General features: G+C 67.4%; 56 protein-coding genes and 1 pseudogene. 35 read left to right on the plus strand and 22 right to left on the minus strand.

Annotated elements, in window-relative coordinates; genetic code table 11:
* The coding region (locus tag NV2_RS23615) for an alpha/beta hydrolase (RefSeq protein WP_218019018.1) at positions 1-521 on the minus strand (521 nt) is incomplete at its 3' end.
* 10 nt (positions 522-531) lie between these two features.
* A complete protein-coding gene (locus NV2_RS23620; protein WP_084475342.1) occupies positions 532-1,737 on the minus strand; it encodes a PucR family transcriptional regulator in 1,206 nt (401 codons plus the stop codon).
* Positions 1,738-2,176: 439 nt separating this feature from the next.
* Between NV2_RS23620 and NV2_RS23625 the strand changes: the two genes are divergently transcribed.
* The 4 genes from NV2_RS23625 (at position 2,177) to NV2_RS23640 (ending at position 5,993) form a co-directional block, all read left to right on the plus strand.
* Complete coding sequence (locus tag NV2_RS23625) at positions 2,177-3,064, plus strand: CPBP family intramembrane glutamic endopeptidase (RefSeq protein WP_067878563.1); 888 nt, start codon at positions 2,177-2,179, stop codon at positions 3,062-3,064.
* Positions 3,061-4,257, plus strand: coding sequence for a sensor histidine kinase (locus NV2_RS23630; protein WP_067878565.1), 1,197 nt, complete (start codon positions 3,061-3,063; stop codon positions 4,255-4,257). Before NV2_RS23625 ends, NV2_RS23630 begins: the two co-directional genes overlap by 4 nt.
* Positions 4,258-4,262: 5 nt before the next feature.
* Positions 4,263-4,934, plus strand: coding sequence for a response regulator (locus NV2_RS23635; RefSeq protein WP_067878568.1), 672 nt, complete (start codon positions 4,263-4,265; stop codon positions 4,932-4,934).
* 102 nt (positions 4,935-5,036) lie between these two features.
* Complete coding sequence (locus tag NV2_RS23640) at positions 5,037-5,993, plus strand: esterase/lipase family protein (protein ID WP_084475336.1); 957 nt, start codon at positions 5,037-5,039, stop codon at positions 5,991-5,993.
* Positions 5,994-6,068: 75 nt separating this feature from the next.
* Here NV2_RS23640 and NV2_RS23645 read toward each other — a convergent pair whose 3' ends face one another.
* From NV2_RS23645 to NV2_RS23655, 3 genes are all read right to left on the minus strand, one after another.
* Complete coding sequence (locus NV2_RS23645; protein WP_067878575.1) at positions 6,069-6,860, minus strand: DUF1707 SHOCT-like domain-containing protein; 792 nt, start codon at positions 6,858-6,860, stop codon at positions 6,069-6,071.
* A 10-nt stretch (positions 6,861-6,870) separates the two neighbouring features.
* The gene (locus NV2_RS23650; protein ID WP_157103045.1) at positions 6,871-7,959 is read right to left on the minus strand and encodes a DUF1707 SHOCT-like domain-containing protein; all 1,089 of its coding nucleotides are present in this window, start codon (positions 7,957-7,959) and stop codon (positions 6,871-6,873) included.
* 259 nt (positions 7,960-8,218) lie between these two features.
* On the minus strand, positions 8,219-8,689 hold the full coding sequence (locus tag NV2_RS23655; protein WP_067878580.1) for a MarR family winged helix-turn-helix transcriptional regulator: 471 nt from the start codon (positions 8,687-8,689) through the stop codon (positions 8,219-8,221).
* A gap of 70 nt (positions 8,690-8,759) precedes the next feature.
* Between NV2_RS23655 and NV2_RS23660 the strand changes: the two genes are divergently transcribed.
* The 3 genes from NV2_RS23660 to NV2_RS23670 all read left to right on the plus strand — a co-directional run bounded on the left by NV2_RS23660 (position 8,760) and on the right by NV2_RS23670 (position 11,943).
* A complete protein-coding gene (locus tag NV2_RS23660) occupies positions 8,760-9,224 on the plus strand; it encodes a MarR family winged helix-turn-helix transcriptional regulator (RefSeq protein ID WP_067878583.1) in 465 nt (154 codons plus the stop codon).
* Positions 9,225-9,540: 316 nt separating this feature from the next.
* Positions 9,541-10,773, plus strand: a complete 1,233-nt coding sequence (locus NV2_RS23665; protein ID WP_067878585.1) for a cytochrome P450 family protein — start codon at positions 9,541-9,543, stop codon at positions 10,771-10,773.
* Positions 10,774-10,902: 129 nt separating this feature from the next.
* Entirely contained in the window at positions 10,903-11,943 is a 1,041-nt protein-coding gene (locus NV2_RS23670; RefSeq protein WP_067878588.1) for an NAD(P)H-dependent amine dehydrogenase family protein, read from the plus strand.
* A 63-nt stretch (positions 11,944-12,006) separates the two neighbouring features.
* On the opposite strand, the gene NV2_RS23675 is transcribed toward NV2_RS23670, so the two are convergent.
* Entirely contained in the window at positions 12,007-12,480 is a 474-nt protein-coding gene (locus NV2_RS23675; RefSeq protein ID WP_067878591.1) for a hypothetical protein, read from the minus strand.
* 438 nt (positions 12,481-12,918) lie between these two features.
* Between NV2_RS23675 and NV2_RS23680 the strand changes: the two genes are divergently transcribed.
* The 4 genes from NV2_RS23680 to NV2_RS23695 all read left to right on the plus strand — a co-directional run bounded on the left by NV2_RS23680 (position 12,919) and on the right by NV2_RS23695 (position 16,558).
* Positions 12,919-13,320, plus strand: coding sequence for a flavodoxin family protein (locus tag NV2_RS23680; protein WP_245662754.1), 402 nt, complete (start codon positions 12,919-12,921; stop codon positions 13,318-13,320).
* Positions 13,321-13,449: 129 nt separating this feature from the next.
* A complete protein-coding gene (locus NV2_RS23685; protein ID WP_067878597.1) occupies positions 13,450-14,106 on the plus strand; it encodes a response regulator transcription factor in 657 nt (218 codons plus the stop codon).
* Entirely contained in the window at positions 14,070-15,479 is a 1,410-nt protein-coding gene (locus NV2_RS23690; protein ID WP_067878600.1) for a sensor histidine kinase, read from the plus strand. The genes NV2_RS23685 and NV2_RS23690 overlap by 37 nt, the downstream gene beginning before the upstream one ends.
* Positions 15,476-16,558 (plus strand): DUF8320 family protein, encoded by a 1,083-nt coding sequence (locus tag NV2_RS23695; protein ID WP_245662752.1) that lies wholly within the window; start codon positions 15,476-15,478, stop codon positions 16,556-16,558. Before NV2_RS23690 ends, NV2_RS23695 begins: the two co-directional genes overlap by 4 nt.
* Positions 16,559-16,658: 100 nt before the next feature.
* Here the strand turns inward: NV2_RS23695 and NV2_RS23700 are convergent, their stop codons facing one another.
* The gene (locus NV2_RS23700) at positions 16,659-17,099 is read right to left on the minus strand and encodes a hypothetical protein (RefSeq protein WP_067878602.1); all 441 of its coding nucleotides are present in this window, start codon (positions 17,097-17,099) and stop codon (positions 16,659-16,661) included.
* A 148-nt stretch (positions 17,100-17,247) separates the two neighbouring features.
* Here NV2_RS23700 and dapA point away from each other — a divergent pair, with 148 nt between their 5' ends.
* The 4 genes from dapA (at position 17,248) to NV2_RS23720 (ending at position 23,766) form a co-directional block, all read left to right on the plus strand.
* Positions 17,248-18,156 carry a 4-hydroxy-tetrahydrodipicolinate synthase gene (gene dapA, locus NV2_RS23705; protein ID WP_067878701.1) on the plus strand — a complete coding sequence of 303 codons (909 nt, stop codon included), beginning with the start codon at positions 17,248-17,250 and terminating at the stop codon, positions 18,154-18,156.
* A complete protein-coding gene (locus NV2_RS23710; RefSeq protein ID WP_067878605.1) occupies positions 18,153-20,195 on the plus strand; it encodes a ribonuclease J in 2,043 nt (680 codons plus the stop codon). Before dapA ends, NV2_RS23710 begins: the two co-directional genes overlap by 4 nt.
* 129 nt (positions 20,196-20,324) lie before the next feature.
* Positions 20,325-20,948, plus strand: coding sequence for a TIGR03085 family metal-binding protein (locus NV2_RS23715; RefSeq protein WP_067878607.1), 624 nt, complete (start codon positions 20,325-20,327; stop codon positions 20,946-20,948).
* A 232-nt stretch (positions 20,949-21,180) separates the two neighbouring features.
* Positions 21,181-23,766 carry a DNA translocase FtsK gene (locus NV2_RS23720; protein ID WP_067878610.1) on the plus strand — a complete coding sequence of 862 codons (2,586 nt, stop codon included), beginning with the start codon at positions 21,181-21,183 and terminating at the stop codon, positions 23,764-23,766.
* Between the two features lie 9 nt (positions 23,767-23,775).
* Here NV2_RS23720 and NV2_RS23725 read toward each other — a convergent pair whose 3' ends face one another.
* The 3 genes from NV2_RS23725 to NV2_RS23735 form a co-directional block, all read right to left on the minus strand.
* Positions 23,776-24,186, minus strand: a complete 411-nt coding sequence (locus NV2_RS23725) for a nuclear transport factor 2 family protein (RefSeq protein WP_067878703.1) — start codon at positions 24,184-24,186, stop codon at positions 23,776-23,778.
* Positions 24,187-24,242: 56 nt separating this feature from the next.
* Entirely contained in the window at positions 24,243-24,527 is a 285-nt protein-coding gene (locus NV2_RS23730) for a YciI family protein (RefSeq protein ID WP_067878613.1), read from the minus strand.
* Between the two features lie 82 nt (positions 24,528-24,609).
* Positions 24,610-25,152, minus strand: coding sequence for an amino-acid N-acetyltransferase (locus NV2_RS23735; RefSeq protein ID WP_067878616.1), 543 nt, complete (start codon positions 25,150-25,152; stop codon positions 24,610-24,612).
* A 119-nt stretch (positions 25,153-25,271) separates the two neighbouring features.
* Between NV2_RS23735 and pgsA the strand changes: the two genes are divergently transcribed.
* From pgsA to NV2_RS33000, 11 genes and pseudogenes are all read left to right on the plus strand, one after another.
* The gene (gene pgsA, locus NV2_RS23740; protein WP_067878705.1) at positions 25,272-25,934 is read left to right on the plus strand and encodes a CDP-diacylglycerol--glycerol-3-phosphate 3-phosphatidyltransferase; all 663 of its coding nucleotides are present in this window, start codon (positions 25,272-25,274) and stop codon (positions 25,932-25,934) included.
* Complete coding sequence (locus tag NV2_RS23745; protein ID WP_084475344.1) at positions 25,931-26,497, plus strand: CinA family protein; 567 nt, start codon at positions 25,931-25,933, stop codon at positions 26,495-26,497. Before pgsA ends, NV2_RS23745 begins: the two co-directional genes overlap by 4 nt.
* Before the next feature lie 151 nt (positions 26,498-26,648).
* Complete coding sequence (locus NV2_RS23750) at positions 26,649-27,026, plus strand: helix-turn-helix domain-containing protein (protein WP_067878619.1); 378 nt, start codon at positions 26,649-26,651, stop codon at positions 27,024-27,026.
* A gap of 219 nt (positions 27,027-27,245) precedes the next feature.
* The gene (locus NV2_RS23755) at positions 27,246-28,061 is read left to right on the plus strand and encodes a PspA/IM30 family protein (protein ID WP_067878622.1); all 816 of its coding nucleotides are present in this window, start codon (positions 27,246-27,248) and stop codon (positions 28,059-28,061) included.
* A gap of 157 nt (positions 28,062-28,218) precedes the next feature.
* On the plus strand, positions 28,219-29,004 hold the full coding sequence (gene pspM / locus NV2_RS23760; protein WP_067878716.1) for a phage shock envelope stress response protein PspM: 786 nt from the start codon (positions 28,219-28,221) through the stop codon (positions 29,002-29,004).
* A gap of 157 nt (positions 29,005-29,161) precedes the next feature.
* Positions 29,162-29,335, plus strand: a complete 174-nt coding sequence (locus NV2_RS31765) for a hypothetical protein (RefSeq protein ID WP_168436178.1) — start codon at positions 29,162-29,164, stop codon at positions 29,333-29,335.
* A 176-nt stretch (positions 29,336-29,511) separates the two neighbouring features.
* A complete protein-coding gene (locus NV2_RS23770; RefSeq protein WP_067878719.1) occupies positions 29,512-30,675 on the plus strand; it encodes a glycosyltransferase in 1,164 nt (387 codons plus the stop codon).
* Positions 30,676-30,768: 93 nt separating this feature from the next.
* On the plus strand, positions 30,769-30,963 hold the full coding sequence (locus NV2_RS23775; protein WP_067878633.1) for a DUF3046 domain-containing protein: 195 nt from the start codon (positions 30,769-30,771) through the stop codon (positions 30,961-30,963).
* 196 nt (positions 30,964-31,159) lie between these two features.
* Positions 31,160-32,203 (plus strand): recombinase RecA, encoded by a 1,044-nt coding sequence (gene recA / locus NV2_RS23780; RefSeq protein ID WP_067878721.1) that lies wholly within the window; start codon positions 31,160-31,162, stop codon positions 32,201-32,203.
* Positions 32,204-32,470: 267 nt separating this feature from the next.
* Positions 32,471-33,082, plus strand: a pseudogene (recX, locus tag NV2_RS32995) (recombination regulator RecX); the annotation flags it as partial.
* 228 nt (positions 33,083-33,310) lie between these two features.
* A complete protein-coding gene (locus tag NV2_RS33000; protein ID WP_157103052.1) occupies positions 33,311-33,676 on the plus strand; it encodes a RecX family transcriptional regulator in 366 nt (121 codons plus the stop codon).
* 151 nt (positions 33,677-33,827) lie between these two features.
* Here the strand turns inward: NV2_RS33000 and NV2_RS23790 are convergent, their stop codons facing one another.
* From NV2_RS23790 to NV2_RS23805, 4 genes are read right to left on the minus strand one after another with little or no spacing between them, the layout of a single operon-like run.
* Complete coding sequence (locus tag NV2_RS23790) at positions 33,828-34,721, minus strand: amino acid ABC transporter permease (protein ID WP_067878636.1); 894 nt, start codon at positions 34,719-34,721, stop codon at positions 33,828-33,830.
* Positions 34,718-35,404 carry an amino acid ABC transporter permease gene (locus NV2_RS23795; protein WP_067878639.1) on the minus strand — a complete coding sequence of 229 codons (687 nt, stop codon included), beginning with the start codon at positions 35,402-35,404 and terminating at the stop codon, positions 34,718-34,720. Before NV2_RS23795 ends, NV2_RS23790 begins: the two co-directional genes overlap by 4 nt.
* Positions 35,405-35,425: 21 nt before the next feature.
* Positions 35,426-36,259, minus strand: coding sequence for a glutamate ABC transporter substrate-binding protein (locus tag NV2_RS23800; protein WP_067878642.1), 834 nt, complete (start codon positions 36,257-36,259; stop codon positions 35,426-35,428).
* Positions 36,260-36,297: 38 nt separating this feature from the next.
* Entirely contained in the window at positions 36,298-37,026 is a 729-nt protein-coding gene (locus tag NV2_RS23805) for an amino acid ABC transporter ATP-binding protein (protein WP_168436182.1), read from the minus strand.
* Positions 37,027-37,279: 253 nt separating this feature from the next.
* On the opposite strand from NV2_RS23805, the gene miaB reads away from it, so the two are divergent.
* Both miaB and NV2_RS23815 read left to right on the plus strand, forming a co-directional pair.
* Positions 37,280-38,884: a tRNA (N6-isopentenyl adenosine(37)-C2)-methylthiotransferase MiaB gene (miaB, locus tag NV2_RS23810; RefSeq protein ID WP_067878723.1), complete on the plus strand. Its 1,605-nt coding sequence runs from the start codon at positions 37,280-37,282 to the stop codon at positions 38,882-38,884.
* A 127-nt stretch (positions 38,885-39,011) separates the two neighbouring features.
* Complete coding sequence (locus tag NV2_RS23815) at positions 39,012-39,593, plus strand: Rv2732c family membrane protein (RefSeq protein WP_067878725.1); 582 nt, start codon at positions 39,012-39,014, stop codon at positions 39,591-39,593.
* A gap of 9 nt (positions 39,594-39,602) precedes the next feature.
* Here the strand turns inward: NV2_RS23815 and NV2_RS23820 are convergent, their stop codons facing one another.
* Positions 39,603-41,114 carry a DUF349 domain-containing protein gene (locus NV2_RS23820; RefSeq protein ID WP_067878648.1) on the minus strand — a complete coding sequence of 504 codons (1,512 nt, stop codon included), beginning with the start codon at positions 41,112-41,114 and terminating at the stop codon, positions 39,603-39,605.
* A gap of 284 nt (positions 41,115-41,398) precedes the next feature.
* Between NV2_RS23820 and NV2_RS23825 the strand changes: the two genes are divergently transcribed.
* The 6 genes from NV2_RS23825 to NV2_RS23850 all read left to right on the plus strand — a co-directional run bounded on the left by NV2_RS23825 (position 41,399) and on the right by NV2_RS23850 (position 47,980).
* A complete protein-coding gene (locus tag NV2_RS23825) occupies positions 41,399-42,181 on the plus strand; it encodes a class III extradiol ring-cleavage dioxygenase family protein (RefSeq protein ID WP_067878727.1) in 783 nt (260 codons plus the stop codon).
* Positions 42,178-43,128 (plus strand): tRNA (adenosine(37)-N6)-dimethylallyltransferase MiaA, encoded by a 951-nt coding sequence (miaA, locus tag NV2_RS23830; protein WP_067878651.1) that lies wholly within the window; start codon positions 42,178-42,180, stop codon positions 43,126-43,128. The genes NV2_RS23825 and miaA overlap by 4 nt, the downstream gene beginning before the upstream one ends.
* Positions 43,125-44,039, plus strand: a complete 915-nt coding sequence (gene dapF / locus NV2_RS23835; protein ID WP_174550630.1) for a diaminopimelate epimerase — start codon at positions 43,125-43,127, stop codon at positions 44,037-44,039. Before miaA ends, dapF begins: the two co-directional genes overlap by 4 nt.
* 73 nt (positions 44,040-44,112) lie before the next feature.
* Positions 44,113-45,717 (plus strand): GTPase HflX, encoded by a 1,605-nt coding sequence (gene hflX, locus NV2_RS23840; RefSeq protein ID WP_067878654.1) that lies wholly within the window; start codon positions 44,113-44,115, stop codon positions 45,715-45,717.
* A 75-nt stretch (positions 45,718-45,792) separates the two neighbouring features.
* Positions 45,793-46,680, plus strand: coding sequence for a lysophospholipid acyltransferase family protein (locus tag NV2_RS23845; protein WP_067878656.1), 888 nt, complete (start codon positions 45,793-45,795; stop codon positions 46,678-46,680).
* Between the two features lie 154 nt (positions 46,681-46,834).
* Entirely contained in the window at positions 46,835-47,980 is a 1,146-nt protein-coding gene (locus NV2_RS23850) for an acyl-CoA dehydrogenase family protein (RefSeq protein WP_067878657.1), read from the plus strand.
* A gap of 78 nt (positions 47,981-48,058) precedes the next feature.
* On the opposite strand, the gene NV2_RS23855 is transcribed toward NV2_RS23850, so the two are convergent.
* From NV2_RS23855 to NV2_RS23865, 3 genes are read right to left on the minus strand one after another with little or no spacing between them, the layout of a single operon-like run.
* A complete protein-coding gene (locus NV2_RS23855; RefSeq protein WP_067878731.1) occupies positions 48,059-48,682 on the minus strand; it encodes a UdgX family uracil-DNA binding protein in 624 nt (207 codons plus the stop codon).
* 13 nt (positions 48,683-48,695) lie between these two features.
* Entirely contained in the window at positions 48,696-49,253 is a 558-nt protein-coding gene (locus NV2_RS23860; RefSeq protein ID WP_067878670.1) for a type 1 glutamine amidotransferase domain-containing protein, read from the minus strand.
* A 29-nt stretch (positions 49,254-49,282) separates the two neighbouring features.
* Positions 49,283-49,546 (minus strand): hypothetical protein, encoded by a 264-nt coding sequence (locus tag NV2_RS23865; RefSeq protein WP_084475340.1) that lies wholly within the window; start codon positions 49,544-49,546, stop codon positions 49,283-49,285.
* Positions 49,547-50,232: 686 nt separating this feature from the next.
* Here NV2_RS23865 and NV2_RS23870 point away from each other — a divergent pair.
* Entirely contained in the window at positions 50,233-50,574 is a 342-nt protein-coding gene (locus tag NV2_RS23870; protein WP_067878677.1) for a PNPOx family protein, read from the plus strand.
* Between the two features lie 58 nt (positions 50,575-50,632).
* Here the strand turns inward: NV2_RS23870 and NV2_RS23875 are convergent, their stop codons facing one another.
* The 4 genes from NV2_RS23875 to NV2_RS23890 all read right to left on the minus strand — a co-directional run bounded on the left by NV2_RS23875 (position 50,633) and on the right by NV2_RS23890 (position 55,435).
* Positions 50,633-51,034, minus strand: coding sequence for a hypothetical protein (locus NV2_RS23875; RefSeq protein ID WP_157103047.1), 402 nt, complete (start codon positions 51,032-51,034; stop codon positions 50,633-50,635).
* A 141-nt stretch (positions 51,035-51,175) separates the two neighbouring features.
* Positions 51,176-52,000 (minus strand): SAM-dependent methyltransferase, encoded by an 825-nt coding sequence (locus NV2_RS23880; protein WP_067878682.1) that lies wholly within the window; start codon positions 51,998-52,000, stop codon positions 51,176-51,178.
* Between the two features lie 44 nt (positions 52,001-52,044).
* Positions 52,045-53,025, minus strand: a complete 981-nt coding sequence (locus NV2_RS23885) for a helix-turn-helix domain-containing protein (RefSeq protein ID WP_245662753.1) — start codon at positions 53,023-53,025, stop codon at positions 52,045-52,047.
* A gap of 322 nt (positions 53,026-53,347) precedes the next feature.
* Entirely contained in the window at positions 53,348-55,435 is a 2,088-nt protein-coding gene (locus NV2_RS23890; protein WP_157103048.1) for an AMP-binding protein, read from the minus strand.
* Positions 55,436-55,866: the final 431 nt, after the last annotated feature.

A 55,866-nucleotide genomic window follows, 5' to 3' on the forward strand; every position in this document is an offset into this window, starting at 1 on the left:
GCGCTGGAGCCGAAAACGATCAAGCGGTTCGGGTCGACGTCGAGGCGCTCCGCATTCTGTGCCAGCCATTCCAACCCCGTATAGCAATCGTCGATCGGGGCGGGATGAGGGTGTTCCGGCGCAAGCCGATACTCCACCGATACGACGACCACGTCCAGCGCGGCGACCCATTCGGCGAGCATCGCAGCGCTCATATACCGATCACCGGCGACCATGGCGCCGCCGTGGATGTGGTAGATCGCCGGTCGCGGCCCGGCGAACCGCGCAGGAGCCATCACCAGAACGGTGATGTCTGGCGAGCCGGCGGCGCCTGGAATCCGTTCCTCGCGGACCTGTACCGCTCCGTCGAGCATGAGATCGCTCATGGCCGGGCGCCCGGCAGCCACCATGGCGCGCATCTGATCGATGCTCATCGGTCCGGTCTCGGATCCGAACATGTCCGGAAGGTTGGTCAGTGCGACGGCCAACTCCGGGTCGTACGGTGGTCGGATCGACAGTGTCCGGTCGGTGCTCACACTCACGTGCACTCCTTCATCGGTGGGGCTCGGCACCATCCTCGACGAACGAGTCGTAGTGGCGCGACCGCCGACTGTCGGGATTGTCGGCGGTATCGGAGACGCGGGGTGGTTGTGCAGGCTCATCACGGTCGTACACGGTGGGGCAGTCGAGAAGACGAAGCGCGTGCAGCGTAATGGATGTGCGGAGCACACCCTCGGACGATCCGAGGTCCAGGCCCACTTTCTGCTCGGTTCTCGCGACGCGGGCGGCAACTGTGCTGTGATGCATGTGCAAGGCGACAGCGGCTCGGCGCAGCGACCCGGTTCGGCACAGGGCGGCCACCGCCGCGAGGTCCATACGACCGCTGTCGGTTGCGGCGTGCGTCGCGAGGGCCTGCACATCAGGGTTGGCGACCAGTCGGTCGGAAGGAATATCGGCAAGCAGTGCCAGGGCGCCGAGGTCGTCGTGGTCGACTATCGCGTGAGCCGTGTCGGCCACGGCGAATCGCAACGCCACCTGTGCCTGGAGCCACGACTGCCGTGCTCGGTGTGGCAATGCCGAACCGCCGACCCCGGCAACGATATTCGGATCCATTCGCGAACCGGGACCGGTGGCAGGTCGGCTCTGCGTCGGTGGGAGGACGACTGCCGCGATCGAACCTATCGCGGCCACCCGCGTTGTCGCAGGACGAGACGTGGCAACCAACTCGACAGCGGCTGTCGCCACGTCTCGCGCATCGGTGGTGGCTACGGCAACAACTCTGATCAATCGCGACGGGTCGAGTCCTAGAAGCTGCGCCGCCCGCGCACGATCTTCGGCGCAGTGCGAACCGGAGAGGAGAATCTCGATCAAGGCAGGGTCGGCCAGGTCCTGCGCCGCCGGCGGCGGAGTCGGCATCAGAATGCGCGCGGCCATGGCGAATCGCTCGAGAATGAGGTCGTCGAGGTCCCGTGGGGGACCTGATCGTTCCAGCCAGACAGACAGCCCTTCGCCCCAACGCAATGCCCGTGAAACGTCCGGGTGCACGCCGTCGAGCTGTTTCCCGTCCGGTCCGAATCGAACGACCGGATGGTGTGGGCGGCTGATGCCGGCCGCGCACTGTGCCAGTGCTGCGGTGGCCCGGGTCAGAGCCCCGAAAGGGACGCGTCTGTCGATCAGGGTGTCGTAGGAGGAGATGACTCGCACCGCAGCCTCCGCACCGGCATCGAGACCCGACAACTGCGTGAGCAGTTCATGCATGTGCCACCTCCAGCCGGGATCCCGAAACGCCGCCGTGACCACGCAGAGAATGAGCGTGAACGGCCGATTCTCGACGAGGGTGGCACAGATATCGAGACCGGCGCCACGGAGTCCCACGTACCGAGAGCGCCCGGACCTACCGGGAACCTACTCGAGCAAATTGCATGAACGCATTGCCCTTGCACCCAGCATGATTGGGAATGCGGCGCCGATGGGGTCGGGTATTCGGAGGTTCGCCCCCGTCGACTGTGCCGACAGGTCACGGTCGCATCGTGAATGAAACCTTCGATCGCCGTGCTTACCATCTCTACGGTTTGGAAGGGAATGTCGGAGTTGGTCAGGCGCTGCTGTGCTGCGATCTCCGGGGTAGCGTGCACGCGACCATCCAACGGGTGGGTGCACTACCGACTTTCGGTGCAGAAACCTCTGTAATTCAGGGATGACCACTACTTTGACCGGTCGGGAGTTGTTCCGGCGCAGCAGGGTGATGCGGCGGAAGGGCATCCTCTGGTTCCTGGTGCTGGCTTTCGCGGGCGCCTGGATTCCGTGGGGGATTGCCGGGGCGGCCGGGTATTCCCTCGACAACCCCATCGTCCAATTGCTCACCGGCGCTTTCACGCCCGCGCTCGCTGCGATCGTTGTGCGCCGGTGGGTCACTCGTGAGGGATTCGCCGATTCCGGCCTGCGACTGCACCTGCGCACGCAGTGGCGGTCGTATCTGATCGCTGCCCTATTGCCGCTCGGCATCCTCGCCGCTGCTCTCGCTCTTGCTGTGCTGCTCGGGATTTGGCACCCGGTGCGGGACGACTTCGGTTACGACACCGTGGTGCTCCTGGTGCTCGCCCCGCTGATCCCGGTGGTGGCGGCTCCGATCTTCTTCGGTGAGGAGTTCGGTTGGACCACGTATCTGCGTGACCGTCTGCTGCCGGGGCGCCCCGTGGCCACCACGTTCGCGACGGGCGTGATCTGGGGAATGTGGCACTGGCCGTTGCCGTGGGTGGGGTATCTGGGTTCCGGTGGTACGGCAGCAGATGCGTTCGTCGCGATGCTGTTGTGGCTGCCGTTGTCGATCGAGCTGGAGTTCCTGATCGGCTGGTTGTGGGGGCGCAGCCGGTCGGTGTGGCCGCCCGCAATTCTGCACGGTGGGAGCAATCTGGTGGTGGCAGTGGGGCTGGAAGCGTTCGCCGATTCCGCTGAACCCTCCGGCGCCACGACTACCCTGCTGATGTGTGCAGCGTATTTGCCCGTGGTCGTGTGGATCGTCGTGGCAGCGAGACTCGGGCGCAACGACCGGAGAACGGTGACGGCGACCGGGACGTCGCGATGAACGCGATGGGATCGGCGTTGCGGACCGGCCCGCGTTTCCTCTTCTCGTGGTGGCCGTGGCGTGCACTGTTCTCCCTGCTCTGGGCGGGTGTCCTCGGCGTGCTGACGGTAATCGGTGCGGTTCCGGTGCTCCTGCTCGGACTGACCCGCGATCTCCGGGCCGCGTTGTGGGAGCCGATGCTCCGGCTGCAGTGTGTCCGGCTGCGGCTCATCGATCCTGCTGTGGCCTCGTGCGCCGAGGACCGGATTCGGGAGTCGAGCCTCGCACGCCGGTTGCCTACCGCCCGGCACGTCCTCTTCCTCGCCGTCACCACCGTATTCGGCGGTGTCGTCTGCGGCCTGGCGGTCCTCGGGCTCGTCATTACCGCGATGCTGCTCGCCGCGCCGTTCGTCGTGCGCGACGATCACTTCGATCTCGGGCCGTGGGTGGTCGAGGAATCGACCCAAGCCTGGGTGACCGCGGGTGCGGGGGTCCTGTCCGCCGTGCTGTTACTCGTTCTCGCCGGCGCCTGGGCTGCCCTCGAGGCACTGGTGGCGCGCACACTGCTGACCCCGCGGTCCGAGCGTTGGCGCCATGAAGCCGCCCGGATCGAGAATTCCCGCTCCGCGCTGTTGGAGGCGGAGGGATTCGAGCGGGAGGTCCTCGAATCCGAACTGCACGACCGGGTACAGCACCGGCTGGTCGCACTGTCGATGACCTTGGGATTGACCGAATCCCAGGATGAGAACGGGCCCGCGGGCCGGGTCGCCGCCGAAGCCCACCGACAGGTCGACGAAACCTTGAGCGAACTGCGGGCCGTGCTTCGCGGGTTCTCACCTCGGGTGCTGTCCGAACGCGGGCTCGGCCCGGCGCTGACCGATCTCGCGGCGGACCTGCCACTGGATATAGACGTCGAACTCGATTCCGGTGGCCGCCTGTCACCGGCAGTCGAGCACATGTCCTATGTCCTTGTCGCCGAATCTCTCACCAACGTCGCTCGACACACCGAGGCGGACCGCGTCGAGGTGCACGGCATCCGCACCGGCATGCGATGGATAATGACCATTACCGACAACGGTCCCGGCGGTGCGCACATCGTGGACGGCCACGGCCTGGACCGGCTGCAACGCCGTCTGGCGGCCCTGGATGGAGTGCTCACGGTGAGCAGCCCGCCCGGTGGCCCGACGACCATCCGAATGGAGTGCGCAGTGTGACAGGTATGTCCGACCCGCTGCGGATCGTGCTGGCCGAGGACAGCCCGCTGCTACGAGCGGGGCTGGAAGCCGTGCTCACCTCGGCCGGCCACGAGGTGAGTGCGGCGGTCGGCGATGCACCGGGACTGCTGCACGCCTGCGCGGCCCACACACCCGATCTGGTGATCACCGATGTGCGGATGCCGCCGAACGGCACGGACGACGGGCTCCGCGCCGCCGCCGACTTACGTCGCCGAGACCCGCGGTTGCCGATAGTCGTGCTGTCACAGTATGTTTCGGTCGCCTACCTGGACGACCTCCTGGGCGAGGACTCCGCCGCCGGTGTCGGATACCTATTGAAGGAACGGGTGGGGCACGTGCGGCAGTTTCTCGATACGCTCGTGCGAATCGCATCCGGTGAGACGATCGTCGACCCCGAGGTCGTCCGGGCGTTGGTCAAATCCGGCCGCCACCGCACACCCTTGGCCGAGCTCACCCCACGCGAGCGGGAAGTGCTGGCACTGGTGGCGGAGGGCCGCACGAATTCCGGAATCGCGGAAATCCTGACCGTGTCGGAAGCTGCCGTGCGCAAACACATCGGTGCCATCTTCGCGAAACTCCCTGTCCACGAAGGCGACCGCCGCGTGCAAGCGACCCTTGTCTATCTGAGGTCACTCGGACAAACTCCGGCCCACTGAAGGACGTTCGTCCCGGCTCGGGTAGCGGGGCAGTGCGATCGAGAGTCTGCATCTTCGCGATACGTCGTCGGCGGGCGCGAAATCGGTGTCACAATCCCCTACATGATGAACCGGACACACCTCTCCGCTTATTGTTGGGGCATTGCTGTCGTGCTGAGTCTGCTGCTGCAGGGCGGTCCCGCTGCCACCGTCTCCGCTGAACCTCCGCCCGCCGCACCGTATCCCGTGCCCCACAATTTCCTGATCGACGCAATCGGTGGCGCACTCCAAGGTGGCGCCGCGAGTCCGCCCGGCACGAACGACTGGTCCTGCCGGCCGAGCGCCGCGCATCCCGAACCGGTGATACTCGTCCACGGGTTGCTCGCCAACCGCAACGACAACTGGCAAACCTACGGGCCGCTGCTGGCCAACAACGGCTACTGCGTCTTCGCGCTCACCTACGGAAGCCCCGGTGGGGACCCGAACGGCCTCATCGGCGGCGTGGCTTCGATGGAAGTCGGCGCGAGGGCGCTCGATGCATTCGTCGACCGAGTACGCGAAGCGACCGGCGCGCCGAAAGTGGCCCTGGTCGGGCACTCCGAAGGCGCCACCATGCCGTACTGGTACATCAAACTCGGCGGCGGCGCGGACAAGGTTTCCCGAATGGTCGGACTCGCCCCCGGCGTGCACGGCAGCGCCCCTTCGCCGCTCACCGATGTCGGTGAAGCCATCGGTCCGGAGGCCGGCGCCGTGCTGCTCGAGTTCGAGTCCAGCTCGCAATTCATGCGAGCGCTCAACGACGGCGGCATCACCGTGCCCGGCGTCGCCTACACCCAGATCGTCACCGAATACGACGAAATCCTTCCCTACGAGGGCGGTCTGATTCACGAAGCCGGAGCCACCAATCACATCCTTCAGGACCTGTGCCCTCAGGACTACTCCGACCACCTGTCCATCAACTCCGACCCCGTTGCCGCCCGTTTGGTGCTGAACGCCCTCGATCCAGCACATTCGGTACCGGTCGAGTGCACCGTCACCCTGCCCGCGATCGGAGTCCCGCCGAGCGGCTCGGGCGGGTAGCGGGGTGTTCGATCACGGCGGACGGCTCTCACCCATGTCGGTCGAGTCATTGCTCCAGCGACTCGGCCGCAGTGCTCACTTCTGTGCTTTGGACACGTACAGCGGTTCGCCGTCCAGGCCGACGGTGAGATATCCGGTGCGCGCGCCCTCCATGTAGATGGAGACCGAGGCATCCTTGTTGTAGCCCAGCGTGGTGTGTTCGATATCGAGGAAGCTGATGTGCGCCTGTGGGGCGCCGACGGTCTGAGGTGCACCGGCCAGCAGGGCGCTCAGTTCGGCGATGTCGATCGTACCGAGGTCGATCAGCTCGAGGTCCGGTTCGCGGTTCGTGGTCGATCGATCCTCGAATTCCCCTCGGTAGGAATATCTTTCGGACTTCGACGGATCGCCCGCGGCGGGCCGGACGATGGAGGCGTGTTCCGCATGGAGTGTCACCTCGTCGGCGAGGAGATCACCGAAATGGTCCCGGTAGGCGGCGAGGAACGCTTCGATGCCCTCGGTCGTCGTCATATTCGGCGGGGTCGAATCCGTGATCGGCCCACCCTCGCTGCTCGCCCACCCGCACAGCATGCCGATCAGTGCCGCGGCCACGATCGCCGCGCCGCCCACCAGCCATCGCCGCGACGGACGGCGCCGAGCCGGGGTGACCACGGGGGTGTCCACGAGGTTGGCGGGTATCTGCAGATCGTCGACGACGGTGTCCAGGTCGGCGAAGGTGCGTGCCTGCATCGCTGTGCGGGTTCGTTCGGAGTGCTGCGGCCCGGTCAACTGGCCGTCGTCGCGGGCGGCGTCGAGCAGTGCGCAGGCATCTACACGGTCCCGATCACGAACCCGCAGTGTGCTGTTCGCAGTTCGCGAAGTCTCCATCAACTGCCGCCTAATCACCGAAGGGGTGCGTGTCGATCAATTCACCGGAGGGGGTGGCCTCGAGGTACCCGCTCTCCTGGAACTCGTTGCCGACGTAGATGTTGATCGTCGGCACCTCGGTGATGCCGTCGATGCCCATACCGATATGACTGATCGTGCCGCCCTCCACGTTCGACAGCGCGACCGAGCGGTCGATCAGATTCCCCAGCGCCGATGCGTCGACGGTGGCCAGATCGAAGATCGGCTTGTCCGCGTCGCGGGTGGTCATCGCGCTGGAGGCCAGGAATCCGCCGCGAAAGTCGTAGTCCACCACCCGATTCGGCTGTGCTCGCGTGGTGCGATCGAACGAGGCGTATTCGGGAAACAGGGTCAGCTCGTCGAGCACGGTGTCGCCGAACTTCTGTTGGTAGAGGCGACGGAAATGGTCGAATCCCGCGCGGGTGGTGAGATCGGGGGTGTCGATCACCTTCGCTGTCACGGCTCGGTCCACGGGGGCCGCTGCCGGGGCGGGCGGTGGTGCGGAGGTGTGCGTCAGCAGGTATCCGCCCACGGCGGCGAGCGCCGCGATCACCGCCACCGCCGCGGCGAGCCCCGCAGTGCGAGGCCGCATCCGGCTGCGTGGATCGACCGGGGCAGCAACCGGCTTCTGCAAGTCTTCGGTCAAGCCGGCCAGATCGCCCAACGTCTGCGCCTCATCGGTCAGTTCGACGAGAGTTCGGTGTTCGTCCGCGGTGAGCTGTCCTTCGGCCCGAGCGGTGTCCAGGGCGCGGCGCGTGCGGGTCCGGTCCTCGGTACGGGCCCGGATGCGGTCGGGATACCGGCCGGCCCGCCGCGCCGCCGGATCCGATCGCGGCGGTTCGCACCAGCGCTCGACCCCTTCCGGCGTTTGCAGGTCCGAGACCAGGCCCCGCAGTTGCGCGATGGTGGCCGCCGCCGCGGCACGGTCCGAGCGATCGTGATATTCCGCCGCGGCGAGCTGGCCCTCCTCATAGGCGGCATCCAGCAGGGCGCGGGCGCGGACCCGGTCCAGGTCGCGAGCTCGCATGCCCTCGGTAGCCCGCTTCGGCGGATCCGGCATTCGGGACGAACGTGAGCTCACCCTTGGATGGTAGAGCCTCGGTGACCAGTACGTGCACCTGCCCGCCTGCTGCTCGCGATCCGGTCGGCCGCCGGTCATCGGACGGTAACCGGCGGGCTGCGCGAAGGCCGCTTACGCATCGTCGGCGAGTTCGTCGTGCAGTGCTTTCGGAGTTCGACTTCGGCCCAGGGGAGGTGTCGTGTGCAGGACGACCAGGATTTGCCGCGCAGTCGCCCTGTCTCGTGTGCGGGTGGCCGAGTGGGCTTCTCTCGTTCGTCGATCACTCGGTTTCGGTGACGACACGGTCGAAGTCGTCGACGAATTTTGTGATCAGGCGGGCGAATTCGCGCCTTTCGGTGGCTGTCCAGTCGTCGGTTGTGCGGGCGAAGACCGCCTGACGCGCCTGACGGGCGTGGGTCAGTGCGGTGCGTGCGTTCGGGGTCAGGCGAAGGATCACGCGGCGGGCGTCGTGCTGGTCGGCTTCGCGCCGCAGCAGCCCGTCGGCGACGGCTCGGGCGGTCAGGCGGCTGGCGCGGGGCTGGTCGATACCGAGCGCTCGGGCGATATCGCTGACCGTCGCTGCGTCGGTCGCGCCCTCCACCGCATCCAGCACGCCGAATGTCGTGGGGTCGATCGACGTACGGACGCCCTTGGCGCCCAATCGGTTCAGCGTGCGGCGAGTCTGGCTGCGCCGGATCGCCACCATGGCCCGTTCGATCGCTGCCACCGAGCTCGCGTCCTCCTCATTCATACTTGTCATTCTACAAACACTTGTTAAAGTACAAATAGATGTGAAGTGACAAGTACATGGAGGTTCACTCATGATCACGTCGCAGCCGTCGATGCACTCGACGGGTGGCAATGCCGTCCCGAAGCCACTGGGTTACTGGGTCAAGCGCATTCACAACGGCCTGGAAGGCAACCTCGACGCTCAGTTGGGGGGATTCGGTCTGAACCGGCGAACGTGGCAGGTGCTCAACACGGTTGCGTCGGGCCCGATCGAGCTGTCGGCGATCGAACGTGCACTCGAGCCGTTCCGCGACCACGGAGAGCCGGTCGCTGCGCCTTGCGTAGCGGCACTGTGCGAGCGGGGTGCGCTCGGGTCGGACCGCTCCGCGAGGTATGTGCTCACCGCGGCAGGTCTGACACTGCATCGATCCGCCGCGGACCGAGTCCATGCCGCACGTCGGGCCGTCATGCGTGGAATTGCACCGCAGGAATACGAGCAGCTGATCGATCTACTGCGGCGAGTAGCGGAAAACATCGACCCCGGTGCGCACGGGTGATCCGAGGTCTGGAAAGTCGGGACTGTCGTGGCGCCTGTGTGGGTCCTGGGTTCCCGTATGTTCCGGTGGCGCACTGATGGATACACGGTATCTGTCAACGAAACGGATCGCGAGCACGGCCGCGGGACCCGGTCGGCGACACGTGCTGGGGCGGGGCTAGCTGGAGGTCTGCCGAAGCCCGCCTTCTCGGCGCCGACATGAGGTTACGCTGGTAGCCATCGACCACCTGCGAAATCCGCCGCGCTCGACAGTTCACCTTCTGGAGTCACTCCCCTTGACCACGTCACGTTCTGATCTGCTCACAGGTCAGGCCCCTATGTCCGGACGTCCGGCGCCCAACATCGGTTCGCCGTTCGACAGTGACGGCCCTCGAATCCTGCTGGACACGCCGGAATTCGTTGCCGATCCGCACCGTGCCTATCAGGAGATGCGCGGCCGTTACGGCTCTCTGGTACCCATCGAGTTGTCGCCGGGGGTGCCCGCGACGCTGGTGGTCGGTTATCACACCGCGCTGCGGATCCTCAACGATCCCGAGCATTTCCCGGCCGACCCGCGGGCCTGGCAGGAAACCGTTCCCGAGGACTGTCCGGTACGCCCGATCATGCAGTGGTATCCGAATGTCTTACGCAGTGCCGGTGCCGTGCACGAACGGTACCGGCAGGCGTTCACGACCGCCTTCGAGGCCGTCGATCTGCACAAATTACATGCCACGGTCGAGAAGATCGCCGTCCCGCGGATCAACGAGTTCTGCGAGACCGGATCGGCGGATCTGGTGTCGCAGTATGCATTCCCGGTCGCATTCGAGGTGCTGAACCGAATGGTGGGCTGTTCGGCGGAGCTGGGACAGCGGGTGGCGACCGGGATGGCGGCGCTGTTCGACACGGTCAACGCAGCGTGGGGGATGGAACATCTGAGTCAGGCGTTGATGGAGCAGGTGCAGTTGCGCCGCACCACTCCCGCCGACGATGTCACCTCGCGGCTGGCATACCATCCGGCCCAGCTCTCCGACGAGGAGATGCTCTACAACTTGATCGTCTTCTACGGCGGCGGGATCGAACCGCAGCAGAACCTGATCGCCAACACGCTGCGGCTGATGATCACCGATGAGCGTTTCGGTGGCGATTTCCTCGGTGGCAGCCTGTCCACTCGCGACGCACTCGACGAGGTGCTGTTCACCGACCCGCCGCTCGCCAACTTCTCCATCACCTATCCGCGCCAGCCGATTCTGATCGAGAACGCCTGGTTGCCCGCCCATCAACCGGTGGTGATCAGTCTGGCCGCGTGCAACAACGATCCGGTGATCGCCGGTGGTGATCGCACCGGGAACCGGTCGCATCTGGCTTGGGGTGCGGGCCCGCATGCCTGCCCGGCGCGGTCGGTGGCCTACCTGGTGGCCCAGGATGCGGTCGACCAGCTTTTCGATGCCCTCCCGGAGATCCGGCTGTCGGTGGATCCGGGTGAGATCACGTGGCGTCCTGGACCTTTCCATCGCGCGATGACGGCGATGCCGGTCACCTTTCCGGCCTCACCCCGGCTCGACCTGGGCTGAGCTCTGCAACGACATCGCGGCGGATCACCTCTCGTTGCAAACTCTACTTACCATTTGTGGTGCATACGTATGTCGAACCTGAGAATATCATTTCCGAACCAGTGTATCGGCGGTGAGGGAAGAGATTCGATGGGCAAGCTACGCGTCATCCAGTGGACCACCGGGAAGGTCGGCACACTCAGCCTGCGGGGGATCTTGGACGATCCGCGACTCGAACTCGCGGGTGTCTACGCCTACTCGGCGGACAAGGCCGGTGCGGATGCCGGGACACTGTGCGGGCGACCCGAAACCGGAGTGCTCGCCACCGGCGATATCGATGAACTCGTCGCGTTGGGCGCCGACACCGTGCTCTACACCCCGTTCATGGCCGACCTCGATCACGCGGTGCGGCTGCTGGAATCCGGTCTCGACGTCGTCAGCACCAACCTGTTCCTCAATGTCGGTGGCATTGCGGGCGAAACCGAGCAGCGCCTGCGGCAGGCGTGTGAGCGGGGTGACAGTTCGCTGTACATCACCGGAATCAACCCCGGCTGGATCAACACCATGACCGCAGCGATGACCGCCGTCTGCCGCGACGTGCAGTTGGTGTCGATCTCCGAGTCGGCCGATGTGTCGGTCTACGAATCCGCGGAAACCTGGAAGGCGCTGGGAATGTCGTTCCCCGAGGCGACTCCAGAGGTGATCGACATCGCGAAACTGTGGTTGAGCACCTTCCGCGATGCTGTCGGCCGCATGGCAGCCGCATTACGGTACGAACTCGACGACATGGAGTTCTTCATCGAACATGCGACCGCCTCGAAACGGGTGGATCTCGGCTGGTTCTGTATGGAGAAGGACACCATCGCCGCCATCCGGGCCGGCTGGAACGGCAAGGTCGCCGGCAAGACCGTGGTGCAGTCCAAGGTCGCCTGGTACCTCACCAAGGAACTGAACGCAGACTGGGATTTTCTCGACGACCACTACCAGGTCGTGATCGAGGGGGAGCCCGAGGTCCACACCCGTATTCGCTTCGTCCCGCCCGAGACCTGGGGCAACCACGAGTGGGACACGATGACCGCCATGCCGGCCGTCAGCGCGGTCCTCGATGTCGCCGCTGCGCCCGCGGGGATTCTCGGTCTGCAGGATGTGGGCCTGCCGACCGCGCCCGCGGGCATCTGGTCGAACGGCTGACGGAATCGCGCCGGACGCAGTGGAACTCGCCCGGTCGACAGCGCGCCGGGCGAGGCGGCGCGGCTACAGGCCGGTGCTTTCGCGCAGATAGCTGTAGCGGCGCTCCAGGTCGTCACGGTGGGCACTGTCGGTGTCCTGCGCTGCACTCGTACTAGACGACCAAGGGATCTCGCACGGACCTGCATGTTCGGGATCCGGGCACAGTAACGCGGTGAGTTCGGTGACTGCACTCCCGGCGGTACCTTCGGTCGCCAGGATCGCCGAGCGAAGCTCGAAAACCTCTCGGGTGCCGGGATTTTCGCCGGGATGTTCGATACTCCATTGTTCCGGCAGCTCGCTGTAGAGTTCCGCGACCGACATCCGGTCGGAGTCCCCGGCGCCGGGCTCCGCGTCTGTGGTGGCGTCGAAGCACTCAGCCGTCGAGCTCGGGTATCGGTCCGCGAGCGTCCGGCGGGCAGCAGTGAGTACCTCCTGCATCGCCTCCGGGGTGGCGAAAATCCCCAGCCGTATCTCGTACAAAGCGAGGTCGGAGCTCATCGGGATGCTTCTTCCAGTCGTTCCGGTCACCGCGTCGGGCGCCACGATAGCGGGGCCATCTCGGTCCCGGCATGTCATTTACGGGCGGTTCGTCCCTGTCCTCGTGTCCCTGGAAAAGGGGAACGCCGCAAGGCGGTGGTCCTTGCGGCGTTCACGCTGAGGTCGACGTCCAACATGCGCCTCTCGGCGTGTGGTCGCTCGTAGCGACAAATGGGGTGGGGCCCGGGGCTGTCCGGACGCCGACAGTCGGTTCAACCGTGACCGGGGGTGGAGCATTCCCGCGCCGTGTGTGATGCGGGCTACGCCTGCTGCCGGGTCTCGGCTGCGACAGCGTGGCGGGTCCGCAGTTGCGTGCCGTCGGACAGTGAACACACCTAGGCTCGACGTGTGCCGACGTTGCTGATCATCCACCACACGCCGTCCCCATTCCTGCAGGACATGCTGGAGGCGGTGATCTCCGGCGCCACCGACCCCGAGATCGAAGGGGTCGAGGTGGTGCGGCGCGCCGCGTTGGAGGTCACCGCCACCGATGTGCTGGCCGCCGACGGCTATCTCTTGGGCACCCCGGCCAACCTCGGCTACATGTCGGGTGCGCTCAAACACGCGTTCGACACCTTCTACTATCCGTGCCTCGACAGCACCGGAGGCCGCCCGTTCGGCTACTACATCCACGGCAACCAGGGCACGGAAGGGGCCGAGCGCAGTATCGACACGGTGACCACCGGAATGGGCTGGCAGCAGGCCGCTGCGCCGGTGATCGTGACCGGGCCGCCGGACAAGGACCAGCGGGAACGTTGCTGGGAGTTGGGAGCGACGGTGGCGGCGCAGCTGATGCAGTGAGTTCGCGGCCCCGATTTCTGGTGTCTCACACCTAACTCGTCGAGCCAGTCATACTCGACGTCAGAATTGTCCGTCCGCGCCGGTGCGCAGGCGGTGAGGTGTTCGGGTTTCGGGAAGGGTGAGTGCCATATGACGCCACCGCGGCGGATCGGCCTGGTCGAGGATCACGAGTCGGTCGCGCTCGGACTGGCCAGCATGCTGGCCGGCGAGAGTGATTTGGAGTTGGTGCTCACCGCCGGGACGGTGGCGGAATTGCTCGCGGCCGCACCGGAGCTGGATCTGGTGATTCTCGATCTGCGGCTGGCCGACGGGTCCACCCCGGAGGACAACGTGCGGGCACTGCGCGATCGAGGGCTCGAGGTGCTGGTGTTCACGGGCGCCGACAACCCGTTCATGGTGCGTTCGGCGGCCCGCGCCGGAGTGCTGGGTGTACTGCGCAAGTCCGAAGACGTACAGACCGTGGTTGCTGCGGTGCGTGCCGCGGCGAGCGGTGAACAGGTGGTCACCACCGATTGGGCGGCAGCCATCGACGGGGACCCGCAGCTGCCCGATGTGGGCCTGAGCCCGCGGCAGCAGGAAGTGCTGACGCTGTACGCGTCCGGTGAGAAGGCCTCGCGAGTGGCGCGGCTGACGGGGCTGTCCGAGCAGACCGTCAACGATTATCTGGGCCGGATCCGGCAGAAGTACGCCGATGCGGGGCGCCCCGCGCCGACGAAAACCGATCTGTACAAGCGGGCGGTGGAGGACGGGTGGCTGCCGGTACCCGAGCGCAACAACCGTCCGTGATCACGGTCGACGAGCCCGGAGTTCTGGCCCGTGCCGTCGCGGCCGCTCGCGTCCTGATCCCTGACCGCGTCGACACCCGGCCCGGTGCGCCCGCCGTGGAGCGCATCCTGCGGCGCCTCGGCGTGTCGGTCGGCGTCGGCGGGATCATCATGGGCCTGGCCGACGTTCCCGAGATCGCCGGGCAATCGCGCTTCACTCCGATCTGGTGGACACCGGTCGCGACCGTGCTGGCTTTCGGTTTGTTTCCGGTACTCGCGCTGGTGTCGGTCCACGCGCGGCCGCGCACGATCCGTATCGTATCCGGCTGTGCCGCAGTGAGTTTCCTGTCCGCAGTGGCTACCATGCTGATCTGGCTGGACACCCACAGCATCGGCGCCAACTCGGTGTGGCTGTATCGGATGTTGCCGCTGGGGGTGCTCGCCGCGGCCATGGCATGGCCGTTGCTCGCCTCGGCCGGCTACCTGTTGATCGGTTCGGCGGCGGTGGCGCTGACCAATATCTATCTGGCGGAGGAGTTCACGGCGGCGTCGGTGTCGAGCGCCTTCGCGCGGGCGCTGGGATTGTCGGCGCTGTTCCTGTGGTGTGTGGTCGCCGCGCTGTGGGCGGCGGCCCGGGTGGATCGCGAATCGGTGGCCGCCGGAGCCCAGGCCGCCGAGGCCGCCGCCGCGATCGCCCGGGACAACGAGAGTGCCCGCTTCGCGGCGCTGATCCACGATGCCGTGCTGTCGACCCTGCTGGACGCTTCACGAGGGAGCGAGCCGTCGAACGTGCTGCGCCGCCAGGCCGAACGCACTCTCGAACAACTCGATGAGATCCGGGTGGAATCGCCGGAGCCCGACGTACTCGACGCCGGTGCCGCGGTCGGGTTCCTGCGCACCGCGGTACACGAGGTGAACCCGGGAATCCGCTTCGCCACCCGCACCTGGCCCGGCTACGACGACCTGCGCATGCCGGTATCGGCGGCGCGGACCGTGGCCGCCGCGCTGGCCGAAGCGGTCCGCAACAGCCTGCGCCATGCGACGGTGCCGGGCCGGCGGATATCGCGCACGGTGACCTGCACGATCAGTGCGGGAAGTATCCGGGTGACCTTCCAGGACGACGGTGCGGGGTTCGATGTGGCGGCGGTGTCCGCGGACCGTCTCGGGATCTCGGTGAGCATTCTGGGGCGAATGCGGCAGCTGGCGGGTGGCGCCGGATTCGTCGAATCATTACCGGGGGAGGGGACGACGGTGACGCTGGTCTGGGGCGGCGACGGCGACAACTGCGGCGGACCGGACGGTGGGCACGGCGCCGAGCCGCATCAGCATTACTGCAGCGCGCCGCACGGTGACCGCATCGGTGGTTCGCGTGGTGGGTCCGGTGGCGGCGCGTGAGTGTGAGTAGCGAGACGGGCGGACTCGTGGACGCCGTGCGCAGAGTGATGGGTATCGGGGCGCAGCGCGAAGCCGACTTCGGTCTGCGGGAATTGCTGGGACTGCGCGGCGGGACCGTCTGGCTGTTCCTGGTGCTGCTGGAGCTGACCATCGTCCTGTACATGGTGCGCAACCTCGATATCGCCGAGCCGCTGCCGGCGGTGAGCGCGCTGATCGTGATGGTGCTGGCCGGGGCACTGGTGCTGGTGGTGCCCGGGGACCCACTGCCCTGCCCGGTGACGATATTCGTGGCCCTGGCCGGTCCCGTGGCCACCGCACTGACCACCGCGAATCTGAGTCTCCCGCGGGCCCACCACATGGTGTGGACCACGTTCGCCATCTCCTATCTGCTGGCCGTACTGGTGTTGCGCGGCCGGATGGGCTCGGCATGGGCGGGGGTGGCCGGTGTCGCGGTGGTGATCTCGGTCGACGGAGCGCGGGCCTGGCTCACACCGGGCGCCATGGTGGCGGCATTCGTACCGATCGGGACGGTGATTGCGATCTCGGTGTTCGCGCTGATCATGCGGCCCACCCAGCGTTCGCTGCGGCTGTTGCGGGAGGAGTCGACCGCGCAGGCGGCAGCCGAGGCGACGATGGTTGCCGAGAACGCCGAACGCGTCCGTCAGCTGGCGCGCCTGGATCGGGTGGCCCGGCCGATCCTGGAAAGAATTGCCGAAGGCGCGGCGCTGAGCGTCGCGGAGCGCGAACAGTGCCGTCTGCTCGAGGCGGAACTACGCGACGGACTCCGCGCACCCCACCTGGTCACCGAGGAACTCAGCGGTGCGGCCCGGGGTGCACGGGCGCGCGGGGTCGAAGTCGTGCTGCTCGACGACGGCGGTTTCACCGACGCCCCGCAGTGGTTGCGCGAGCGCGTCGTCGAGGCCGCGACCCGAGAACTGGATGCGGCCAACGACGGATCGGTGACCGTGCGCATCCTGCCCCCCGGCAGGCGGGTACTGGCCACGGTGCTCGCGCAGGCGACCGACGGGGATCGGCGCACCGAGATCGATCCCGCCGGCGCGGTCACGGTGATGGACTGACCCGGCAGTGTTTCGGTGCCCGGCGCGACCACGGCCGGACGCAGGCCGGTACGTAGCAGGTCGGCAGTGCATCCATCTGGAATGCCCGCACCGGGCCGGGTCAGCTCTCGTAGGGGCCCGGTTTGCGCATCTGGTCGCGCAGCGCGCCCTGCACCGCGGTGGACAGCCAGGAGTTCAGTGATTGACCGCTCTGATTGGCTGCTTCCTCGGCACGCGCTTTCAGATTCTCGACCATGCGCAGCGTGACCCGGCTGATATCGCCGGTCATCTCCTCGAAGGTGGCGGCCGGATCCTCGGTGCGGCTGCGGCGGACCTCCACATCGGCATCGGTGCCCGACAGTGACACGTGCACCGTGCGATCACCGAGGGTTGCGTTGACCTCACCGGCCAGATCCGTCAGTGCCGCGAGCAGCGTCAACCGCACCGAATTCTCGGTGGCGGCGGCCAGTGCGGCGGCCGTGGCCTGTGTCTGCTCGTCCCCGAGGGCAGCGGCGGCGACCAGGTCCGCACGCAGCCGGTCGGTGTACTTGTTCAAATCCATGACATCAGTATGGCGTCACGTATGCCGTCATAACAAGGGGTTCATGATGTCTCCGGTGATGTCATGGTGGGAATGTGACCGGAATGGCAGGCCGATATGACGGACGACGGTGCGGAGCGGTGCCGACGACCGGGTAGCCTTTCTGACCATGACGAACGGTGAATCGACGCGAACGGAGCTGCGCGCGTCCGGCACGGTCGGCGTCGCGATGGTGACCCCCTTTACCGCCGAGGGCAAGCTCGATGTCGATGCCGGCGTTGCCCTCGCGTCGCGCCTGGTAGACCGTGGCGTCGATCTGCTCGCCATCTCCGGCACCACGGGAGAATCGCCGACCACCACCGAGTCGGAGAAGTACGATCTGCTGCGCGCCGTCGTCGACACCGTGGGGCACCGCGCCACCGTCATCGCGGGCGCCGGTACCTACGACACCACGCACAGCATCGAACTGGCGCGCAATGCCGAGCGTGCGGGTGCGCACGGTTTGCTGGTGGTGACTCCGTACTACTCGCGCCCCTCCCAGGAGGGTCTGCTGGCGCACTTCACCGCCGTCGCCGATGCCACCGACCTGCCGGTCACCCTCTACGACATTCCGCCGCGCTCGATCGTGCCCATCGCGCCCGATACGCTGCGCCGGCTCGCCGAGCATCCGAATATCGTTGCGGTGAAGGACGCCAAGGGCGACCTGGGCGCCGGCGCCGAACTCATCGCCGACACCGGACTGGCCTATTACTCCGGCGACGATGTGCTGAACCTGCCGTGGCTGTCGGTGGGTGCCGTCGGTTTCATCAGCGTCATCGGCCACCTGGTACCCGAACGGCTCGTGCAGTTGCGCGATGCCTATGCCGCGGGCGAGGTGACCCTGGCTCGTGACGTGAATGCCAGTCTGTTGCCGGTGAACCGGGCGATGGCGCGGGTCGGCGGGGTAGCGCTGATCAAATCCGCGCTCCGGCTCCTCGGCATGGAGGTGGGTGAACCGCGCCTGCCGCAGCTGATGCCGGTGGGTCCGAATCTCGATCCGATCGTTGCCGAATTGCGGCTGGCGGGAGTGCTTGCATGAGTGAACCGGTTAATCGTCGTCCACGTCGGTCTGCGAGCCGCGCCGCGGGAGCCCCGAAGCCGGCGCCTGCCACGGCGCCCGCCGAGGCTGTGCGGCCTGCGGCCGTGCCAACGGAGACGGCCGGTGCCCCGCGCCCGGCGACCACTGCCGCCGCGCAGACCGAGCCCGCTGCGACGCCGCCGGAGCCCGCTCGCGCGGCGCAGCCGGAGCAAGCTCAGGCCGCGGAACAGGCCGGTGGGCGCTCGGGTTCGGGACGGCGTGGCGACGCCGGCTCCGACCGCGGCCGGTCCAGGCGTTCGGGGCGCGGGCGTCAGTCCGGTCGCGGACGCTCGGAGCAGGCTGCGCCGCAACCGATGTCGCCGGCGCTACCGGCGAACCTGCCGCCCAAGCTGCCCAAGCAGGGCCTGCGGGTCTTCGCGCTGGGCGGGATCGGTGAAATCGGCCGCAACATGACCGTGTTCGAATACGGCGGCTCGCTGCTGATCATCGATTGCGGTGTGCTGTTCCCCGAGGACCAGCAACCGGGCGTCGACCTGATCCTGCCCGACTTCCGCCCGATCGAGGATCGCATCGACGATGTGGCCGCAGTGGTGCTGACCCACGGGCACGAGGACCACATCGGCGCGGTGCCGTTCCTGCTGCGGCTACGTCCCGACATTCCGGTGGTGGGCTCCAAGTTCACGCTCGCGCTCGTCGCCGCGAAATGCCGCGAACATCGGCTGCAACCCAAACTGGTCGAGGTCACCGAGGGGCAGTCGACCACGCACGGCCCGTTCGGCTGTGAATACTTTGCGGTCAACCATTCGATTCCGGATGCCATCGCCGTCGCGATCCGGACCCCGGCCGGGCTGGCGTTGCACACCGGCGACATCAAACTCGACCAGCTGCCACTCGACGGCCGGCTCACCGACCTGGCCGGGTTCTCCCGGCTGGGCGACGAGGGTGTCGACCTGTTCCTGGTCGACTCCACCAACGCCGAGGTACCCGGATTCGTCACCCCGGAACGCGAGATCGGCCCGGTGCTCGACAATGTCATCGGCAAGGCGACCGGCCGCGTGATCGTGGCCTCGTTCGCCAGCCACGTGCACCGCATCCAGCAGGTCGTCGACGTTGCCGAACGGCACGGCCGGCGCATCTGCTTCGTCGGCCGCTCGATGGTCCGCAACATGCAGATCGCCCAGGACCTGGGATATCTGAACCTGCCCGAGGGCATCATCGTCGATCTGGATCAGGCCGCGAACCTTCCGGTGCACAAACTGGTGCTCATCTCGACCGGGTCGCAGGGTGAGCCGTTGTCGGCGCTGTCGCGGATGGCCCGCGGTGACCACCGGCAGATCAACATTCGCCCCGACGATCTCGTGGTGCTGGCTTCCTCGCTCATCCCGGGCAACGAGAACGCGGTCTTCACCGTCGTCAACGGCCTGGCCCGGCTCGGCGCGACGGTGGTCACCCAGCAGAGCGCGAAGGTGCACGTCTCCGGACATGCCTCGGCCGGTGAGCTGCTGTACCTGTACAACGCGGTGCGGCCCACCAACGCCATGCCCGTGCACGGTGAATGGCGGCACCTGCGTGCCAACGCCGCCCTCGCCGTCGCGACCGGCGTACCCGAGGACCGGGTCGCGCTCGCCGAGGACGGCGTGGTGGTGGATCTGGTCGACGGCATCGCCACGATCGTCGGCCGCTATCCCGTCGGTCAGGTCTACGTCGACGGTCTGTCGGTCGGTGATGTGGGTGAATCGACGCTCTCCGACCGCCTCGTCCTGGGCGAGGGCGGCTTCATCGCGATCACCGTTGCGGTCGACGCGACCACCGGTAAAGCGGTCAGCCCGCCCGAAGTCAGCGGACGCGGATTCTCCGATGACCCGGGCGCGCTCATGGGAGCGCGTGAACTGGTGGAAGCCGAGCTGCTGCGACTGGCCGGTGAAGGCGTGACCGACACCCACCGCATCGCACAGGGGGTCCGCCGGGTCGTCGGCCGCTGGGTTGCCGACACCTATCGCCGCCGCCCGATGATCGTCCCGACCGTCATCGGAGTCTGAACCCAGCCGACGCTGCGCTACCGCCTCCGCGCCTGTCCCATTACGCTGTGCCGAATTGGAGCGTAATGGGGGCGCTGCGTGGTGACGCTGCGCTACCGCCTCCGCGCCTGTCCCATTACGCTCGGCGGCATGAGTATGGCTCAACGGGAACGCCGGGCTCTGGTTGCCACGATGACGGCGGTGGGGCCGGGCGCCCCGACGCTGTGCGGGACCTGGACCGTGCAGGATCTGGCCGCGCACCTGGTGGTACGGGAGCGGCGGCCCGACGCGGCGCCCGGGATCCTGGTGAAACCCCTGGCCGGTTATCTGGAATCGGTGCAGGCCAAAGTGGCGCAGCAGCCGTTCGCCGAGCTGCTGGAACAGATCCGCACCGGACCGCCGTGGTGGTCGCCGCTGAAACCGGTCGACGCCGTGGCCAATCTGACCGAGATGTTCGTCCATCACGAGGACGTGCTGCGGGCCGGGACCGAGTGGGAGCCGCGCCTGCTGACCGCGGGTGACGAGGCGAAACTGTGGTCGGCGACGCGGCGGATGGCCCGGATGGCCTATCGGAAGTCGCCGGTCACGGTGGTCCTCGCGACGCCGGACGGGGAACGCGTGACCGCCCACAATGTCGGTGGTGACGCCGTCGTCCTCACCGGGCAGCCCTCGGAGTTGCTGCTCCATGCCTTCGGCCGCAACGAGGTCCGCATCGACGCCTCGGGTGACGCCGCGGACATCGAGGCCGTATTCGCCACCGACCGTAGCGTCTGACCTGCGGTTCGAGGTGAGGTGCGGCCACCGGTCCGCGTCGTTCGCTGCGCGGACCACGGCCACGCCGGTCCGGCACGCGGTTCCGGGGCGTTTCAGGGTCTACTCGGTCGCGCTCTCGCAGTGCCCAGAGCACCGGATTCGGCCGTTGACGGCGCTGTGAGGTCGGCAATGATGCGGCCGGTGTGGGTGTTGCGGATGGTCCCGATGGGGCTGTTGCGGCTAGCCTGAGGTCATGGCAGGTAAGTCCCGCGGCACCACGGCATCCAGTTCGCGGGCGGGATCCACCAGGGGGCGGGCGCAGCCACGGTCTCGCTCCGGTGGCTCTCGCGCCCGTTCGGCGCCGCGTGCCCGCAAGGCCCCTGCGCGCAGGCCGGTGCGCCGGCCACCACCGGCCGCACCGATGACGGTGATCGGCCGCGGTATCGGCAACAGCTGGTCGATGCTGGCGCGCGGATTCGGTGCCACCACCCGAACCATCAGCCGCGCGGGGGAGATCGAGCACGGGCACCGCCGGGACGGTATCGCGCTGGCACTGGTCGCTTTCAGTGTGATCATCGCTGCGGCGGTCTGGCTGTCGGCGGGCGGCCCCGTCGGACACGCCGTCGACACCGCCGTGCGCGCGATCGCAGGGTCGGCCGCTGCGGTGCTGCCGTTCCTCGCCTCGGCGATCGCGGTGATACTGATGCGCACCGAACCACATCCCGAAATCCGTCCACGCCTGGTCCTCGGCGGCCTGCTGATGGGTCTGCCCGCCCTGGGGGTCTGGCATGTGCTGGCCGGTGCGCCCGCCGATGCGCACGGTCGTGCGCACGCGGCCGGGTTCGTCGGCTTCGTGCTGGGTGGGCCACTGACCAACGGACTCACCGGTTGGCTGGCGGTGCCATTGCTGTTGCTGGCCATGGTCTTCGGCTTGCTGCTGCTCACCGGAACGACGGTGCGCGAAGTGCCGCACCGGTTCCGGGAGCTGCTGGGTGTGCCCGACCCCGAATACGACGACTACGACGGGCAATACGGGCTCTACGACCCGGAGAACTACGACGACGACGGCTTCCCCGCGCACAAGCCTCGCTCGGGACGCCGTGGCCGGACTCCGTCGGAGAACTATCCGGCCGACGAGTTCGGTGCCGACGCGGCCACCGAGGTGCTCGGCGAACCGCCGCTGCGTGCGGCCAAGGACATCGGTGCCGACCAGCCCGAGGAGCCGGCGGCCGCACCGAAACCCAAGCCCCGCAAGGCGCCCAAGGTCGTCGATCAGACGCCGGAACCGCCACCGCAGCAGCAACTGGAGTTCGTCACCGACCGCGAGGTCGACGGCGACTATCAGTTGCCGCCGCTGTCGCTGCTCACCGATGGCGACGCCCCCAAGAAGCGCAGTGCCGCCAACGAATCGATGATCGAGGCCATCACCGAGGTGCTGGTGCAGTTCAAGATCGATGCCGCGGTCACCGGATTCGTGCGGGGCCCGACGGTCACCCGCTACGAGGTGGAACTCGGCCCCGGCGTGAAGGTCGAGAAGATCACCGCGCTGGCCCGCAATATCGCCTATGCGGTGGCGACCGAGAATGTGCGTTTGCTCGCCCCCATTCCGGGCAAGTCCGCGGTCGGTATCGAGGTGCCCAACTCCGATCGTGAGCTGGTGCGGCTCGCCGATGTGCTCAAGGCCCCCTCGACCCGAAACGACCACCATCCCTTGGTGATCGGTCTGGGCAAGAACATCGAGGGTGAATTCGTCTCCGCCAACCTGGCGAAGATGCCGCATCTCCTGGTGGCCGGTTCGACCGGTTCCGGTAAGTCGAGTTTCGTCAATTCGATGCTGGTCTCGCTGCTCGGGCGTGCCACACCCGATGAGGTGCGGATGATCCTCATCGACCCGAAGATGGTGGAACTGACGCCCTACGAGGGCATCCCGCATCTGATCACGCCCATCATCACCCAGCCCAAGAAGGCGGCCGCCGCCCTCGCCTGGCTGGTGGAGGAGATGGAACAGCGGTATCAGGACATGCAGGCCACGAAGGTCCGTCATATCGACGACTTCAACAAGAAGGTGAAATCGGGGCAGATCACCACGCCACTGGGCAGTGAGCGGGTGTACCGGCCCTACCCCTACATCCTGGCCATCGTCGACGAGCTGGCCGACCTGATGATGACGGCGCCGCGCGACGTGGAAGACGCCATCGTGCGCATCACCCAGAAGGCGCGTGCCGCCGGAATTCACCTGGTGCTGGCCACGCAGCGGCCGTCGGTGGATGTGGTCACCGGTCTGATCAAGACCAATGTGCCCTCCCGGTTGGCCTTCGCCACCTCGTCGCTGACAGATTCGCGCGTCATCCTCGATCAGCCGGGCGCCGAGAAGCTGATCGGCATGGGCGACGGGTTGTTCCTGCCGATGGGCGCCTCCAAGCCGACCCGCCTGCAAGGTGCGTTCATCTCCGACGAGGAGATCGAGGGTGTCGTCGACTTCTCCAAGAATCAGGCCGAACCCGACTATCAGGAGGGCGTCACCAGCGCCAAGGCCGGCGCGAAGAAGGACGTCGATCCGGATATCGGCGACGATCTCGATGTCTTCCTGCAGGCGGTCGAACTGGTGGTCAGCTCGCAGTTCGGATCGACATCGATGTTGCAGCGCAAGCTGCGGGTGGGTTTCGCCAAGGCGGGCCGGTTGATGGACCTGATGGAGACGCGTGGCGTGGTCGGTCCGAGCGAGGGCTCCAAGGCACGGGACGTGCTGATCAAACCCGACGAGCTGGACGGGTTGCTGTATTCGATTCGCGGCGGCGGCGACGCGGAGGAAGCGGCACCGGCCGAAGCCGAGGTGTGACCGGCCGGGTCAGGCCCCGGGGTTCTCGCGCTGGATCTGTTCGGCCGCTTCGGCGCTGATGCGGTCGAACTGCGCACCCATGGCGGCGGCCAGGGCGTTGGCCGCCGACAGCGGGCGGACCATCACCATCAGGTCGTCGATGAGACCGTCGTCGTCCACATGGATGAAGTCGCAGCCGCTGACGGTCTTTCCGTCGACCTTCGCCTCGAACAGCAGTGCCGAATCGCGGCCGTCGGTGATCTCACGGACGTAGCGGAAATCCTCGAACACCCGCATCACGCCGCGCAGGATCGCGGCGGTGATCGGGCGTCCCGGATAGGGCTTGAACGCCACCGGACTGGTGAATACCACGTTGTCGGCCAGCAGCGCTTCGATCGCTGCGGTGTCTCGTGCCTCCACGGCCTTCCGGAATGCCTGCATCGCCACCTCGCATATGCAACTAGTTGAGTATGTGGTGGATCGTAACTCCCGAACCGTCAGGACACGAAGGCACCCATCACCGGCGTCCACTCGGTGAACTGTTTGCGCTCGATCAGGTCGTGTTCGGCGAACGGGTCCGCGGTCAGCAGTTCGGTCATCGCCGCGTCGTTCTCGGCACGGAACAGGATCAGTGCGCCGGACCCGTCGGCATAAGGGCCGGTGGCCAGCACCACGCCCCGGTCGACCAGCTCCGACAACCAGGCGCGGTGGAGCGGACGATGCCCGTCGCGGGCGGCGGCGGTCGCCTCGGAATAGGTGTACTGGACTGCGAAGATGGGCACGGGATCTCCCGGGGAATGTCGGAGCGGGCGAGGGAGTAGCGGTCGATGGATGCAGGAATGCCCGGCGTGAACGGGCGAGCCCTCACAGGGTCAGCAGCATCCGGGTGTTGCCGAGGGTATTCGGTTTCACGTAGCTGAGATCGAGGAATTCGGCCACACCGGTGTCGTAGGAGCGGCACATTTCCGCGAAGACCTCCGCGGTCACCGGGGTGCCGTCGATCTCGGCGAAGCCGTGCCGGGAGAAGAACGGAACCTCGAAGGTGAGTACGAACAACCGCTGCAACTGCAGTTCGCGGGCGGTGGTGATGAGCTGATCCACGAGCACACGCCCGACGCCGTGGCCCTTGACATCGGGATGTACCGCGACGGTGCGTACCTCTCCCAGGTCGGCCCACAGCACGTGTAATGCGCCACATCCCACGATGCGCGCGCCGATCTCGGCGACCCAGAACTCCTGGACCGATTCGTAGAGCGTGACCAGATTCTTTTCCAGCAGAATCCGGCCCGCATAGACGTCGATGAGGCTTTTGATGGCGGGCACGTCCGAGGTTCGGGCACGTCGGACGCGTACGGTGCCGGGACTGGTGGCGCCGATCGAATCGCTGTGAGGTGCCCGCGTGGTCATGGGGTGCACAGTAGTCGGGCCGGCAAACGATAGTCTGGTGGAGTGCCGCACATCTCCTCTGCCCGCTCGTCCCGACCTACCGGGGTTCGCGGCTGCGTTCACTCCGGCCGGGGGTGCCGGTGAGCGTGCAGAGCGACGATATGGACAGATCCTGGAGCGAAGCCGGTAGATCCCGGGCGAAACTCGTTTCCCCGCAAGTGAAGCGGACGGTCGAGCCCTCGGCGGTACCGCTGATGAACATCGCCAATATTCTGACGATCCTGCGCATCCTGATCGTCCCGGTTTTTCTGCTGGCACTGTTCGCCGCGGGCGGGCACGACACCGGTTGGCGCGTCGGTGCCGCCGCTCTGTTCGCCGTCGCCGCGATCACCGACCGCATCGATGGTCAGGTGGCGCGCAAGTACGGGCTCGTCACCGACTTCGGGAAACTGGCCGACCCCATCGCCGACAAGGCATTGATCGGATCCGCGCTGATCGGGCTGTCCGTACTGGGAGACCTGCCGTGGTGGATCACCATCGTGATCTGCGCCCGCGAGATCGGGGTGACGCTGCTGCGGCTGGCAGTGGTGCGGCGCGGCGTGATCCCGGCCGGTCGCGGCGGGAAGGTCAAGACCCTGGTGCAGTCGGTCGCGATCGGTGTGCTGCTGCTCCCGCTGGCCGGCGCCTGGGCCACCACGGGGATGGCGCTGATGTATATCGCCCTGGTACTGACCGTGGTCACCGGTCTCGACTATGTCGTGCAGGCGGCGCGATTGTGGGCCCGCCCGGCCGAGCGGCGATGACCGCGGCGGGCACCGGCCGGCCCGATCCCGCCGATCCGCTGGCCGCGGTTCCCGAAACCGCCGCCCTGGTGGCGCGGCTGACCGAGCGCGGGTACACGGTGGCCACCGCCGAATCGCTGACCGCGGGCCTGCTCGCGGCGACCGTCGCCGGGGTGCCCGGGGCGAGTACGGTGCTGCGCGGTGGGGTGATCGTGTACGCCACCGACCTCAAACAGAGCCTGGCCGGCGTGAGTGAGCACACGCTGGCCGCGGACGGGCCGGTCGCCGCCACCACGGCCGAACAACTCGCGGTGGGCGCGCGCACCGTATGCGGGGCCGATTGGGGCGTCGGGCTGACCGGTGTCGCGGGGCCGGATCCGCAGGACGGCAACCCGGTGGGCACCGTTTTCCTGGGGCTCAGCGGCCCGGGGTGCACCGAGGTGATGCGGTTGCACCTGACCGGGGATCGGTGGACGATCAGGATCGGTGCAGTACGCGCCGCGGTTGTGCAACTCGCGTCCCGGCTCGGTACCGGAGACACTGGTGGCGAAGATCCCGGTGTCGCGGACCCTGCAGTCGGTTGAACGGGTTTTCCGGTTCGAGCCGAGGGGAATTCACCCGGACGGGAACCAATCGGGTGCCGTACAACGTTGGCACGGGTAGACGGTAGGGGTGCGTCACGCTCGACGGCGGTCGCGCTTCGGCCCGGTGAGCCCAGAACGTGAGGAGAACGAGATGACGCTGCTTCGAGAGGCCATCGGCGAGAGTCTGCGGCGCGCTCGGATCGCCCAGAGTCGGACCCTGCGCGAGGTGTCGACGTCGGCGCGGGTGAGCCTGGGCTATTTGTCCGAGGTCGAACGCGGCCGCAAGGAAGCGTCGAGTGAACTGCTGGCCGCGATCTGCCAGGCGCTCGACGTTCCGCTGTCGGAAGTGCTGGTCGATGTCAGTGCCACCATGGCGGACGCCGATGTGGCGCCGGTCGCCGAGACGGCCCCCGCCGAGACCGGTGCGGGCGTGTCGGCCGTGGCGGCGCGGGCTGGTCTCACCGGCAACACCCGGATCGTGATTCCGGCCCCGAAGGCCGAGAAACTGGTATTGGTGCAGGCGAAGTGAGCCGCCACGCGGTGGCGAACGCCGGTGTCGGTCTCGGATCGGCACCGGCGGGCTGTGCGACCGCGCGGAAACCGATAGATTCTTACTAAGCGTCGGTGACGGGCGATTCGGTGGCCGGACATCGCGCGGTGGAGGATGTAAGGGACAAGGGGTGCGTGACGGTCGCGCACCGCCGCCGTGCTGGGGCGCGGCGCAGTCAGATGGAGGCGGGATCAATCGATGGCTAATCCGTTCGTGAAGGCCTGGAAGTACATGATGGCCCTCTTCGATTCCAAGATCGAGGAGCATGCGGATCCGAAGGTGCAGATTCAGCAGGCTATCGAGGAAGCCCAGCGTCAGCACCAGGCCCTGTCGCAGCAGGCCGCGTCGGTGATCGGCAACCAGCGTCAGCTGGAGATGAAGCTGAACCGCCAGCTCGACGAGGTCGAGAAGCTCAACGCCAACGCACGCCAGGCGGTCGGTCTGGCCGACCAGGCCACCCAGGCCGGCGATACCGACAAGGCGATCCAATACACCAACGCCGCCGAGGCGTTCGCGGCCCAGCTGGTCACGGCCGAGCAGTCGGTCGAGGACCTGAAGGTGCTGCACGACCAGTCGCTGCAGGCTGCTGCCCAGGCCAAGAAGGCCGTCGAGCAGAACGCCATGCTGCTGCAGCAGAAGGTGGGCGAGCGCACCAAGCTGCTCAGCCAGCTGGAGCAGGCCAAGATGCAGGAGCAGGTCTCGGCCTCGCTGCAGCAGATGGACTCGACGCTGTCCGCCCCCGGGAGCACTCCCAACCTGGACGCGGTGCGCGACAAGATCGAGCGCCGTTACGCCAATGCGCTGGGTTCTGCGGAACTGGCACAGAACACCGTGCAGGGTCGCATGATGGAGGTGCAGCAGGCCAGCGTGCAGATGGCCGGTCACAGCCGCCTCGAGCAGATTCGTGCCTCCATGGCCGGTGACGCGCTGCCGTCGGGCGGTTCCGCCGCCGGTACGCCCGCCCCTAATCCTGCCCAGCCGCAGGCCAACCCGGGTCAGGCCGCGCAGCAGTAGTACGTGGCGGCGGGTCGATCGGAAGGCTGTGGTGATGGTGAGAACGCGGGCACGTACCGAGCCCGCCTCGAACCGTGCACGACGGTGGTCGCGATCGACCCGCATCGGTGCCGACGCCCCCGCCGAGGCCTCCGCTACGACGGGTCGGAGCACCACGATGTCCGTCGACCACCCACGCGGCCCGGGAGCTCTGCGAGATGTGGGGGGATACGCCCTGCAATCGGTGCGGAAGTGGGCCGATCCGCGGGAGCGGGAACTTCGTAAGCGGCGGCGAGTGCGTCGGCGGAGCGTGCGCTGGGGCGCTGCCTCCGGTGTGACGGCGGTGGGAACCGCCGGCCTGGTAGTGATGTCGGCACCGGTCTGGGCGGTGATCGTGGTTGGTGGCGGTGCGGTAGCCATGGTGACCGGCGCGGCCGTCAGCACGCGTCGCTATCTCGAACTTCGGCGAAATCCGTTGCCGCCCGCGGCATTCGTCCCGCGTAAGCTGCCCGCGATGCGCTCTGCGGCGCGCACTCCGATCGCGCGCCTGGTGCGTGCGGAACGGGCCATGCACGCACTCGGCGCCAGGATCTCCCGCAGCGGCCGGTTGCCTGCCGAAGATCTCGGCGACACCCTGGCGACCGCAGCGTCCGCCGCCGCCGCACTGCACGCGCTGGCGGGCGATATCGCCGCGATGGAGCAGACGGTCGAGATCGTAGCGGCATCGCGCGAGGCGCCACACCTGGCCGGACAGCTGGAGTCGATGGTGGAGCGGCTGGAATCCGGTGTGGCGGAATACGAACAACTGCTGGATGCTACCGGCCGGATCCTGGCTGCTACGGCCGGAACCGCTCCGGACGTCGCCGCGGGCGAATTCGATTGGGCGATGTTCACGCTGCGTGAGGCCGCCGATCGGCTCGACGGCTGGGCCCAGGCCCTCACCGATCTGGCCGACCGGCGCTGACGCCGGTGTGGGTGCCGGAGTGCCGTTCTCTCTCGGGGTTCACCCTGAGATTTCCCGGATATCGGTGCTGACCTGGTGATTTTCCGGCTTCGAGTTGAGAGTATGGAGAAGTCGGATCGCGTTGACGGCGGTTCGGAAACCTTCGGGAGGAATGGACATGTTCTGGAAGATTCTGGGCGTCGTCGCGCTCGTGTGGCTGGCGCTGATCGTGGTCGGTGCGCTGGTCAAGGCGCTGTTCCCGATCCTGATGATCAGCGTTGTGGTCTTCGGTCTGTACCTGCTGTACAAGGCCGTCTCGGGCTCGAAGAAGACGACGGTCGGCAAGCTGTAGCGACCCCTCGGTGCGGGCCGCCCGGGTACTGCCGGGCGGCCCGCCGTGCTGTCTGCTGCCGTGCGGGCCGCCGGGCCGGAATCCGGCTTGTCCGGTGTGAATCGGCTCCGCCCGCGCGATGAATCGGTCCGCCCTGCGCGCGATCCCGGCTCCGGCCGGTGTGGCAGGGTGGGGCCATGCGAGTGGCTGTTGTCGCGGGACCGGATCCGGGTCATGCTTTTCCGGCGATCGCGCTGTGCCTGCGGTTTCTGCGGGCGGGCGATGATCCGGTGTTGTTCACCAGCCCACGCTGGTTCGATGCGGCCCGCTCGGAGGGGATCGCGGTACGCCGGCTGAAGGGCTTGGCACCGCGGCCGGAGGACGACGACGGCGACGCGGGGGCACGCATCCACGAACGCGCGGCTCATATCTCGACCGAAATCCTGCCCGAGCTCAGTGCGATGCTGCCGGAACTCGTGGTGTCGGATGTGCTGACCGCCGGTGGTGGGATGGCCGCGGAACGGCTCGGGGTGCCGTGGCTGGAGTTGTCGCCGCATCCGCTGTACCTGCCGTCGCGCGCCCTGCCTCCCATCGGGAGCGGGCTGGCGCCGGGGGAGGGGTTGCGCGGACGGATGCGCGATACCGTGCTGCGCGGGCTGACCGCACGCGCGATTACCCGGGGGGAACGGCAGCGCGGGGTCGCGCGCGCGAGTGTGGGTCTGCCCGAGGTGGATCCGGGCCCCGATGCCAGGTTGATCGCTACTCTGCCCGCCCTGGAAGTGGAACGGCCGGATTGGCCACAGCATGCCCATGTGGTGGGGCCGCTGCTGTGGGAGCCGACCACCGAGGTACTGGCCCTGCCTCCCGGCGATCGCCCGCTGGTGGTGGTGGCACCGTCCACCGCCCACACCGGTGTCGGTGATCTGGCTTCCGGTGCGCTGGAGGCACTGGCCGACAGTGGTGTGCGCGTGGCGATCTCGATGCTCGACGCACCGCCGCAGGAGCTGCCGGCCTGGGCCACAGCGGGTTTGGGGCGACAGGACGAACTGCTGCGCCACGCCGCGGTGGTGGTCGGTGGGGGTGGGCACGGACTGCTGGCGAAAACGCTGCTAGCGGGCGTTCCGATCGTGACCGTGCCCGGCGGTGGGGACCAGTGGGAGCTTGCCAATCGCGCTGTTCGCCAGGGGAGTTCGCGGCTGGTGCGGCCGTTCACTGCGGCGGCGCTGCGCGGTGCGGTGGAGGCGGTGCTCGAGGACGAGTCCTATCGTAAAGCGGCCACGGCCGCAGCGGAAACCGTCGCCGATGTCACCGATCCGGTGGCGGTCTGCCACCAGGTCCTGGACGGTGCTCGCGCGGGCTGAGTGGCGCGCGCTCGGCCAAAGGAGGGACACGGGAGGGTGCGACCGTGAGAGGGCGGCTCGGTCGGCAGGTGCGTCACCGGTACCCTCGGCACGGTGCGGTTGACTGAATTTCAGGAACTCTTGCATACCGAATTCGGTGTTGTTCGCGGTGATCTGCTGCTGTCGGATCATGTGCTGCCCATGATGCGCGGCCGGACCGGGGCACAGGCGATCGAGGACGGCATCGACCCGCGTGAGGTCTGGCGGGCGTTGTGTGCGGAATTCGATGTCCCGAAGAACCGATGGTGACGGCGCGCTGCGGTGGATGATGCCCGGTTCGCGGGGAACGGGGTGCGGTTGCGCGGCCGTTGCGACGTGTCGTAGGCGCGTCGCTTGCCTCGAACATCTGTTCGTCTAAGCTTGCGGGCAGAACTTGTCGGTGCCGCCCTCTACCGTGGGCGCCAACCACACAATGAGACTGACCCGTCAGAAGGGGAACAAGACGATGGCACCACAGGCTTACGACCGGGACAAGGCGCTGGAGCTTGCGCTGGCGCAGGTCGAGAAGAGCTTCGGCAAGGGCGCGGTCATGCGCCTCGGCGAGGACTCCCGCCCGCCCATCTCGGTGATCCCGACGGGGTCGATCTCCCTGGACGTGGCACTGGGTATCGGCGGTCTGCCGCGCGGTCGCGTGGTGGAGATCTACGGTCCGGAATCCTCCGGTAAGACCACCGTCGCGCTGCACGCGATCGCCAGTGCGCAGGCCAACGGTGGTGTCGCGGCATTCATCGACGCCGAGCACGCACTGGATCCGGAATACGCCCGCAAACTCGGGGTCGACACCGACGCCCTGCTGGTCTCCCAGCCCGATACCGGTGAGCAGGCCCTGGAGATCGCGGACATGCTGGTTCGCTCCGGCGCACTGGACATCATCGTCATCGACTCCGTCGCCGCGTTGGTGCCGCGCGCGGAAATCGAGGGCGAGATGGGCGACAGTCACGTCGGCCTGCAGGCCCGCCTGATGAGCCAGGCACTGCGCAAGATGACCAGCGCACTGAACAACTCCGGCACCACCGCGGTCTTCATCAACCAGTTGCGCGAGAAGATCGGTGTGATGTTCGGTTCGCCCGAGACCACCACCGGTGGTAAGGCGCTGAAGTTCTACGCCTCGGTGCGTCTGGATGTGCGCCGCATCGAGACACTGAAGGACGGCAGCGATGCGGTAGGCAACCGCACCCGCGTGAAGGTCGTCAAGAACAAGGTGTCGCCGCCGTTCAAGCAGGCCGAATTCGACATCCTCTACGGTGTGGGCATCTCCAAGGAGGGGTCGATCATCGATATGGGTGTCGACCAGGGCTTCATCCGCAAGTCGGGCTCCTGGTACACCTACGAGGGCGATCAGCTGGGCCAGGGCAAGGAGAACGCCCGAAAATTCCTGCTCGAGAACACCGACGTGCGCGACGAGATCGAGAAGAAGATCAAGGAGAAGCTCGGCATCGGCGCCGATGTCACCGCAGACGCGGGTGCCGAGGCGCCCGTCGACTTCTAACCGATGCCCGACCGGGAAGCGCCGAGGTCGACACCCGACCCCGGCGCATCTCGGCTCGAGGCCGTCGAGCGTTTGCGGCGGCAGCTGGAACAGATCGAATCCCGCACCCGCTCAGCGGGGAGCAGGGATAAGTCCCCGGCAGAATCTGTTCGCCGAGACCGGAGTGGTGGTGCCGGGCACCTGTCGTCGTCGGCCCCGGACAGCTGGGATGCGACGGGTAGTACGCCGGACCCCTACGGTGGCGCCGCCGAGTGCAGACCGGAAGTTATCGGCCAGGAGACCCGGGCCGCTCGCAAGGAACGGCGCCGCGCTTCTCGTCGCCGCTCCCCGGAGGACGAGTCCGGCTCGGCGGAGCGGTCGGCCGGTGCGGGCCGGGGCGATGACCGGCGGACCGGTGAGCCGGTGGGGGGAACCGAGGCGCAGGCCAAGGATGTCTGCCTGCGGCTGCTCACCGATCGGGCTCGTAGCCGCGCCGAACTGGCGGACAAACTCGCGGCCAAGGGATTCACCGCGCATATCGCCGAGCGGGTACTGAATCGGCTCACCGAGGTCGGTCTGGTCGACGACGCCGCCTTCGCGGAGCAGTGGGTGCATTCGCGGCACACCTTCTCAGGCAAAGGCAAGAAGGTGCTCGCGCAGGAGTTGCGCCGCAAGGGTGTCTCCGACGCGCATGCCGAGCCGGCCCTCGCCGCCATCACCCCTGCCGACGAAAGCGCGCGCGCCGCCGAACTGGTGCAGCGCAAACTGACCACGCTTCCGGCCGACCTGCCCCGCGACAAGGTCGCGGCCCGGCTTGTCGGCATGCTCGCTCGTCGCGGCTACCAGCAGTCCATGGCCTATGCCGTGGTCAAAGACGAACTGGACGCGTCCGATCGTGAGCCGAACCTCCCCGACCCGACTCGGCAGCCCCTGGAGCTCCTGGATCGACAACCACCCCGTCCGCACTATGCCCGCTCGCAACGATCGACCGGCGTCGAGCGCCTGCCGCAGGAGGACGATCCGGAGCAGCCGAGCGGCGGCCCGGAAACAGCCCGGATGCGGCGGACGCCCACACCCGTGCTGGACGAGGAACAGGCAGCGGAACTGGTGCGCCGGAAATTGCGCAGCATGTCACCCGATCTGCCGACCGACAAGGCGACTGCGCGTCTGGTCGGCTTGCTCGCCAGGCGCGGGTGCCCGCAGTCGCTCGCCTACGCCGTAGTTCGAGCCGAACTGGCACACCGCCCCACCGATCTCGCTTCTGCGGGCGCCGCTTCGCCGCAGGAGCGCATCGACCTCGCCTCCGCCGATCCGGTCGCCGAGGACGAGCAGGCCCGGGAGCTGGTCCGCCGGAAACTGCGCACCATGCCCGGGAAGCTGACGCAGGACAAGATGGTCAACCGTCTCATCGGTATGCTCGCCCGCCGCGGCTACGGCAGCTCCATCGCCTACACAGTGGTGAAAGAGGAGCTGGCGGCGGCCGATCTCCTGTGAATCACCGGTGCTGCGGCGTCGGCATCCGCGAGCGTTGGACACCATTCCCCGGCCGCCGTGAGTGGCGTGGACGCGGCGACCGGGGTGGTGCCTGTTCAGCATCGGACAGTGTGAACTGTGCAGCGAGGGTTGTGCTCGGTGCGAGTGGAAATCAGGGGCCCTTGGCGACGTCCACGCCCGGTGCGGCATCGGTGAGGACCGAGTTCACGCCGAGTACTGCGCGTCCGCGCCGGCGGGCCCGCAGGCGCTTCTCGATGCGGGTGGCCAGGAAGGTCAGCGCCCAGTTCAGGATGATCATGATGATGGCAACGACGATCAGTGCGGGCACCGTGTTCTGTTCGGCCGCGCCCAACTGCTGCCCTTGGCGGACGATCTCCTGATAGGTGATCTGGTAGCCGAGCGCGGTGTCCTTCAGGGCGACCACCATCTGCGAGATCAGTGCGGGCAGCATGGCCGTGATCGCCTGCGGGAGCAGGATCAGCCGCATCATCTGGCCCTTGCGCAGGCCCAGGGCTTGGGCCGCCTCGGTCTGTCCCTGCGGGAGCGAACGGATCCCCGCGCGCACGATCTCGGCGATCACCGACCCGTTGTAGACGGTCAGCGCGATGACCACCGCCGCCAACGCCAGCTTGTCGGAGACGAAGAGATTCTTCACCGCGAACCACTGGAACAGGAAGATCATCAGGATCAGCACCGGGATGGCGCGGGCCACCTCGACGATCGCCCCGGCCACCCAGCGCACGATCCGATGATCGGACAACCGCAGCAGCCCGAACACCATGCCGATCACCATCGCGAAGACGATCGACAATGCGGCGGCGACCAGTGTGCCGCGCAGACCCGGCAGGATGTAGGTCTCCCACACCTCGGGCTGGATGAACGGTTTCCACTTCTCCGCGGTCAGTTGCCCTTTGTCGGCGAAGGCCTGCCACACCAGCCAGCCGACCGCCACGACAGCGGCCAGCACCAGTACCGAATACACGGCGTGCCGGCGGCGGGCCTTGGGGCCGGGGACATCGTAGAGAACCGAGGCGTTCGCACTCATCGCTTCACCTCGAATCGCTTGGCCAGCCAGCCGAATATCAATCCGGTGGGCAAGGTGAGAATGACGAAGCCGATCGCGAAGATCAGGCCGACGACGAGAACTTGCGCCTCGGTCTCGATCATCTCCGCCATCAACGCCGCCGCCTCCGCCACGCCGATCGCCGAAGCGATGGTCGAATTCTTGGTCAGCGCGATGAACACGCTGCCCAGCGGTGCGACGACCGACCGGAAGGCCTGCGGCAACACCACGTGCCGCAGATTCTGGCCGAAGGTCAACCCCAGCGACCTTCCCGCCTCGGACTGTCCCAGCGGCACGGTGTTGATCCCCGCCCGCAGTGTTTCGCAGACGAACGATGCGGTGTAGACGCTCAATCCGAGCACCGCGAAGCGGAAGTTGTTGGTAGGAAGGAAATCCAGCCCCGAACTCTCACTCGCGAGGGTGATCCCGAGCGTGGTGTAGAGCCCCAGTGAACAGAACACCAGGATCAGGGTCAGCGGGGTATTGCGGAAGATCGTCACATATGCGGTGCCGATCCACTGCGCCACCGGGATCGGCGACACCCGCATCGCCGCCACCAGGGTGCCGATGATCAGCGCCCCGATCGCGGAGAACACGGTCAGCTTGATGGTGACCCAGAAGGCCTCCCACAGCCGGGTGTCGTACTCCGATATCAACTCGAACACGGTGGCGGCGTCCCTTCTCGATCAGTAACGGTCGACCTGGGGCGGGGCGGGAATGGTGAAGTCGGTGTTGCCGAAGTTCTGCTCCAGCGCCGCCTTCCAGGAACCGTCCTGGATCATCGCTTCGATCGCGTCGTTGATCATGTTGCGCGACTCGGTGTCACCCTTCTGCAGGCCGATGCCGTAGTTCTCCGTGGTGAACGGCTGACCGACCACCTTCAGCTGCCCCGGTGACTGGGCCGCGTACCCGGCCAGGATGATGTTGTCGGTGGTGACCGCGTCGACCGCACCCGACTTCAGCGCCTCGACACACAGTGAATAGGTGTCGTACTCCTGCAGTTGCACATCCCCGGCGAAGTTCTTCTGGATGTTCTGCGCCGGTGTGGAACCCTTCACCGAGCACAGCTTCTTGCCGCCGCGCAGTGAATCCGGTCCGGTGATGTCGTTGTTGTCGGCACGTACCAGCAGCGACTGGCCGGCGACGAAGTACGGCCCGGCGAAATCGACCTTCTTCTTGCGCTGGTCGTTGATCGAATACGAGGCGACGATGTAGTCGACCTGACCGTTCTGGATCAGCGTCTCCCGCTGTGCGGAGGGCGCCTCCTTGAAGGTGATCTTCTCCGGGGGCACACCGAGTTTGCCGGCCACGTACCGTGCCACGTCGACATCGAATCCGGAATAGTTCCCGTTGCGGTCGCGGAGACCGAGCCCGGGCTGATCGAATTTGATACCTATCGTCAGTGAGCCTTCGGCGGCGTGCTGGGTGGCCGTTTTATCACTGCCACTACCGCATCCGGTCGCGACGACCGCGAGGGCCAGCGCGCCGATTCCGAATCGCAGTGCTCGGGTGATCCTCATCGAATGCCTTCTCTCTCGTACCAGGTGACGGGAAGCGGTCAGTGGCTCAGGATTTTGCCCAGGAAGTCCTTCGCTCGCTCGGAAGCGGGCGCGGTGAAGAAGGTTTCCGGCTCGGCGTCCTCGACGATCTGGCCGTCGGCCATGAACAGCACGCGATCGCCGGCCCGGCGTGCGAATCCCATTTCATGGGTGACGACCAGCATGGTCATCCCTTCCTTGGCCAGCGACACCATCACCTCGAGCACCTCGTTGACCATCTCGGGGTCCAGGGCGGAGGTGGGCTCGTCGAACAGCATCACCTTCGGGTTCATCGCCAGTGCCCGCGCTATGGCCACCCGCTGCTGCTGGCCACCCGACAGCTGTGCCGGGTATTTCTGCGCCTGTTCGGAGATCCCGACCCGATCGAGCAGTTCCATCGCGCGTTCGTGGGCCTGCTTCTTGCCGATCCGGCGGACCTTGGTGGGCCCGAGGATCACGTTGTCCAGGATCGTCTTGTGTGCGAAGAGGTTGAACTGCTGGAACACCATGCCGACGTCGGCACGTAACTTCGCCAGTGCGCGGCCCTCGGACGGGAGTTCCACACCGTCGACCGCGATGGTGCCGGAGTCGATCGGTTCGAGTCGGTTGATGGTGCGGCACAGGGTGGATTTGCCGGAGCCGGACGGGCCCAGCACGATCACCACCTGACCACGCGGCACCTCGAGGTTCACGTCGCGAAGTACGTGCAGATCACCGAAGTGCTTGTCCACGTTGCGCATCGCGATCATCGGCGGTGCGGCAGCGGAAGCGGTCTCGCCCCTGGTCGCGTCGGCGGCATCGGTCATGAGAGTCGACCCTAGAGTGGTCGCGCCCCGAATGCGCACTTTTGGCGCGGGCGTCGTGCTGTTGCCGCCGGGATTTCCCCGGGTGGTTACCCCGAAAGAGAACGGACGTGACCGTTGTCACCCTGCCCTGGGTAGCGCACACCGGGGTGAGCGCCGGATTTCGTGCAGCGTCTACCCTGGACACGTGAATTCGTCCATGCAGGTTGCGGCGCATTCGGCTGCGGGACGCGCCTCCGGTTCTACCGCCGAATCGTCGTCGCAGCGGACCTACGAAGTCCGCACCTACGGCTGCCAAATGAATGTGCACGACTCCGAACGGCTGTCGGGCCTGCTCGAGGACGCCGGATACGCCCGGGCGGCCGGTGGCGAGACCGCGGACCTGGTGGTGTTCAACACCTGCGCGGTGCGCGAGAACGCCGACAACAAGCTCTACGGGACACTCGGGCATCTGGCGCCGATCAAGGCGGACCGTCCCGGTATGCAGATCGCCGTCGGCGGCTGCCTGGCGCAGAAGGACCGCGACACCGTGGTGCGTAAGGCGCCGTGGGTCGATGTGGTGTTCGGCACCCACAACATCGGATCGCTGCCGGTGCTGCTCGAGCGTGCCCGCCACAACGAGCAGGCCGAGGTGGAGATCCTCGAATCGCTCGAGGCGTTTCCGTCCACTCTCCCGGCGCGTCGCGAATCCGCCTACGCCGGCTGGGTGTCGATCTCGGTGGGTTGCAACAACACCTGCACCTTCTGCATCGTGCCCGCACTGCGCGGTAAGGAGGTCGACCGACGGCCCGGCGATGTGCTGGCCGAAGTACAGGCATTGGTCGATCAGGGGGTGCTGGAGGTGACCCTGCTGGGGCAGAACGTCAACTCCTACGGCGTGAATTTCGCCGAACCCGCATTGCCGCAGCATGATCCGGCCGGCTTCACCGCCGAGCGGCGCGACCGTGGTGCCTTCGCGAAACTGCTGCGTGCCTGCGGTGATATCGACGGACTGGAACGAGTGCGGTTCACCTCGCCGCATCCGGCCGAGTTCACCGACGATGTCATCGAGGCGATGGCGCAGACCCCGAACGTGTGCCCGCAGTTGCATATGCCGCTGCAGTCCGGTTCGGACCGAGTACTCAAGGCGATGCGGCGTTCCTACCGAAAGGAACGCTTCCTGGGCATCATCGAGAAGGTGCGCGCCGCCATGCCGCATGCCGCCATCACCACCGATATCATCGTCGGCTTCCCGGGCGAGACCGAAGCGGACTTCCAGGAAACCCTCGATGTGGTCCGGCAGGCCCGCTTCACCAGTGCCTTCACTTTCCAGTACTCGATTCGTCCCGGCACGCCGGCGGGCACCATGGCCGATCAGGTCCCCAAGGCGGTGGTGCAGGAACGCTACGACCGGTTGATCGAACTGCAGGAGCAGATCTCGCTGGATGCCAACCGCGAACTGATCGGTACCGAAGTGGAACTGCTGGTGGTCGAGGGCGCGGGCAAGAAGAACGCGGCGACCGCCCGAATGAGCGGTCGCGCGCGCGACGGGCGGCTGGTCCACTTCCGGCCCGGCCCGGAGGCGTCGATCCGGCCCGGCGATATCGTGACCGTCGATATCACCGAGGCGGCGCCCCACCACCTGATCGCCGACAGTCCCGTGCACACTCATCGCCGCACCCGCGCCGGTGACGCGCACGAGCAGGGGATGCTGCCCAAGACCGCACCGATCGGTGTCGGGCTCGGTCTGCCCCGGATCGGGGCCCCCGAGCCGGGGCAGACCGAACCCGCGGCCTCGGCGTGTGGTTCCGGCTGTGGGGCCTGAGATGTCCCGACGCAGAGACGAGCAGCCGGACCGTTCCTCCGGCGCGGAACAGCCGGAGCCGGAGCGTCCGGACGCCGAACCGCAGCCGCAGGCCGAACCCACCGGTGCCGAGCCGAACGAGGAGAGTATGAACCCCACCGAATCGAAGGCGTTCGAACAATTCCGCGGCGACCTCGAGGCCGTCGAACGCAAGATCGCTGGTGAGATCGATCCCGGATCGCGGGCCCTGGTAGTGGCCGTGGCGGTCTTCGTGCTGCTGCTGTCGCTGGTGCTGCCGCACGCCGGTGACGCCCGTGGGCTGGACGTGGTGCTGTACGACGGCAACGCCCAGGCCGAGCACATCGGCCTGCCGTCGCGAGTCTTCGAGTGGTTCGTCGTTGTCTTCGGGATCGGATTCTCGTCCCTGGCGCTGATCACCCGGCGTTGGACGCTGGCCTGGATCGCGGTGGCCGGCTCGGCGGTGGGCAGTGTGTTCGGTGTCTTGTCGATCTGGCATCGCCAGACCCCCGGGCTCGGCAACTACGAGGGCGCCGGGCCGGGGGTCGGCCTGATCCTGGCCGCGATCGCGATCGTGGTGCTGACCTTCCACTGGATCCGGGCGGTGTGGAGCCGAACCGCGCTGCAGTTGGAGGCCGAAGAACAGCGCCGGAAGGCCGCCGCCGATCAGGAGGAGAGCAACCGCCGTCACCTGTTCGGCGAGGACCAGTAGCCCCGCCGCTCAGCGCCGGCTGACAGCGCCCTCGGCGGCGTCGGCCCATTCACGCCACTGTGCGGCCTGTTCGAGCGCCTTTTCGGCGTCGCGCCTGCGGCCTGCGGCCTCGGCCTTCGCTGCCTGCTCCTCGAACTGCGCGACCCGTTCGCGGAACTGGGCTGCGCGGGCCATCGCCTCCGGGTCGGTGCGGCGCCACTGCGCATCGGCGGCCTCACGCACCCGCTTCTCCAGACCACGGAGCTTGGCTTCCAGATCGTGCATTCGGTCCCGGGGGACCTTGCCGATCTCGTCCCACTTCTGCTGCAGTTCACGCAGCGCGGACCGGGCGGCATCCAAGGTCGCCGGATCGGATCCGACCTGTTCCGGAATCCGGTCGGAGTAGGTGCGCAGCAGCTCGTCCTTGGCGGCCGCATTCTCCCCGAATTCGGCGTCGCGCTCGGACGCGGCGGCGTTGCGCGCCGAGAAGAACACGTCCTGAGCACTCTTGAAGCGGCGCCACAATTGCTCGTCGGCCTCGCGTGGCGCGCGCCCGGCGGCTTTCCACTCGGTCAGCAGATCACGGAAGACGGCCGCGGTGCCCACCCAGTCGGTGGAGTCGGACAGTTCTTCGGCCCGCACACACAGATCTTCCTTGCGGGTCTTCGCCGCGGCGCGTTCGCGATCCAGTTCGGCGAAATGCGCGCCCCGGCGCCGGTTGAACGCCTCGCGGGCCTTGGAGAAACGCCGCCACAGGGCGTCGTCGACCTTACGGTCGACGCCCCGGATGGTTTTCCACTCGTCGAGGATTTCACGGAGCCGATCGCCGGCGGCCTTCCACTGGGTGGACTCCGCGGAAATCTCCTCGGCCTCGGCGCAGAGCGCTTCCTTGCGCTCGGTGTGCTCGTGGCGTGTTCGTTCCTTCTCCTCCTTGGCGTGGGCGGCCGCCTCGTCGGAGTGTTCGATGATGGCCTGCAGGCGCTGCTGCAACCCGTCGAGGTCGCCGATGACCGCGGCCGTCGGCAGGGTGTCGGCGAGCGCGACGGCGGCCGTCTTGGTCTTGCGTGCGTCGGTGCCGGCCGCCAAGCGGGCCTCCAGCAGGGCGACCTCGGTGGCGAGATCATCGAATCGGCGGCCGAAGTGGGCCAGGCCTTCGGCGGCGTTGCCGGCCTGCCACGATCCGATCTGCCGCTCGCCGTCCGCGGTCTTCACCCACGCGGTGCCGTCCTCGTCGACCCGGCCCCAGGCGCTGGGGTCGCTGACAGTCGGCACCACCACGGGGTGGGGGTGTTCATGGGCGGGGCCCGGGGCGGGAGCGGGTTTCACGTGATGGGCCGAGGTGGGCTTGGGTGCCCCCGGTTTGGGTGCTCCGGGCTTGGGGCCGCCGGGCTTCGGCGCGCCCGGTGTGGGCCCGCTCGACGGCCGCGCGCCGCCTGGTGCGCCCTCGGCCGGAGTCGGACGCTTCCCGGCGGGATTGCCGGTCTGCTGCGCTGCCCCGGATTCCGGTTGCACTGCCTTCTCGGTACCGCTGTTGTCGGTCATCGCTCCTCATCCCTGCCGCGCGTCACGGCCGCCTGGTTACGCCCTAGCAGATCCCATTCAACCAGCCAGGAGGCAGAATTGCCCTCTCTTGTGGGCGGTGGCGTGCAGCGAGTGACGAGTGTGAGTGGTGGGGACAGGTTCGGTGCTGCCGGGGCAGCGTCTGCCTCGGCGTCCCACAGCGGTGACGCGGCGGCCGTGAACCGCACCCGGAACCGGCGGTGCCGGGCGTGATTCGCCGGGTCCACCGCATCGGCGGATTCGCCGGTGCCGCTACCGTTGACCCCGTGTTTCGTGTCGCCGCGTTGATTCCCTCGCCGCTCGTGCTGATTCCCGAATTGGCCGGTGCGGCGCCGCTGACCGATGCGGACCATCCGGCGGCGCAGGTGCCGCCACTGCGTGCGGCGGTCGTGCAAGCGGGGCGGCGGCTGGGGGAGTACGCCCGGAACTGGACGGTTGTCGGCGCCGGGACCGGGTGTGTGGCCGGTGTCGGAACGCTGCGCGGGTTCGGCGCGGACGTCCGGATGGCGCTCTCGGACGAGGAGCTGAGGACCGGCGCCGAACCCGATCCGCGGTGGCCGGTACCGCTACTGGTCGGAGCCTGGTTGCGTGGGCAGGTCAGCGGGTCCGGGCGGGATGGCCGGGGACCGGATCCGATCGAGGCCGAGGCGCTCGCGATCGATCCCGATACGGATCCGGACGGCTGCGCCGAGCTCGGAACCCGGTTGCGGGCGCGCCTGGACGGCGATGCGACCCCGCGCGGGGTACTGGTCGTGGCCGACGGTGCGGCGACCCTGTCCACCACCTCGCCGGGATATCTGGATCCACGCGCCGAGGCCGAGCAGCAACGTATCGATGCGGCGCTGGACGCCGGTGACCGCGCCGCGCTGGCCACCCTCGACGACACGTTGTGCGGTGAGCTCGAGGTGGCGGGGCGGCCGGGCTATCAGGTGCTGGCGGGCCTGTTCGAGCGGGACGATGCCGATCCCGAGGTCGAAACGCTGTATCGCGCAGCGCCGTTCGGGGTCGGCTATCACGTCTCGCTCTGGCATCCGGCGGGTACGCGATGATCGCGCCGATCGCGGTCATCGGCCCCACCGCGACCGGAAAATCGGACCTCGCTCTGGAATTGGCGCAGCGGCTCGACGGCGAAATCGTCAATATCGACGCGATGCAGCTGTATCGCGGGATGGATATCGGCACCGCGAAATTGCCCCCCGACCAGCGGCGCGGGATCGTGCACCATCAACTCGACGTGCTGGAGGTGACCGACACCGCGACGGTCGCCGCCTATCAGAGCGCGGCCTGTGCGGATGTGGACGACATCCGCGCCCGGGGTCGAGTACCTGTCATTGTCGGCGGATCGATGATGTACGTGCAGGCGCTGCTGGACGAGTGGGAGTTTCCGGCCACCGACACCCGGGTCCGGGAGAAGTGGGAGGCGGTGCTGGCGCGCGACGGCGTGGCGGCTGTGCACGCCGCCTTGAACGCGGTCGACCCCGTCGCGGCGCAGACCATTCTGCCGACCGACGGCCGGCGTATCGTGCGGGCGCTGGAGGTGGTCGAACTGACCGGGCGTCCGTTCGCCGCCTCCCAGCCACAGCGCGGCACCCCGCGGTGGGACACCACCATCATCGGCGTCGACCGCGACACCACCGAACTCGGCATCCGCATCCGAGCCCGCACCGACCTCATGTTCGAACAGGGATTGGTCGACGAGGTCCGCGGTCTGATCGGCCGCGGCCTGCGCGACGGCGTGACCGCGCGCCGGGCGATCGGCTACGCACAGGTCCTGGACTACCTGGACGGTGCATACGATCTGGACCACGCGCGCGAGCGCACCTTCATCGGTACCCGCCGCTACGTTCGGCGGCAACGGTCGTGGTTCCGCCGCGATCCTCGGGTGCACTGGGTCGACGGTGCCGACCCGGCCATGGTGGATGAAATCGTGGCCCGAGTGGGTTCCACGGACGGGACGGCGAGGAGTGTGGGACGGGTGCAGGAGCGAGAGCGATGAACGAGCAGAGCGGGTCGGTGCGGGCCGATATCGAATTCAGCAAGGGCCACGGCACCCAGAACGATTTCGTGGTGCTGCCCGACCCCGAGGCGCGGCTACGCCTGGATCCGGCGACCGTCGCCGTGCTGTGCGATCGCCGGCAGGGGATCGGTGGCGACGGCGTACTGCGGGTCAGCCGTGCCGGGGCACTCGTCGCGGGTGGTGAACTGCGCGCGTTGCCACCGGGCGTCGGACCGGACGACTGGTTCATGGACTATCGCAACGGTGACGGCTCGATCGCCGAGATGTGCGGCAACGGGGTGCGGGTTTTCGCCCACTATCTGATGGCGACCGGTATGCAGGCGGAATCGGAATTCGTGGTGGGCACTCGTGCGGGTGCGCGGCCGGTTGTCGTGCACGGTTTCGACGACGTGGTCGGCGACGTGACGGTCGGTATGGGAGAGTTCCGCCTGCTCGGCGAGTCGACGGCCACCGTGGCCGGCAGCGCGTTGGCCGGGGTGGGGGTGGATGTCGGCAATCCGCATCTGGCCTGTGCCGATCCGGCGCTCACCGCCGAGGCGCTGGCAGCCCTCGACCTCAGCGTGCCGCCCGGGTTCGATCCGGAACTGTTCCCACACGGGGTCAACATCGAGATTCTGACCGGCCTCGGGGCCGACGGCGCGGTCGATATGCGGGTGTACGAACGTGGTGTCGGTGAGACGCGATCCTGCGGCACGGGCACCGTCGCCGCGGCCGTTGCGGCGTTGGCCGGCGCGGGAATCTCCCCTGCCGAGGAATCGGCCCAGGTGCGGGTACGGGTGCCCGGTGGCGCGGTCACCGTGGGGATCGATCACGGTAGCGCCTGGCTGCGCGGGCCGTCGGTTCTGGTCGGGTCCGGTCGCCTCGCCGGTGCTTGGTGGGCCGGCGCCTGAATCCGTGTGAGCTGCGTGTCCGGGGAAATAACCGGGTGCGCCCGACGGTTGAGCCGTGGGAACATGGAGGTGTATGAGGAAATCAGAGACGTACGAGTTCACTCCGATCGACCGATCCGATGCAGAGCAGGACGGCTACGCGGAGCAGGACGGCTACGTGACCCAGAACGACGCAGCCGACGACGCCGGGGCGGACGCGGTCGGCGGCAGCGATGTCTACACCCGCCTGCGCGAACGCGGCTGGACGACCGAGCCCACGGTCGGCGAACTTCAGCTCGACGAGCGCAGCGCGCTACGCCGTGTAGCGGGCCTGTCGACCGAACTGACCGATGTCACCGAGGTCGAGTACCGGCAGCTGCGCTTGGAGCGCGTGGTGCTGGTGGGGGTGTGGACCGAGGGGACTGCGGCCCAGGCGGAAGCCAGTATGGCCGAGTTGGCGGCGCTGTCGGAGACGGCGGGATCGCAGGTGCTCGATGCGCTGATTCAGCGCCGGGACAAACCGGATCCGGCCACCTACATCGGTTCCGGTAAGGCCGAGGAATTGCGTGCGGTGGTGCTCGACAGCGGTGCCGACACCGTGGTCTGCGACGGTGAACTGACCCCGGCGCAGCTGACCGCGCTGGAGAAGGTCGTCAAGGTGAAGGTCATCGACCGCACCGCGCTGATTCTGGACATCTTCGCCCAGCACGCCACCTCCCGCGAGGGTAAGGCGCAGGTATCGCTGGCGCAGATGGAGTACATGCTGCCGCGGCTGCGTGGCTGGGGTGAGTCGATGTCGCGCCAGGCCGGTGGCCGGGCCGGCAGCAATGGCGGCGTGGGTCTGCGTGGTCCCGGTGAAACCAAGATCGAAACCGATCGGCGCCGGATTCGTGAGCGCATGGCGAAGCTGCGCCGCGAGATCCGCGAGATGAAGACCGCGCGCGACACCAAACGCTCGCGCCGCACCTCGAGCGGTATCCCGTCGATCGCCATCGTCGGTTACACCAACGCCGGGAAATCGAGTCTGATGAACGCGCTCACCGGCGCCGGCATCCTGGTACAGGATGCGTTGTTCGCGACCCTCGATCCGACCACGCGTCGCGCGGCGCTCGACGACGGCCGCGAGGTGGTCTTCACCGATACGGTCGGTTTCGTCCGTCACCTGCCGACCCAGTTGGTGGAGGCATTCCGCTCCACGCTCGAGGAGGTCACCGGCGCGGACCTGCTGCTACACGTGGTCGACGGTTCCGATCCACTGCCCGATCAGCAGATCAAGGCGGTGCGCGAGGTGATCACCGATGTGCTGCGCGAGCAGGGGCAGCAGGCGTCGGCGCCACCGGAACTGCTGGTGGTGAACAAGATCGACGGATTGGACGGGACTGCGCTGGCACGTTTGCGCGCCCAGCTCCCGGGAGCGCTGTTCGTATCGGCCCGCACCGGCGAGGGAATCGAGGCCTTGCGCGAGCGCTTGGCCGAGATCCTCGGCGGACTGGATGTCGAGGTGAGCGTGCTGCTGCCGTATACTCGGGGTGACGTGCTCGCGCGCATTCACTCCGACGGCCGGATCATCAGCTCCTCGCACGAGGAGGGTGGCACTCGGGTGCGGGCCCGGGTTCCCCGGTCCCTGGCGCCAACCCTGTCGCAGTACGCGCACGCGAGCACCGTCGGCAGTGCGGATGCAGCGGGGCTTTCACACTGAATTATTCATAGTCGGTGTGCCACAGCCGTTCACGGCGCCTTCGCGTGACCATGGACGGCTGCAGGGAGGGTGCAGATGTCCGAAGACCAGTTCACGCCTGTCGATGTCACCGCCGAGGGGGCGCCGGTGATACTCAGCGATGGCGCGCCTTTGCAGATGACGTTGTCCGCCAACGACCTTCGCATGTTCGACGTGTTGACGGCATCGGTGCGGATGTGGAACAGCCCGGTGTTCCACGGTCTGGAAAATATCCCCGAGACCGGCCCGGTGATGCTGGTCGGCAACCACACTCTGCTCGGCGGTGTGGACGGCCCGCTGCTGGTGCACGAGATCTATCGCCGAACCGGACGTGTGGTACGAGGGCTCGCCGAGAACGTCCTCATGCGGGTGCCGCCGGTGCGCGAGTTGGTGCACTGGATCGGTGCCGTTCGGGGTTCCCGGGAGAATTGCCGTGCCCTGCTGGACAACGGCCAGGCAGTCCTCGTATTTCCGGGCGGTGGCCGGGAGGCCATGCGTCGCAAGGGAGAAAAATATCAGCTGAAATGGGAGGGGCGTACCGGTTTCGCGCGCATGGCCATAGAGACCGGCGCCACCATCGTGCCGACCGCGATGATCGGTGCGGACGATGTGTTCGACGTGGTCTTCAGTGGTGACCATGCGGTGCTGCTGCCGTTGCGTCGCACGGTGGAGGTGCTGGGGATTCGTGGCAATCTCACCCCGCCGTTGATGCGTGGCATCGGGCCTACCGTCGTGCCACGGCCGGAGCGGTTCTACTACTCTGCCGGCACTCCGATCGAGACCACCGCGTGGCGCGACGCTACCGATCCGGACGCCGCGGCGGCGGAATTGCAGCAGGTGGTGCGCAAGGCGCTCGAGGAGGAGATCATCCATCTGCTCGCCGAGCGGGAACGCGATGCGGGCCGCACCCTGTGGGGCCGGGTGCGCGGCGCGGTCGGGATCTGAGTCAGGTTTACCCGGGTTCAGGGTGTGCCCACCTCTCGTTGATTGGCTTTCTGCACAGGTAGGCGACTTTTTCTGGATCTGAAGTGAACCAGGATTCCACTTCCGGGTACCGTAGTGGCAGGCGAGTTGCCACTGTGGTCACTAGGAGGTTGGCGTGGAGCGCACCCTTTTCGAGCCCGAACACGATTTGTTCCGGGAGTCCTACCGTAAGTTTCTGGAGCAGCACGTGGCGCCCAACCACGCTCGCTGGGAAGAAGCCGGCGTGGTCGACCGCGAACTGTGGTTGGAAGCCGGCAAGCAGGGGTTCCTGGGGATGGCCGTACCCGAGGAGTTCGGCGGTGGCGGCGTGAAGGATTTCCGCTACAACGCCGTGATCACCGAGGAGACCAGCAAGGGGCAGTACTCCGGGCTGGGCTTTCCGCTGCACAACGACGTCATCGCGCCCTACCTGGTGGAGCTGGCCAACGACGAGCAGAAGCAGCGGTGGCTGCCGGGGTTCTGTTCCGGTGAGCTCATCACAGCGATTGCGATGACCGAGCCGGGCACCGGCTCGGATCTGCAGGGCATCAAGACCCGTGCGGTGAAAGACGGCGACGACTGGGTGATCAACGGGGCCAAGACCTTCATCACCAACGGCATCAACGCCGATATCGTGATCGTCGTCGCGCAGACGGATCCCGAGAAGGGGTCGATGGGCTTCTCGTTGCTGGTCGTCGAGCGTGGTATGCCCGGTTTCGAGCGGGGCCGCAACCTCGACAAGATCGGCCTCAAGGCGCAGGACACCGCGGAACTGAGCTTTACCGATGTGCGAGTGCCCGCGAAGAACCTGCTGGGCACCGAGGGGATGGGCTTCATCCATCTGATGCAGAACCTGCCGCAGGAGCGGATGTCGATCGCCGTGATGGCGGCCGCCGCCATGGAGGGCTGCCTGGATACCACCATCCAGTACGTGCGCGATCGCAAGGCGTTCGGCAAACCGATCGGCGCGCAGCAGAACACCCGGTTCGTCCTCGCCGAGTTGGCTACCAAGACCACGGCTGTCCGGGTCATGGTCGACCGCTTCATCGAGGAGCTCAACGCCGGCAAGCTCTCGGTCGAAGATGCCGCTATGGCCAAGTGGTGGAGCACCGAAGAACAGCTCGACCTGATCACCAAGTGTCTGCAGCTGCACGGTGGATACGGCTACATGCGCGAATACCCGATTGCCAAGGCGTACATGGATGCACGGGTGCAGACGATCTACGGGGGCACCACCGAGATCATGAAGGAGATCATCGGCCGTTCGCTGAAGCTCAGCTGACGCGCAGTTCGCCGGTGGTATCGACCGGTGTCGGGTGACGCCCGCGCCGGCCGCCTCGGAATCCGGGGCGGCCGGTTGCTAGGTCGTTTCGGCCAGATCGGCCGCTGCCACGGTGAGATCGCCGACGAACTCGTCGTAGGCCACGGCGCGATCGGGGGACCGCAGTACCGCGGAGGGGTGGACGGTGGCAAGGGCGTGATGCTCGCCCTGGACGATCACGCGCCCGCGTTCACGGCTGATGCGGAAGTCGGTTCCGAAGACGGCCTGGGCGGCGATCGCGCCCAGGCAGACCACCAGCTGCGGCCGGATCGACCGCAGTTCGGCACCGAGCCACGGCGTGCACGCCACGATCTCGGTGCGGCCCGGCCGCTGATGGATACGGCGCTTACCGCGCTCGGTGAACTTGAAGTGTTTGACCGCATTCGTGAGATAGACGGCGCCGCGGTCGATTCCGGCATCGGTGAGTGCGCGATCGAGTAATGTCCCGGCCGGACCCACGAACGGATGACCGGTCAGATCCTCACGATCGCCGGGTTGTTCGCCGATCATCACCACCCGGGCGTGTTCGGGTCCCTCACCGAAGACGGTGCGGGTGGCGCGCCGATGCAACGCACACCCCTGACAGCCGCGCGCAGCTGCACGCAGCTGTGCGAGATCGGACGTGTGCGGTACGAATTCCTCCGCACCCGGGGCTCTCACCACAGTGTGGTCCGCATCAGCCGACGCCCAGATCGCCGGCGATCGCACCGCAGAAGGCGTCCAGATCGTCCGGCTTACGCGACGTGATGAGCGACCAGCCGTTCTTCGTGCGCGCCACCTGCTCGTCGTGCCATTGTCCGCCGGCATTGCGGATATCGGTCTGCAACGACGGGTACGACGTCATGGTCTTCCCACGCACCAGGTCGGCCTCGACCAGCAGCCACGGCCCGTGGCAGATCGCGGCGATCGTCTTACCGGCGCCGGCGAAGGCTCGGGCCAGTTCGACGGCGTCCTCGACGGTGCGTAGTTTGTCGGCGTTCACCGTTCCGCCGGGAACCACCAGCGCGTCGTAGTCGTCGACGGTCACCGAAGCCAAGTCGGTATCGGGGGTGACGGTGGTGTCGGGGGCGGTGTCGTGGACGAATGTCTGCACCGGATCGGTGGACGGTGCTGCGTGGGTGACGTGGATGCCCTTGTCGCGCAGCTGCTTCAGCGGGGTGAGTAGTTCGTCACGTTCCACGCCGGTCTGTGAGGTCACCACCAGCACGGTGGGGGTGTGGTCGGGTCGGTTCATCTCGTCTCCCGGAGAGTGGTGGTGGCGGGTCAGGCGCCCTGTAATCGGATCAAGGTATTGAGAAGCTCGGCCTGTTCCAGTAGTTCGTGCTGATCGGGGTGGGCACCCACCCTGTCGGACAGGTCCGCCCGCCGGATCAGCTCCAAGCCTTCTACCGCGCCACCGGTCTCGAGTCGGACCTGTCCCTGCACCAGGACGAGGCGCGTACCGTCGCTGCCGGTGTCCAGCAGCATCCGTAGGTCCTCGGCCGTGACCTGCGGATGTGCATGCCGAGTCTGTTCATCTGGTGTCATATGCGGCGAATGCCCGGCGTCGGCGGGGCGAAACACCCGCCGGACGAGCGGGGCAGCGCCGGTGCAGCCGCGTCCGGACGGGCCCGGGTTCGGGCTCCGGATACGGCGGCCCGGGTTCGGGTGGCGGCGGTGGTATCGGACGACCGGGGTCTGGGGTCGGCGGGCTCGGCAGCGGGTCCGGGGCCGGTCCCGGAATCGGGCGGCCGGGGTCGGGCGGCGGGCCCGGTACCGGATCGGGTTCCGGAATCGGCGGGCGCGGGTCCGGGTCGGGTACCGGGACCGGCGGTTCCGGAGTGGGGTCCGGGACCGGCTGCGGGGGTCCGGGGTCGGGGATCGGGGGCGCGGTGCACCGGGCCGCCGGTGCGGCACGTCCGGTGTACACGGGTCGGTACATGGCGACTCCTCGGATGCTCGTCGCCGCGGCCGAGAGCAGCTGGCGGCTCGGTCGCGCTGCGGGATGGTCCCTGTGCTGCGCGTACCCGCGGATCGCACGCCGAATCCGAGGTGGCGCGCGGCCCCGGCGCTGCTTCGGCCCGAGCCGATCGGACGAATCTCGGGGCAGGCATCGGATCCCGTATTCCGGCCCGGATTCACGTCTCGAGCGGGAACGCAACCGGGCGCGGAGGGCCCGTGCGCCGGTAGAGTAGTTCGGGTCCGGCGCACCGCCGGATCTTCAGGAGGTACAGGTGGACGCGAAATCGGCCGTGCGTGGTGTCAACTCGGTGGTGCTGAAGCTCACCCGGGCCCCGGTCGTAGGCCCGTTGATGCGCAAGGGCTTCGTGGAGATCAGCTACACCGGCCGGCGTTCGGGGAAGACGTTCAGCACGCCTGTGAACTATCGCCGATCCGGTGATTCGATCCTGATCGGGGTGGCACTACCCGACCGTAAGAAGTGGTGGCGCAACTTCACCGGCGAGGGTGGTCCGATCACCCTGCATCTACCCGGCGGTGACCGCACCGGCCATGCGGTGGCCGAACGCAGCGGAAGCACCGTGACGGTGCGGGTGCGACTGGACGGCGGCCGATAACCGCGGCCGGTGGGGTGGTGGCGGTGCCCGCATACGCGGGCACCGGATTCAGCGGCGTCTAGGCCGGTATTCGATCGGTCAGTTCGGTTGCGGCGCTGCTGTGTTCGGCCGTGGAAAAGACCGGTGTGACGAAACGGCAGATGTCGAACTCGTTGGTTCGTATGCCGTGGTGGAACGCGTCGAGTTCGGCGCGGTCGAAGATCAGCTCGACCTCGGCGGTGCTTGCGCCGAGCTCACCGGCCTCGCTGCGCAGGGTGTAGCGCCCATCAGGGCGTGCCTGATGGGTGATCGGTAATCGTTCGGTGTCCCCGGCTCGGACGCCCGCCTGGTAGCTGTCGAACTGTTCGTCGGGCAGCAGCAGGAGTTCGGCCGTCGTCAGCGCGGTGGTGGCGGTGGTGGTGCCGGTGGCGCACTTGTCGTCCCAGATGGCTGTCCATCCGTGTTTACGGGCGACGCGCACGCAGTTCTGGTGCGGGGAACTGGCTGAGGCTTTGCGGAATTCGCCAACGGTGAAGGTCGGTGGCCGCATCATCGGATGCCCTTTCTACGGAGTAAAACCGCCGGCGCACCGATGCGCGGACCGCCGCGCCGACCATGTCGGCTAAGGCTTGTAGCCGACCGCCGCGAAATTACACGGCCGCGCCGGATCCGCCATGTCCACCGGTCCGTTGGGCCGCCAATCGGGTGCATGCACGATCCCGGGGGCGAGCAGTTCGAGGCCGTCGTAGAAGGCGGCGAAATCGTCACGCCGCCGCAGAGTGGCCGGGTCGGAGGTCTGTTTGTAGAGTTCGGTAGCCGCGGCCAGCACGCGCGCCACCTCGTCGGAGGCATCTTCGGAGCTCGCATGGGTCATCGCCACATAGCTGCCGCGGGGGAGCCGGTCGCGCAGCTGGGCCATCAGTTGATACGGACGGTCACTGTCGTGGACGAAGGGCCACACGCTGATGATCAACAAGCCCAGCGGCTGATCCAGATCGATCAGCCGCCGGGTCTCGGAATGATCGAAGATGTCGTCGGGACATCGGAGGTCACCGTCGACGACTGCGGTGATGTCCGTCGCATCGGTGCCGTGCAACAACTCCAGGCCACGCAGCACCGCCTCGGTGTTGTTGTCGACGTAGACGACCCGGGCCCGGGGGGCGCGCGCCCGGGCGATCTCGTGGGTATTGCCGGAAGCCGGCAGGCCGGCACCGATATCGAGAAACTGCCGGATCCCGCGTGAGGCCATGAAACTCACCGAACGGCGCAGGAATTCGCGATTGTGTCGCGCCCAGGTCCCGATCTCGGGAAACATCGCGAACATGCGCTCACCGAAGATCTTGTCGACGTCGACCAGCGCCTGACCGGTCAGGTAGTAATGATACAAACGCGCCGCCGAAGGGCGGGTGGTGTCGATCTCGATCGGTGGAAAGTCGTTGTCGCTCATGGCTGCCCGGCACTCCTTAGGCTATGCAGATTACGGACGGTCGGTCACGTCCGGGTGACGCTCCCGCGTCGGAACGAACGCGCGATCCGATCGATGAACGCATACGACCGATCGGGATCTTCTGCCGCCGTGGATAATCGGTCCCAGACGGTTTCGCGTGCGCGCACCGCAGGTTTGTGGTCTATGTAGCGGATATCGCCCTGGCTCTCCACGATCGCTATGTCCAGGTCGCCCGCGGCTCCGGGGGAGGGCACCCGGACCAGCGTGAAGCGGTCCTCCATTCCGGCGCCACGAGTGGTGGTGGCGAACGGGAGCACCTGCACGGTGATGTTGGGCCGCTCGGACAGGGCGAGGAGATACTCGAGCTGTTCGGCCATCACCGTGCGACCGCCGTATTCGCGCCGCAGGCACGATTCGGACAAGACGGCATGGAAATGTGGTGCATCGGTGCCGGCGAGGACGTCCTGGCGAGCCAGTCGTGCGCGCACCGAATCGTCGACGGTCGTTGTGCGGTCGATTCCGGCAGTGCGGGAGCCCGGCGGCGGCTCGTGCAGGGCCCGAATATAGGACTCGCACTGGATCAGGCCGGGCACGATCTCGGCCTCGGCCACCCGAAGCAGGCTGGCATGTGCCTCCAGGTCCACCAGTAGCCGTAACTCCTCGAGGTAGGCCCGGCGATGTCCGGTATTCCAGAATCCGCGTTTGTGGTTGTCGCGGCGCAACGTTTCGAGGCTGTCGAGATACCCGGGATCGGAGAAGCCGAGTGTGACCGCGAGACGCTCGAGGTCTCCGACGGTAATCGAGCCCGCACCGCCCAGCAGCATCGCGATACGGCTCTGGCTGGTATCGATGATCCGGGCCGCCTCCGCCTGGCTCACCCCGGCCGCGCTGATCATATGTTCGATCTCGCGGCCCAGCAGTAGTTTGCGCGCAGTGCGTAGTCGGGCTCCCATGCGGGCCAGCGTATCGGCGTGCGGGGCGTATCGGGAGGCCGCCGAATCGAAACACTGCTGAGTGGTGATCATAGTATCGACGAAATCTTTTCCGCCCCAGTCGCTTTCATCGCACGATAAAGCGTGATTATCACGCTAGCGTTTATCACGTTCAGGCTATCACGGCTCACCGTCTCGGGGCGTGGTGGCCGGACATCGAGTAGCCACGGCTGCAGCGTATTTGCCGGGGCGTAGGGCGAATATCGGAGGAATTCAGGGCATCTCACAATCACGGGTGCGTGGCAGCGCCGTCGGCAGGCCGTACGGCGCGGCCGGAACGGCGACGGAATGCGGTGCTGCGACCTCCTGGATCGGGGTGCTCAACGCGCCGATCGTGACGGGAGACAGTGAGTCGTCACAGTCCGGTGGCCGGCTGCGACAGGGCGGTCAGCTCGCCGGAATCACCGGTCAGTAACCGTTTGAGCACCTTGCCCGTCTCGCCACGAGGCAGCGACGGCAAAAAGGTGACATCGCGCGGCACCGAGAACCGGCTGAGCCGATGACGGATATAGGTGCGGATCATGTCCGGGTCCAGACCCGAGCCCTCGCGTTTGACGATGAACGCAGCGAGGCGCTGCCCGAACTCCCGATCGGGGACCCCGACCACGGCCACGTCGGTGATCTGCGGCAGATGTGCCAATGCCTCCTCGACCGGTCGGGGAAAAACGTTCTCACCACCGGAGATGATCATCTCGTCGTCGCGGCCCGCGATGAACAGGCGCCCGCTCGCATCCAGGAACCCGAGATCTCCGGTGTCGAGCATCCCTGCGGCTTCTCGCGGCGGAGGGGCGTTGACGTAGCCGTCGAACAGCATGTGATTGGCCACGTAGATGCGTCCGGTGGCGCCGCGCGGCACCGGGGTGTGGTCCGGTCCCAGTACCGCGATCCTGGTGCCGAGCGGTGGCCGTCCTGCGGTCGCCGGCGCGGTACGCAGGTCCTCGGGAGTTGCGATCGTGGCCCAGGAGACTTCTGTGGAGCCGTAGACGTTGTAGAGCACATCCCCGTAGCGATCGGCGAAGCGCAGCACCGTGGCGGCGGCCAAGGGGGCGCCACAGCTCGCAGCGATACGCATGCTGGAGGTGTCGTGGCGAGCGCGCACCGAGGTCGGCAGATCGAGAATCCGCTGCACCATGGTCGGCACCAGAATCACCGTGCCGACGCGGTGCTCGGCGATTCGACGCAGCGTATCCCCGGCCTCGAACTGTGCCGGTAGCACCACGGTGGCGCGCAGCGCGGTGCTCAACTGCAGTGCCGCCAGGCCCCAGGTGTGAAACAGCGGCGCGGGGATCAGCATGGTGTCGTCCATCCGCAACGGGATCCGTGAGAGCAGGGCGGCGACGGTGGCGAACCCCTTCGGATGCGGCCGCCGCGCACCCTTGGGAGTGCCGCTCGTCCCCGAGGTCAGCACGACCAGGCGTCCCGGCCGGGCCGGTCTCCGGAACCCCGGGGTACCCCGGGCGATCAGATCCTCGATTCCGTCTCGATCCGGGCCACCGCCGTCGGTGGAGATCCGGACGACGGCCGAGGACAGGTAGTGGATCAGCGATTCCAGATCGTCGTCGACGAATACGTGCGTGAGCCGATGCCGCTGCACGATCTCCTCGATCCGGCGCGCCGACAGGCCGGCGTTGAGCAGGATGACGTCGACACCCAGCTTGCCCGCCGCCACCATCGTTTCCACCATGCCGCAGTGGTTTCGGGCGAGCAGTCCGACCGCGTCGCCGCTGCGTAGACCCAGTTCCGCCATCGCGGCGGCCAGCGCGCTGCTGCGCCGGTCGATCTCGGCGAAGGTGCGGGCGCCGCGATCGTCGACGACCGCGACGCGATCGGGAGAGTGCGCGGCGGCGGCCGCGTAGCCGCCGGCCAGATTGAAGCCCCATCTGTTCAGGCCGCGCAGCTGTCCGATACTGCGATCCGGGCGTGCCGTGCGCACGATCCCGGTCCGCAGCATGTGGCGGGCCACATCCGCGTGTCGTCGCAGCGGTGCGCCCTCGCCGTTGGCCACCACCGAAGTCGGCGCGGCCGTGGTCAATTCACGGAGCCGGCTCAGGCCCGCGTCGACCCACGCGCGCGCGGCGCCGGTCGACGCGGTGTCCACCACCGAATGCAGGCTGCTGTCGGCGAAACAGGTGACCGCGACCCGGATGCCTCCCTCGGCGTCGTGCAGGCGCACGGCGGCGAAGCTGCCTGTCACCGGGCAGGACAGATCGGCGTCGTGCCCCGGCCGCACGACGCGCATGGTGAGCGATATGGAGCGGACCTCCGTGCCGGCCGTACCGATGCGCAGTCGCCACACGGGCGTGCCGGCGATGGTTTCGACCCGTTCGCAGGCGCCGATTCCGGTGAAAATGCGCGGATACAGCTGCGGGTCGACCAGCAGCTCCCAGACGGCGCTGCGGCCGACGGGCAGTTCGACGGCGGTGTCGAAAACCTGGATAGTCACCTTCGTACACTTCTCGCGGGCCGGTTGTTCGAGCGCACCGGCGGGTACTCCTTTGTAACCGGGATCGATACGCGCAGAAGGTGTTTTGTGACAAGTCTCGAAGCGGTGGACTGTGGTGCCGTGCCGGACGGCCGGTGACGAGGCGATGTCACCACCCCGGCCATCGGCGATGATGCGCGCGGCGCACCGGCGGACGATCACCCTTGGCGTGGCCTCAGGCGCAGCCGACGGACCGGAACCTGTCCTCCGGGGCACCGAGAAAGTCCGCGGTCGTGATCCGGACGGCGGGAGTGATCACGGCGGTGCGTACTTCGACCGATAGCCTGCGGTTCGGCAGGCTCGTGGGTGCCGTAGCGATCTTGGTGCTGCAAAATTCGGGCTGCAATTCCCGGCGTTGTGTGGTGTCGTCGACCGTCGACCGTCGGCAGCCG

The sequence above is a fragment of the Nocardia vermiculata NBRC 100427 genome, assembly GCF_001613265.1.
Classification (GTDB): Bacteria; Actinomycetota; Actinomycetes; order Mycobacteriales; family Mycobacteriaceae; genus Nocardia; species Nocardia vermiculata.

Excerpts from the sequence above, each read along its gene's own strand:
- NV2_RS23670 (WP_067878588.1), top strand. The coding sequence starts at position 10,903 with ATGGGCAAGCTACGCGTCATCCAGTGGACCACCGGGAAGGTCGGCACA.
- NV2_RS23655 (WP_067878580.1), bottom strand. The coding sequence starts at position 8,689 with ATGAATGAGGAGGACGCGAGCTCGGTGGCAGCGATCGAACGGGCCATG.
- miaA (WP_067878651.1), top strand. The coding sequence starts at position 42,178 with ATGATCGCGCCGATCGCGGTCATCGGCCCCACCGCGACCGGAAAATCG.
- NV2_RS23865 (WP_084475340.1), bottom strand. The coding sequence starts at position 49,546 with ATGACACCAGATGAACAGACTCGGCATGCACATCCGCAGGTCACGGCC.
- NV2_RS23750 (WP_067878619.1), top strand. The coding sequence starts at position 26,649 with ATGACGCTGCTTCGAGAGGCCATCGGCGAGAGTCTGCGGCGCGCTCGG.
- dapA (WP_067878701.1), top strand. The coding sequence starts at position 17,248 with ATGACGAACGGTGAATCGACGCGAACGGAGCTGCGCGCGTCCGGCACG.
- NV2_RS23860 (WP_067878670.1), bottom strand. The coding sequence starts at position 49,253 with ATGAACCGACCCGACCACACCCCCACCGTGCTGGTGGTGACCTCACAG.
- NV2_RS23665 (WP_067878585.1), top strand. The coding sequence starts at position 9,541 with ATGTCCGGACGTCCGGCGCCCAACATCGGTTCGCCGTTCGACAGTGAC.
- NV2_RS23645 (WP_067878575.1), bottom strand. The coding sequence starts at position 6,860 with ATGGAGACTTCGCGAACTGCGAACAGCACACTGCGGGTTCGTGATCGG.
- NV2_RS23735 (WP_067878616.1), bottom strand. The coding sequence starts at position 25,152 with ATGACCACGCGGGCACCTCACAGCGATTCGATCGGCGCCACCAGTCCC.
- NV2_RS23885 (WP_245662753.1), bottom strand. The coding sequence starts at position 53,025 with ATGATCACCACTCAGCAGTGTTTCGATTCGGCGGCCTCCCGATACGCC.
- NV2_RS23635 (WP_067878568.1), top strand. The coding sequence starts at position 4,263 with ATGTCCGACCCGCTGCGGATCGTGCTGGCCGAGGACAGCCCGCTGCTA.
- NV2_RS33000 (WP_157103052.1), top strand. The coding sequence starts at position 33,311 with ATGTCACCCGATCTGCCGACCGACAAGGCGACTGCGCGTCTGGTCGGC.
- dapF (WP_174550630.1), top strand. The coding sequence starts at position 43,125 with ATGAACGAGCAGAGCGGGTCGGTGCGGGCCGATATCGAATTCAGCAAG.
- NV2_RS23845 (WP_067878656.1), top strand. The coding sequence starts at position 45,793 with ATGTCCGAAGACCAGTTCACGCCTGTCGATGTCACCGCCGAGGGGGCG.
- NV2_RS23790 (WP_067878636.1), bottom strand. The coding sequence starts at position 34,721 with ATGAGTGCGAACGCCTCGGTTCTCTACGATGTCCCCGGCCCCAAGGCC.
- NV2_RS23815 (WP_067878725.1), top strand. The coding sequence starts at position 39,012 with ATGAACCCCACCGAATCGAAGGCGTTCGAACAATTCCGCGGCGACCTC.
- NV2_RS23805 (WP_168436182.1), bottom strand. The coding sequence starts at position 37,026 with ATGATCGCGATGCGCAACGTGGACAAGCACTTCGGTGATCTGCACGTA.
- NV2_RS23770 (WP_067878719.1), top strand. The coding sequence starts at position 29,512 with ATGCGAGTGGCTGTTGTCGCGGGACCGGATCCGGGTCATGCTTTTCCG.
- NV2_RS23625 (WP_067878563.1), top strand. The coding sequence starts at position 2,177 with ATGACCACTACTTTGACCGGTCGGGAGTTGTTCCGGCGCAGCAGGGTG.
- NV2_RS23660 (WP_067878583.1), top strand. The coding sequence starts at position 8,760 with ATGATCACGTCGCAGCCGTCGATGCACTCGACGGGTGGCAATGCCGTC.
- NV2_RS23715 (WP_067878607.1), top strand. The coding sequence starts at position 20,325 with ATGAGTATGGCTCAACGGGAACGCCGGGCTCTGGTTGCCACGATGACG.
- miaB (WP_067878723.1), top strand. The coding sequence starts at position 37,280 with ATGCAGGTTGCGGCGCATTCGGCTGCGGGACGCGCCTCCGGTTCTACC.
- recA (WP_067878721.1), top strand. The coding sequence starts at position 31,160 with ATGGCACCACAGGCTTACGACCGGGACAAGGCGCTGGAGCTTGCGCTG.
- NV2_RS23800 (WP_067878642.1), bottom strand. The coding sequence starts at position 36,259 with ATGAGGATCACCCGAGCACTGCGATTCGGAATCGGCGCGCTGGCCCTC.
- NV2_RS23700 (WP_067878602.1), bottom strand. The coding sequence starts at position 17,099 with ATGGATTTGAACAAGTACACCGACCGGCTGCGTGCGGACCTGGTCGCC.
- NV2_RS23640 (WP_084475336.1), top strand. The coding sequence starts at position 5,037 with ATGATGAACCGGACACACCTCTCCGCTTATTGTTGGGGCATTGCTGTC.
- NV2_RS23820 (WP_067878648.1), bottom strand. The coding sequence starts at position 41,114 with ATGACCGACAACAGCGGTACCGAGAAGGCAGTGCAACCGGAATCCGGG.
- hflX (WP_067878654.1), top strand. The coding sequence starts at position 44,113 with ATGAGGAAATCAGAGACGTACGAGTTCACTCCGATCGACCGATCCGAT.
- NV2_RS23880 (WP_067878682.1), bottom strand. The coding sequence starts at position 52,000 with ATGAGCGACAACGACTTTCCACCGATCGAGATCGACACCACCCGCCCT.
- NV2_RS23745 (WP_084475344.1), top strand. The coding sequence starts at position 25,931 with ATGACCGCGGCGGGCACCGGCCGGCCCGATCCCGCCGATCCGCTGGCC.
- NV2_RS23755 (WP_067878622.1), top strand. The coding sequence starts at position 27,246 with ATGGCTAATCCGTTCGTGAAGGCCTGGAAGTACATGATGGCCCTCTTC.
- pspM (WP_067878716.1), top strand. The coding sequence starts at position 28,219 with ATGTCCGTCGACCACCCACGCGGCCCGGGAGCTCTGCGAGATGTGGGG.
- NV2_RS23680 (WP_245662754.1), top strand. The coding sequence starts at position 12,919 with ATGCTGGAGGCGGTGATCTCCGGCGCCACCGACCCCGAGATCGAAGGG.
- NV2_RS23710 (WP_067878605.1), top strand. The coding sequence starts at position 18,153 with ATGAGTGAACCGGTTAATCGTCGTCCACGTCGGTCTGCGAGCCGCGCC.
- NV2_RS23720 (WP_067878610.1), top strand. The coding sequence starts at position 21,181 with ATGGCAGGTAAGTCCCGCGGCACCACGGCATCCAGTTCGCGGGCGGGA.
- NV2_RS23675 (WP_067878591.1), bottom strand. The coding sequence starts at position 12,480 with ATGAGCTCCGACCTCGCTTTGTACGAGATACGGCTGGGGATTTTCGCC.
- NV2_RS23685 (WP_067878597.1), top strand. The coding sequence starts at position 13,450 with ATGACGCCACCGCGGCGGATCGGCCTGGTCGAGGATCACGAGTCGGTC.
- NV2_RS23630 (WP_067878565.1), top strand. The coding sequence starts at position 3,061 with ATGAACGCGATGGGATCGGCGTTGCGGACCGGCCCGCGTTTCCTCTTC.
- NV2_RS31765 (WP_168436178.1), top strand. The coding sequence starts at position 29,162 with ATGTTCTGGAAGATTCTGGGCGTCGTCGCGCTCGTGTGGCTGGCGCTG.
- NV2_RS23725 (WP_067878703.1), bottom strand. The coding sequence starts at position 24,186 with ATGCAGGCATTCCGGAAGGCCGTGGAGGCACGAGACACCGCAGCGATC.
- NV2_RS23620 (WP_084475342.1), bottom strand. The coding sequence starts at position 1,737 with ATGCATGAACTGCTCACGCAGTTGTCGGGTCTCGATGCCGGTGCGGAG.